This is a genomic window from Streptomyces sp. NRRL F-525, from assembly GCF_000716605.1.
In the GTDB taxonomy this organism is placed as follows: Bacteria; Actinomycetota; Actinomycetes; order Streptomycetales; family Streptomycetaceae; genus Streptomyces.
In genome coordinates this window covers 56410-113268 of the sequence record NZ_JNXE01000026.1, presented here as the reverse complement: position 1 = coordinate 113268, position 56859 = coordinate 56410, and the positions used below count along the sequence as shown (strand labels likewise).

Genomic DNA, 56859 nt, shown 5'->3' with positions numbered 1-56859 from the left:
ATCCGACCGTTGCCGCGCTTGTCGCGCCCTCGTCTGCGATGAGGCGGTAGTTGAGGTAGAAGGTCACGCCTGTGCCCAGGACGCCGAGGGCGGTCACCGCCAGGAGGGCCGTCAGGTCGGGGTGTAGCGGACCGGCGGCAGGTAGGGCGAGGGTCGTCCACGCTGTTGCCGCCATCAGTTGGGCCGCCGATGTCGCCAACGGTGCCTGGCCCGTGGTGAGTTTGCGGGCCATGTACGCGAAGGCGACGGCGTAGCTCGCGGCGGCTCCCAGGAGGGCGAGGGCGCCCCAGGTGAGGAGGCCGGAGCGGTGCCAGGGGGCGAAGATCAGGAGTGTGCCGGCGAAGCCGAGGAGGAGGCCGGTCAGGCGGGTTCGGCTCAGGCCGCGGTCGGTGCCCAGGGTGATGCCGATCAGCAGGGACCACAAGGGAGTTGTGGCGTTCAGGACGCCTGCGATGCCGGAGTCGACGGTCTGTTCGCCGACGCTGAACAACGCGAACGGGACGGCGTTGCAGAACAGGGCGGCCACCGTGAGGCGGGCCCAGGTGGCGCGGTCTCGGGGCAGGCGCTGGCCGGCCCCGCGAGCCAGGGCCAGTAGCACGAGCGTGCCCAGGGCGCAGCGGGTGATCGTGATCTGGGCGGGGGAGAGGCCGTGGTTCAGGGCGAGTTTGATCCACAGGAAGCCCGAACCCCAGAGGAGTGCGAGCACGGCCATGCGGGCTGTCGAGGCGGGCTGCATGGGTCCACGGTCGGGCAGCAGACCGTGCAGGACAAGCGAATGATTCTACAGTTACTGTTAACCTGTGCTACATGCTTGATGTGCGACGCATGCAGGTACTACGGGCTGTGGTCGGGTGCGGGTCGGTCACCGCTGCGGCGGCCCGGCTCGGGTATACGCCCTCCGCCGTCAGCCAGCAGGTCGGGGCGCTGGAGAAGGAGGCCGGGACCGCGCTGCTTGAGCGGGTCGGGCGCGGGGTGCGGCCCACGGCTGCCGGGCTGCTGCTCACGGAGTACGCGGACGCGATCGGGCGGCAGGTCGCCGAGGCGGAGACGGCGTTGGCGGATCTGGTGGCCGGGCGCACGGGACGACTCGCGGTCCGCTACTTCGCCACCGCCGGTGCCGCCCTGGTCGCCCCCGCCGTGGCCCGGCTCCGTGCCGAACACCCCGGAGTCCAGCTGGAGTTGAAGCTCACCGACCCTGACGATCCACTGCCCGAGGTGAAGGAAGGGCGGGCGGATGTCGCGCTGGTGGTCGGGGCGACCGGGGCGTCAAAGGCGCACGAGGGCGTACGACTGGTGAAGCTGCTCGACGATCCGTACCTCGCCGTACTGCCCAAGGGGCACCGGCTGGCCGCGCGGCGAAGCGTGGAGCTGAGCGAGCTGGCCGAGGAGCCGTGGGTCGGCAGCGAGTGGCCCGGGCCGTGCCTCGACGCCCAACTCGACGCATGCGAGGCGGCGGGGTTCCGGCCGCGGTTCGCGGTCCAGAGCGAGGACTACGTGACGGCTCAGGGTTTCGTCGCGGCCGGCCTCGGGGTGACCCTGATCCCCCGACTGGGGCTCGGCAGCCGCCACCCCGACGTGGTCGTACGGGTCGTAAGGGACCCGGAGCCCGTACGAACCATCCACGCAGCCATCCGGGAGACGGCACCGCCACAGCCGGCCCTACAGGCGTTCCTGCGGGCGCTCCGGGACGCGGCGACCGAGGGCTGAGCGGGGCGGCCGGAATCAACCGCAGTACGGCAGCCCCCTAAGGGGCGCGGGGAACTGCGCGACCAGCCACAACGGCGCGGCACCCGAACGACGACCCATTCCGGTCCCGCAGCGGAGCGCTCACGCCTTCGTGGGCAACCAGGCCCCGCTCGCCCCCCGCACCGCCACCGTCCTCGGCAGGGCATACGGAAACGCGCCGTACCAGACGCGGGAGACAGCGAAGCCGAAGGCGAGGCAGAGCATGCCGCCCACCGCGTCCAGCCAGAAGTGGTTGGCCGTGGAGACGATGACCATCAGGGTCAGGGCAGGGTAGAGGAGGCCCAGGATGCGGACCCAGGGGAGCTTCGCCAGGGTGAAGATCGTCAGGCCGCACCACAGGGACCAGCCGATGTGCATGGACGGCATCGCGGCGTACTGGTTCGACACGTGCTTCAGGTCGCCCGACGCCATCGAACCCCAGGTCTGGTGGACCATGACCGTGTCGACGAAGTGGCCGCCGTTCATGAGGCGCGGCGGGGCCAGCGGGAAGAAGTAGTAGCCGACCAGGGCCACGGCCGTCGTCGCGAAGAGGACGAGGCGCGTCGCCGCGTACCGGCCCGGATGGCTGCGGAACAGCCACACCAGGACACCCAGCGTCACGATGAAGTGCAGTGTGGCGTAGTAGTAGTTCATCCCGACGATCAGCCAAGTCACCGAATTCACGGCGTGGTTGACCGACTGCTCGACGGCGATGCCGAGATGGTGCTCCACACGCCAGATCCAGTCGGCGTTCCGCAGCGCCTCGCTCTTCTGCTCCGGGACCGCGTTGCGGATCTGTGAGTACGTCCAGTAACTCACCGCGATCAGCAGGATCTCGAACCACAGCCGGGGCCGGCGCGGAGTCCGCAACCGGCGCAACCGGCGCAGAAAACCCTGCCCCGCGGCGTCCGCGACGGGGCTCGGAACGGCTTCTTCACGGCCTTCCAATGTCGTCACGGTGGTCTCACCCATAGACACAAAGTCTGCCAGAAAAGGCTTCCGCGACCGATCATCCCTTGGTCGGGTCCGGCTCGCATGTTCTACGACGAGGAGAGTCCCCTGACTACAACCAGCGCACTGGATCCGGCCGCGTTTCCTCCCCCTTAGGGACGATTCCGGGAGGAGTCAGTGACGGTTTCGGTCCCCGGGCGCCGACGCCGTCGACCCGCGCACCACCAGTTCCGGCATGAACACGAACTCGCTGTGCGGGGCAGGCGTCCCGCCGATCTCCTCCAGCAGCGTCCGCACCGCCGCCTGTCCCATAGCCGGCACCGGCTTGCGGATCGTCGTCAGCGGTGGATCGGTGAACGCGATCAGGGGGGAGTCGTCGAAGCCCACCACCGACACGTCCTTGGGTACGTCGAGCCCCCGCTGCCGGGCCGCCCGGATCGCGCCGAGCGCCATCATGTCGCTCGCGCACACAATCGCCGTACAGTCGCGGTCGATCAGCGCGGCGGCCGCGGCCTGCCCGCCCTCCAGCGTGTACAGCGAGTGCTGCACGAGCCGGGTCTCCACATCCTCGGCGGTCAGGGCCAGTTGGTCCTGCATCGTGCGGACGAAGCCCTCGATCTTGCGTTGTACGGGTACGAACCGCTTGGGGCCAAGGGCCAGTCCGATGCGGGTGTGCCCGAGCGAGACGAGGTGCGTGACCGCGAGGGTCATCGCGGCGCGGTCGTCGGGGGAGATGAACGGCGCCTGCACCTTCGGCGAGAAGCCGTCCACGAGCACGAACGGCACGCCCTGCGCCCGGAGTTGCTCGTAGCGCTGCATGTCCGCGGAGGTGTCCGCGTGCAGCCCGGAGACGAAGATGATGCCCGCGACGCCCCGGTCGACGAGCATCTCCGTCAGCTCGTCCTCCGTGGAACCGCCCGGGGTCTGGGTGGCGAGCACCGGGGTGTAGCCCTGCCGGGTCAGTGCCTGGCCGATGACCTGCGCCAGGGCGGGGAATATCGGGTTCTCCAACTCCGGTGTTATCAGGCCCACCAGGCCCTCGCTGCGCTGCCGCAGCCGTACCGGACGTTCGTAGCCGAGCACGTCGAGCGCGGCGAGGACGGACTGACGGGTGGTGGCGGCGACGCCAGGCTTGCCGTTGAGGACGCGGCTGACGGTCGCTTCGCTCACCCCCGCCTGGGCGGCGATGTCGGCAAGCCGTGTGGTCACGGGAGTGGACTGTACCGGCCGTCGGCGCGCTGCGGGTTGCTGCGTCATCGCGATCCCTCGTGTTCTGGTCGGCCGATGGTCGACGTACGGCATGCGGCAAGAGCTTGCAGAGTCTTGCACAAGTGTCCCCTTACCCGCTCAGCCGCACCAGTACTGGGTTTCGCGGGGGTCGAGGAGAGGTCACGGACGGGTAACTCTCGGGCGGTCTTGCAGTTTTTTGCAGCAAGGACTTTCGCCGCGCTTGCATCGCTGTTACGTTCGGCGACGCCCGGCGGACGCAACGGCGCAGTCGGCAAGTCGACAGGGCGGCGGACGGGACCGCTGCCCTGCACCTCACGGGCTTTCACCCTCAAGGAGAACTCATGCGGCGTGGCATAGCGGCCACCGCGCTGGTGGCGTCCATCGCCCTCGCGGCGACGGCCTGCGGCGGCAGCGACAGTGGCAGCGGCAAGTCCGACGGGCCGGTCACCATCACCTGGTGGGACACCTCGAACGCCACCAATGAGGCGCCCACGTACAAGGCCCTGGTCGCCAAGTTCGAGGCGGCCAACAAGAACGTCAAGGTCAAGTACGTCAACGTGCCCTTCGACCAGGCGCAGAACAAGTTCGACACCGCCGCCGGCTCCAAGGGCGCCCCGGACGTGCTGCGTTCGGAGGTCGGCTGGACCCCCGCCTTCGCGAAGAAGGGCTACTTCCTGCCGCTGGACGGCACCGAAGCCCTCACGGACCAGGCCAAGTTCAAGTCGAACCTGATCACGCAGGCCCAGTACGACGGCAAGACGTACGGCGTGCCGCTGGTCACCGACACCCTCGCGCTCGTCTACAACAAGGCCCTCTTCAAGCAGGCCGGCATCACCCAAGCGCCCACCACCTGGGACGAGTTGAAGACCGACGCGGCGACGATCAAGGCCAAGGCCAAGGTCGACGGCTACTGGGGCTCCACCCAGGCCTACTACGCGCAGACCTTCCTCTACGGCGAGGGCACCGACACCGTCGACGCCTCCGCGAAGAAGATCACCGTCGACTCCGCCGCCGCGAAGAAGGCCTACGGCACCTGGCTGAGCCTCTTCTCCGGCACCGGCCTGCACAAGGCCGACACCACCGCGGACGCCTACGCCCACATCCAGGACGCGTTCGTCAACGGCAAGGTCGCCGCGATCATCCAGGGCCCGTGGGAGATCACGAACTTCTACAAGGGCTCGGCCTTCAAGGACAAGTCCAACCTCGGCATCGCCACGATCCCGGCCGGCTCCACCGGCAAGTCCGGTGCCCCGACCGGCGGTCACAACCTCTCGGTCTACGCCGGCTCGGACTCCGCGCACCAGAAGGCGGCCCTGAAGTTCGTCAACTTCATGACCTCCGCGGCCTCCCAGTCGACGATCGCGCTGAAGAACTCGACGCTGCCGACCCGCGACGACGCCTACACCGCCGCCGTGAAGTCCGACCCGGGCATCGCCGGCTTCCAGGGCGTCCTCGGCGCCGCCCAGCCGCGCCCGGCGCTCGCCGAATACAGCTCCCTGTGGGGCCCGTTGGACACCGAACTGCCCAAGGTCGCCGGTGGCAAGGAGTCCCTCGACAAGGGCCTCAGCAACGCCGAGCTGGCGATCGCCAAGCTGGTCCCGGACTTCAGCAAGTAGCCCCGAGTGGCCGTCGGATCCGCCAGATCAGGAACTGGGGGGACGGATCCGACGGCCATCGGCCTGAGCCGCCGTAGCCCTCGACTTGCCGTACCCGCTTGAACTTCCAGAAGGTGTCGAACGAACCATGACAGTCGCCATCGACCGCGCGACCGGCAAGCGCCACGGTGACCGCGCACCCCGGCCCGGCCCCGGCAGCCGCCTCAAGTACGCCTACCAGAAGCACTGGTACGCGTACGCGATGATCATCCCCGTGGTCGTCGTGCTCGGCGTCCTCGTGCTCTACCCCCTGGTGTACGGCCTCTACTTGACGCTCACCGACGCCGACAGCCTCAACACCGCGCGCACGATCGGCGTCAACCACATCGACGCCACCTACAAGTTCATCGGGCTCGACAACTACAAGGACATCCTGTTCGGCCCGACGTCGTACGACCGCTTCTGGTCGCACTTCATCTGGACGATCGTCTGGACCGGGCTCTGCGTCGCCCTCCACTACACGGTCGGCCTCGCGCTGGCGCTCCTGCTGAACCAGAAGCTGCGCGCCAGGACCCTCTACCGGCTGATCCTGATCCTGCCGTGGGCCGTCCCCACCTTCGTCACGGTGTTCGGCTGGCGCTTCATGCTCGCCGACGGCGGCATCATCAACTCCGCGCTGCACAGCCTGCGTCTGCCCCAACCCGACTGGCTGGAGAGCACGTTCTGGCAGCGGTTCGCCGCGATCATGGTCAACACCTGGTGCGGTGTGCCGTTCATGATGGTCTCGCTGCTCGGCGGACTGCAGTCCATCGACACCTCGCTCTACGAGGCCGCCGAGATGGACGGCGCGAGCCCCTGGCAGCGCTTCCGCTACGTCACTCTCCCGGGCCTCAGGTCGGTCAGCTCCACCGTCGTCCTTCTCGGTGTGATCTGGACCTTCAACCAATTCGCCGTGATCTTCCTGCTGTTCGGCAACACCGCACCCGACGCCCAGATCCTCGTCACCTGGTCGTACTTCCTCGGCTTCGGCCAACAGCCGCGCGAATTCGCCCAGTCGGCCGCCTACGGCATCCTGCTGCTGGCCATCCTGATCGTCTTCACCTCCTTCTACCGCCGCTGGCTGAACCGCAATGACCAACAGCTCGCGATCTGAGGCAGGAGTCCCCATGAGCACCACCACACCCGAACGGACCCGCCGCCGGGGCGAGTTGAGCCGCGCCGGCACCCTCGGTTCGCACGGCATCCTCATCGTCGCGAGCCTGATCGCGCTCTTCCCGATCGCCTGGCTGGTCTTCCTGTCGCTCGGCCCGGACTCGGACGACTATCTCCACCCGGGCGGCATCTGGAAGAAGATGACGTTCGACAACTACTCGTTCGTCCTCCAACACACCGGATTCTTCGACTGGTTGAAGAGCTCGCTGATCGTCTCGCTCGGCACCACGGTCATCGGCGTGACGATCGCGGCCAGCACCGGTTACGCCGTTTCGCGCATGCGCTTCCCCGGCTACCGGAAGTTCATGTGGGTGCTGCTGGTCACCCAGATGTTCCCGATAGCGGTACTCATCGTGCCGATGTACCAGATTCTGGCCGACCTGCAGCTCATCGACAGCTACCTTGGTCTCATCCTCGTCTACTGCTCGACCGCCGTGCCCTACTGCGCCTGGCTGCTCAAGGGCTACTTCGACACGATCCCGTTCGAGATCGACGAGGCCGGACGCGTCGACGGGCTGAACCCCTTCGGCACGTTCCTGCGACTGATCCTGCCGCTCGCCAAGCCGGGTCTGGCGGTCGCCGCGTTCTACAGCTTCCTCACGGCTTTCGGTGAGGTCGCGTTCGCCTCGACGTTCATGCTGTCCGACACGAAGTACACGTTCGCGGTCGGGTTGCAGACGTTCGTGAGTGAGCATGACGCGCAGCGGAACCTGATGGCTGCGACGGCTGTTCTGATCGCGATACCGGTTGCCGCGTTCTTCTACCTGGTGCAGAAGAACCTGGTGACCGGCCTGACAGCAGGCGGAACAAAGGGCTAGTGAAGCGCCCCGAAAGGGGCGCGGGGAACTGCGCGCCCAGCCCCCACAAAGCCGCACCCAAAACCCGAGGCGGCCGTGACGTCCATCCGACCCCGCTGACGTCACGGCCGCCTCGCCCCCCCAACTCCCCATGACCAAAACCCCGTTACGTACCAAGGACGCCATGACTCAGCAGCACTCCGTCATCGCCCCCGCACCGACCCCCGCCAAAGCCAAGCGCGGCGACTGGTGGAGAGACGCGGTGATCTACCAGGTCTATCCGCGCAGTTTCGCCGACAGCAACGGTGACGGCATGGGCGACCTGGAGGGCGTCCGCGCCCGGCTTCCGTATCTGGGGGATCTCGGGATCGACGCCGTGTGGCTCAGCCCGTTCTACGCCTCCCCGCAGGCGGACGCCGGCTACGACGTCGCCGACTACCGTGCCGTGGACCCGATGTTCGGCAACCTGCTCGACGCCGACGCGTTGATCAGGGACGCCCACGGGCTCGGCCTGCGCATCATCGTCGACCTCGTCCCGAACCACTCCTCGGACCAACACGAGTGGTTCAAGCGGGCGTTGAGGGAGGGCCCCGGCTCGCCGCTGCGGGAGCGCTACCACTTCCGCCCCGGAAAGGGCGAGCACGGCGAACTCCCGCCCAACGACTGGGAGTCCATCTTCGGCGGCCCGGCCTGGACCCGGGTCACCGAACCCGACGGCTCGGCGGGGGAGTGGTACCTGCACCTCTTCGCGCCCGAGCAGCCGGACTTCAACTGGGAACACCCCGCCGTCGGGGACGAGTTCCGCTCGATCCTCCGCTTCTGGCTGGACATCGGGGTCGACGGTTTCCGCATCGACGTGGCCCACGGCCTCGTGAAGGCGGAGGGGTTGCCCGACCTCGGCTCGCACGAGCAGCTCAAGCTCCTGGGCAACGATGTCATGCCGTTCTTCGACCAGGACGGCGTGCACGACGTGTACCGCCAGTGGCGCACGGTCCTCGACGAGTACGCGGGCGAGCGCATCTTCGTCGCCGAGGCGTGGACCCCGACCGTCGAGCGCACGGCGAACTACGTCCGCCCGGACGAACTCCACCAGGCCTTCAACTTCCAGTACCTGTCGACCGATTGGGACGCGGGCGAGTTGCGTACGGTCATCGACCGCACCCTGGAGGCGATGCGCCCGGTCGGCGCCCCCGCGACCTGGGTCCTCTCCAACCACGACGTCACCCGGCACGCCACCCGCTTCGCCAACCCGCCCGGCCTCGGCACCCAGATCCGTCTGGCGGGGGACCGGGAGCTGGGCCTGCGCCGGGCTCGCGCCGCGACGTTGCTCATGCTGGCGCTGCCCGGATCGGCGTACATCTACCAGGGCGAGGAACTCGGCCTGCCCGACGTCGTCGACCTCCCGGACGAAGTCCGCCAGGATCCCGCCTACTTCAGGGGCGCGGGCCAGGACGGCTTCCGGGACGGGTGCCGGGTGCCGATCCCGTGGACGCGTGACGGATCGTCATACGGCTTCGGCAGCGGGGGCAGTTGGCTGCCGCAGCCGGACGGCTGGGGCGAGTTGAGCATCGAGGCGCAGACCGGGACGGCCGGTTCGACGCTGGAGCTGTACCGGGCCGCGCTCGCCGCCCGTCGCACCCAGCCGGACCTCGGCGCGGGCGACTCGGTGGAGTGGCTGCGGGCGCCCGAGGGCGTACTCGCCTTCCGGCGTGGGGAGTTCGTGTGCGTGGCGAACACGAGCGGGGAGTCGGTGACGACCTCGGCGTACGGTCGTCTCCTGCTGGCGAGCGGTGAGGTGACCGAGGCGGCGGGCGAGGCGAAGCTGCCGGCCGACACGACGGCGTGGTGGACCACCACGCCGTAACTCCCCCTAACTCTCCCAACTCCGCCTCCGTCACGGGAAGTTCTTGCAGCAACTTCACACGGCCCGCTGCCCTTTTGGGCGGCGGGCCTCTAACATCTGGGCGACTGCAAGGTTTCCACGGTGTTTCAGCAAGAACTGTCAAGAACCTTCAACGGAGAAGGAACCCCACATGGCCAACAGCAGATCACTTGCAGGAGCTTGCGCCCTCGCCGCCGCGACGGCCCTCCTGGTGCCCGGCACCGCACATGCCTCCCCTCCCGGCACCAAGGACGTCACCGCCGTCCTCTTCGAGTGGAACTTCGCCTCGGTCGCCAAGGAGTGCACCAACACCCTCGGCCCGGCCGGTTACGGCTACGTCCAGGTCTCCCCGCCCGCCGAGCACATACAGGGCTCGCAGTGGTGGACGTCGTACCAGCCGGTGAGCTACAAGATCGCGGGCCGGCTCGGCGACGCGACGGCCTTCAAGAACATGATCGACACGTGTCACTCGGCGGGCGTGAAGGTCGTCGTCGACACGGTCATCAACCACATGTCGGCGGGCAGCGGCACCGGCACGGGCGGTTCGTCGTACACGAAGTACAACTACCCCGGCCTGTACTCCTCGTACGACATGGACGACTGCACGTCGCTGGTCAGCGACTACACGAACCGCGCCAACGTCCAGAACTGCGAACTCGTCGGCCTGGCCGACCTGGACACCGGCGAGGAGTACGTCCGCGCCACCATCGCCGGCTACATGAACACCCTCCTCGGCTACGGCGCCGACGGCTTCCGCATCGACGCGGCCAAGCACATCCCGGCGACCGACCTCGCGAACATCAAGTCCCGCCTGACGAACCCCTCCGCGTACTGGAAGCAGGAGGTCATCTACGGCGCCGGCGAGGCCGTCCAGCCCACCGAGTACACCGGCAACGGCGACGTCCAGGAGTTCCGCTACGCCTACGACCTCAAGCGCGTCTTCAACAACGAGAACCTCGCCTACCTGAAGAACTACGGTGAGGGCTGGGGCTACATGAGCAGCTCGGTGGCGGCGGTCTTCGTGGACAACCACGACACGGAGCGCAACGGCTCGACCTTGAACTACAAGGACGGCGCCAACTACACCCTGGCCAACGTCTTCATGCTCGCCTACCCCTACGGCGCCCCGGACATCAACTCCGGCTACGAATGGTCGGACGCGGACGCCGGACCGCCCAACAACGGCGCGGTGACGGCCTGTTGGCAGGACGGCTGGAAGTGCCAGCACGCCTGGCCGGAGATCAAGTCCATGGTCGCCTTCCGCAACGCGACCAGCGGCCAGTCCCTCACCAACTGGTGGGACGACGGCAACGACGCGATCGCCTTCGGCCGCGGCAGTAAGGGCTACGTCGCCATCAACCACGAGACGTCGTCGGTGACGCAGACGTACCAGACGTCGATGGCGGCGGGCACGTACTGCAACGTCCAGAACAACACGTCGGTGACCGTGAACTCCAGCGGGCAGTTCACGGCGACGCTGGGTTCGAACACGGCGTTGGCGATCTACGCGGGCAAGTCGAGCTGCTGATCCCGGTGTTGGACGGCGGCGGCGCGAGGGGGCACGTCGCCGCCGCCCGGACCGTGGGGGATCAGGAGTTGATGGTGATGTGCTTCGCCAGGGCCGTCACGGCGAGGTCGCCGTGGTCGACCCACTGGGGGAGGGCCAGGGTCTTGTGCTGGGTGGAGGCGGGCGGGGTGATCTCCAGGTAGGCGGCGTGGACCGCGCCCGAGGTGCCCGTGTTGGCGTGGGTCCAGGCGACGACGGCCTCGGCGCTCTCGCCGTCCTTGAGGGTGAGGGTCTTCTTGCCGGGGTTGTGCGCGTACCAGGTGTTGCCCCAGGTGGTGTGGGTCGTGAGCTTCTTGTGGGCGGAGTTCTCCAGGCCCAGGCCGGGGTAGCCGCGCAGCGCGCAGGTCTTGCCGCTGAGGTTGCGCAGCCGGATGACGACACCCTCGTGGTTCATGCCACCGGCGAGCTGCTGGCCGTAGGTCGCCTTGAGCGCGGCGGCCGAGCAGGTCGGCGTCGCCTTCGCGGTCGCCGTACCACTGGAGGTCGCGGCGTTCGCGGTCCCCGCCCAGCCCGCGAGCGCCAGGCCGACGACGGCGCCCAGGCCGATCATCGTGCGCCCGAGCTTGCGGTCGGCGCGGCGCCGGTGCTTTGCGGTGGCGGTGGCGGTCTGGTCGGTGGTGTTCAGGTGCTCGTTCACGGTCATGGTCCCCACTCCTGCTTCGCGGGCCGTGGTCTGCGGCCCGCACCGTCCTTCTGTGCCGTACACAAGGTTCGATGCGCGGTACGGCGGTTTTGTTCGCGGGAGAAGGTAAGAGAATCCACGGGCCGCCGTGGGGTGGTCCGCGTGACGTCAGCGGACGCGTGGTCGGCACCGCCGTAGCCCGGGAGCCGGCCTGCCGGTGACGAGTTCGTCCGCGACGAGTCGTCCGACCGTGGGCGCCAGGGTGACGGCGGAGTGCATGACGGCGACGTAGACGGACCGGTCGTGTGCCGCGTATCCGATCACGGGGCCGTGCGCGGGGATGGGGCGGCTGCTGGTGCGATGGCTCAGGAGACGGCATTCGTCGCTTCCCCGGAAGGCCGTCCGCAGGTGCTGGAACGCGTCTTGAGTGGCCTGCTCAGGCTTTCCCGCTGCGGCGCCAGCCTGCGGCACGACCAGCAGGAGGTGGCCGTCCCGTACCTCTCGGACCTCGAAGTCGGGGCTCGCCACGATGGTCCTGACCAGGCCCGGGGGTGCTGTGACCCGCGCGAGGGTGGCCGGGGAGGCGGCCATGGTCAGGTCGACCGGCAGGCGCTCGCACAGTTGGGGGACGGCGGTTCCGGCCGTGAGGACGACGGTGGCGGCGGGGTGGAGCCCGGCCGATGTCAGGACTCCCTCGACGTGCCCGTCGGTCACCCGCAAGGAGGTGACCGGGGTGTTGTGGAGCACGGTTGCTCCGTGGGCGGCGGCGGCTTCAACGAGTGCGCGGGACAAGGCTGTTGGGTCGACGCCCGCGTCGCTCGGGGTGTGGACGGCCTGGTCGGGCGGGTGCCGGAGGTTGGGCTCCAGGGCCGCGATCTCGCTCCGCCCGACGCGGAACCGGCCCGGCCCCAGTCGTAAGTCAGCGGCAGGCACGTCGGCCCAGGACAGTGAGCCGGTCCGTCGGACGGTGACCTGGGGCAGCTCGTTCTCGAGGCGCCGGTAGTCCGCCAGGACGTACTCCCGGAGATCCCGTGCTCCACCGGGCCAGTGCCCGCCCGAGCCACCGATCCAGGCGAAGGAGTTCCCGGTGACTCCGGTGGCCGGTACGGGGCCTTGGTCGAGCAGCGTGACCGGGACGCCTCGACGGGCCAGGTGGTAGGCCACCGAGGAGCCGATGATTCCCGCACCGACGACGACAACGGCTGACATGAGGTCCTCTCCGACAGGTCGACGACCGTTCAGGCTGCGGCCGTAGAACTACCTTCGGGCCCGGCCGGTCGCATCGGGGTGGCTGTGTCAGCTTCAGAGGGAGTCGCCCCGGACCGCTGCTTCGCGCTTGGCTCTTGCTGCCATGAGTGAGGCTCTTGACCCTCACGTGGCGTCAGGCCGCATAGTCGGTGCCGTGGAGGATCACTGGACCGTGGGACGCGTGGCCGAGCTGGCCGGCGTGAGCGTTCGCACGCTGCATCACTATGACGAGATCAGGCTCGTTCAGCCGTCGGCGCGGACCGCGGCCGGATACCGGGCTTATTCGGCGGGCGACGTGGAGCGGCTGCGGGAGGTGCTGGCCTATCGGCGGTTGGGCTTCGGGCTGCGGGAGGTCGCGGAGCTGGTCGGGGACCCGTCCACCGACGCGGTCGCGCATCTGCGCCGGCTGCGCGGCCTGCTGCTGGAGCGGCGTGATCGCGCCGACGCCATGGTGGCGGCCATCGACAGGGAACTCGAGGCACGGGCGAAGGGACAGATGGTGACGCCGGAGGAGCAGCTGGAGATGCTCGGTGCACGGCTGTACGACGCGATCGGCGGCGCTTACACCGCGACACGGCGTACCGAGCCGCGGATCGCCGCGCGGATCTGGGACGCGCTCGGGGACGCGCGGACGGTGCTGAACGTCGGGGCCGGCACCGGCTCCTACGAGCCCGCTGATCGCGACGTGACCGCGGTGGAGCCATCGGCGGTCATGCGGGGGCAGCGGCCTGCCGGCTCGGCGCCGTGCGTGGCCGCCGCCGCGGAGAGCCTGCCGTTCGAGGACCGGTCCTTCGACGTCGCGATGGCCGTCTCCACCGTTCACCACTGGGGTGACCCGATGACAGGGCTGCGCGAGATGCGGCGCGTGGCCCGCCGCGTGGTGGTGCTCACGTTCGACACCGACGAGCCCGGATGGCAGGACCGGTTCTGGCTCACCCGTGACTACCTGCCCGAGTTCGCCGCCGTCCTCGCGGGATTTCCCTCGCTTGCCGGGATGGCCGGCGCGATCGGCGCCCGCGCCGAGCCGGTGCCCATCCCGTGGGACTGCGCTGACGGCCTGTTCGAGGCGTACTGGCGCCGACCGGGGGCGTATCTGGAGGATCACGTGCGCCGTGCGATGTCGGTGTGGACGAGGGTCGGGCCAGAGGCCGAGCAGCGCGCGGTGCGAAGCCTCAGCGACGACCTCGACTCCGGCCGGTGGGCCGAGCGCAACAGCGACCTCGCCGGCCTCGACGCGGCAGATCTCGGCCTCCGCCTGCTCATAGCGTGACCCGTGTCGCAGGTTCAGCGTGACGGCGGCTCCTGATCGGCCCGCCGGTGCTCGACCCAGCGGGCCTGGCGGATCCGCTCAGTGGCTCGCGCTCCGCCGGACGCTACTCGGTGCGCAGCGCCGTGGCCGTACGGGCCTTGGCCGCCCAGCCGGCCGGAACAAGCGCGCCCAGCACCGCGATGACGACCCCGCCCATCCCCAGCAGGACCAGCTGGGCAGGGCCGTAAACACCGAGGACCGAAGACGGCATACGGGTGCCTACGGCACGCCCCATCGCCGGCATGACGACGTGGTGCAGCGCGTACCCCGCCGGTACGCCGATCAGCCCGCCGACCACGCCGATCGCGGTCACCGGGGCGAGCACCAGGCTGATGGTCTGCCGCGGCGACATGCCGATCGCCTTGCAGATGCCCAGGTCGTGGATGCGTTGCCGGGTGTCCAGGACGACGGAGTTGAGCACGCCGAGGCCCGCTACGGCGACCAGCATGAGGGTGAGCAGCACCGCCATCGCGTCCATGACGAGGATGACGCCCTTCTGCTCCGAGGGCGGGACGGTCGTGGCGTCGCCGCCCAGAGGCCGTACCACCGCCGCGAGCTTCGCCGCGAACTCGTCGGCCGAGACGCCGGACTTCACGTCGGCGAGAAAGGTACTGGGCTCGGCCGAGGGGAAGTTGGCCATGTCAGCGTGGATCTCCAGCTCATTGCCCGAGGTGTCGAAGGACTCACCGACGATCCGCAGGTCGGCGGTCTCCTTCTCGTAGGTCACCCGCACCGTGTCACCGACCTTGGTGCCGGTCCGTTCCAGGAAGCGTGAAGGCACCACGACCTGCCCCTTGCCGGTGATCCAGTGCCCGGAGAGCAGGTCGTAACCGCCGGAGCGGGAATCCCCTTCGTAGAGGTCGGCCCGGACCGAGCCGGAGACCCCGGCCACGGCGACCTCGGTCTGGAGCTTGCCGTAGTACGACTTCAGCCCCGCCTCGGACTTGAGGGCGGCCCGCACCTTCGCCGGATCGGCGACCTCGGGCCTGGACGTGCCGGCCGTGATGCCGCTGACGGGGGACGGGCTTGCCGCGTCGTCCACCGTGGGAGGCTCCGGCCGCGCGGGAGGAGCGATGTCGTCCAGCTCGACCGTCGTGACCGTGACCGCGGCACGGCTCTCGGGATCCTGCGAGGCGCCGACCGCACTCAGGGACGATGTCAGGCCCACCGCGAAGGTCGCCGCGACCGTGCCGAACGCGACCGCGAGCAGCATCGCGAGGGCACGCACCGGATGCGTGAAGGGGGTGGCGAGGCCGTAGGTCACCGGCCGAGGCAGGGGCAGCCGTCCCAGCACCCGGTGCGCCCACTGCCCGCGCCCCGTGTGCGGTGCCCGGCCGACCGCGATGGCCTCGACCGTGTGCAGGCGTCCGGCGCGCAGTGCCGGGACCAGCGCCGCGAGTCCCACGACGAGCAGTGCGGCGACCGGCACCGCGACATCCACCCACCAAGCCGCCGACAGCGAGACGGTGCCGTACATCTCCTGGGTGTCCGCCAGCAGCGGCACCGCCAGGAGGTTGCCCAGTACGACGCCCACGGCGATGCCGGCACCGGCCGGGATCAGGGCCTGGGCCACGTAGGCGCGGACGATCTCGCGCGGGGTGAAGCCGATGGCCTTGAGGATGCCGATCCTGCGCAGGCCGGTGCCGACCGCACCGCTGATCACACTGCTGACGATGATCACCGACATCACGATGCCGAGCACACCGAAAGCCGTCACGAACGGGACGGTCGCCGCCGCACCCTGATCAGCGGCGCGCTTGGTGTCCAGCCAGGACCGGGTACCCAGCAGCGCCCCGGACTTCACGGAGGCGGCGAGCTTCGCCCGGTCGGCGAGGATCTGCTCCTTCGTGCTCGCGGAGTCGAAGCGGTAGAGCATCTGACTCGTGACGGGGTGGCCCTGCGAAGCCAGCGCGTCGACCTGCGCCGAGGTCGCCCAGGCGTCGGCGGACCCGCCGGCCGACACGGCGAAGCCGACGACCGTGAGGGTCGGGGCGTCGGCGGCGTCCGAGGCCTTGAAGGTGGAGCCGATCTCGACGGAGGGGCCCTCGAACGACGTGCCGAGCACGATCTCGCCCGGCTTCCGCGCCCACCGACCGGACTTCGGTTCCACGCGGTCCACGGCACCGTCCGGACCGGACCGCCCGACCAGGGTCAGCGTCGGCATTCGGAAGCCCGACCGGTCCACCGGGCGGAACGCCGTGGACGGGTACGGCCCAGCGCTCGCCGTGACCCCGGCCAGCTTCCCGGTCTCCGCCAGCCGCGTCGCACTCGCCTTGGCCGGATCGAACTGTGCGGTGATGTGCGCGCCCCGCTGCTTGTCGAAGGCGTGGTCGAAGGGGGCGGTCGCGGCGACCATGAGCGACCCGGCAACCACGGCCGAGGCCACGGCCATCATCGCGGCCACGGCGATCACCACTGTCTGCACCCGCCGCCGGCCCACCCCGGAGCGTACGACCCGGCCCAGCGCGCCGGTACCGAACAGGTTCATCGGACGGCCCGCGCGTACGAGTCGAGGGCGACCTGACCGTCGACCAGGTGGATCGTGCGGCTCGCGCACGCCTCCGCCAGCGTCAGGTCGTGCGTCACCAGCACGATGGTCTGTCCCCCGCGGTGCAGATCCATCAGCAGATCGCGGACGTCGTGGCCCGAGGCGGTGTCGAGCGCGCCGGTGGGCTCGTCGGCGAGCAGCAGCGCGGGCCGGTTGATCAACGCCCGGGCGACCGCGACCCGTTGGCGTTCACCTCCGGACAGTCGGCCCGGGTAGGCGCGGGCATGTCTCTGGATGCCCAGCATCTCCATCAGCTCACCCGAGCGGGCCGCGGCCTTGCGCCGGCTGGTCCCGATCAATTGGGCCGGGAGCCGGATGTTGTCGGTGACAGTGAGGTCGTCGAGAAGATTGAAGAACTGGAAGACCATGCCGACGTGTTCGCGACGGAACCTGGCCAGGGCGTGCTCGCTCAACCGGTCGATCCGTCGCCCGGCCACGAACACGGCTCCATCGGTCGGCTTGTCCAGGCCGGCGACGAGGTTCAGCAGCGTGGACTTGCCGCTCCCGGAAGGGCCCGTCACGGCAAGGGCCTCACCCTCGGCGACGCTGAACGTGAGCGGTCCGAGCACCGGCGCGCCGGCGCTGTCGTAGCGCTTCACCGCACCCTCCAGCTCGATCACTTGACGCATACGAGGTGTCCGTCCTTCTCGGTCGCGAGGCACATGCCGTTGTCGGCCCCGCGAACCTAGAGGCCGCCGCGTACGGGGCGCGTCGGCCGCGGAACCGACAACAGGCCCTTCCTGCGGAGGATTCGGCCGCGGAGTCATCCCTGAGAAGTAGGCCTCTTGGGCAATGCCCTGGCCGCACAGGCGGACGCGGGCCGGGCACAGAGCGCAGCACAATGCACGGGTGGAGACGGAAGACCGGCGCAGCCGGCATCAGCGACTCGTCGACGCGCTACGTCCGGAGGCGAAGGCCGCCCCGCTGTCACGGCGAGCGGTGCGCGCCGATGTGGTGCTGGCGTTGGCGCTGACCGTCATCGCCCTGTTCGTGGCCGTGCGGTATCCCGGCGACGGGCCGGTGAACATCAACCCGCCCACGGTGGACGTCGGGACCGGGATCCCGGCCCCGCCCTCGCCGCCCGGCCCTGGTCACGTGCCCGTGAAGGAAGAACCCTCCTCCGTGCCCTGGGCCCTGGTCGTCCTGTCGACGCTGCCGCTGGCAGCCCGGCGCCGGTATCCGCTTACCTTGTTCGTGGTGGTGCTGGGCGCGGCACTGGCCATCGGCAGTTCCGCCTCCTGGATCACCGTCCTCGCCTGTGTCATCGGTGCCTACAGCGCCGTCGTACACAGCCGTTACCGGATAACGGCGATCGCCGTCCTGGTGATCGCCGCCGCGCTGTCCGCCTTCACTTTCCGCCACGCGGAACCCTTGCTCCCCGGATGGTCCAGCCCGGGATTCGTGCTCCTGGTGGCCGGGATGCTGGCCAGCCTCGTCCGCTTCCTGCACCTGCGGCTGGCCTCCAGCCGGGACCGGATGACAGAACTGCGGGCCGCTCAGGAGGAGGCCACGCGCCGCGCCGTCGAAGAGGAGCGTGCCCGCATCGCCGCCGAACTGCACGACGTCGTGACCCACAATGTGAGCGTGATGGTGATCCAGGCAGGCGCGGCCCGCAAAGTGATGGACAGGGAACCCGGGCAGTCCAAGGAGGCACTGCTGGCCGTCGAGGCGGGCGGCCGGGCCGCTATGGCCGAACTGCGCCATGTGATGGGCCTGTTGGCCGCCCCGGACCACGAGAGGCCCGACGGCCTGGAGCCCCAGCCCGGGCTCGCACAGCTCGACGCGCTCGTCGCACGCGTACGCGCCGCCGGTACGCCCGTGAGCGTCGAGGTGTCGCTGCCACCGGAGCCGCTGCCACCCGGGATGGACCTCGCGGCGTATCGCGTCGTACAGGAGGCGCTGACCAACACGATCAAACACGCGCGCGGCGCGCAGGCGTCCGTCGCCATCGGATACACCGACGACGGGCTGGAGATCGAGATCACGGACACCGGCGGCGCCGAGGAGTCCCCGCCCGCGCAGAGCAACGGCCGTGGCCACATGGGGCTGCGCGAGCGGTTGGCCGTCTATGAGGGCGAGCTGACAACCGGGCCGACAAAGGCCGGCGGATACCGGGTCACGGCCCGTATCCCGCGGAGCACCGAATGACCACGGACCAACCACCGCTGCGCGCCGTCATCGCCGACGACCAAGCCCTCGTACGCACCGGCTTCAGGATGATCCTGGCCGCAGACGGCATCGAAGTGACGGCCGAGGCCGCCGGCGGGGCCGAGGCTGTCGCAGCGGTTCGCCGTACGCGGCCCGACGTCGTCCTCATGGACATCCGGATGCCCGAGATGGACGGCATCGAGGCCACCAGGCGCATCATCGGCGACGCCGGCCCGGCCGGAACGCGGATCATCATCCTCACCACATACGACCTCGACCACTACGTCTACGCCGCCCTCACGGCCGGTGCCAGCGGTTTCCTGCTCAAGGACGTCACCCCCGAACATCTGGTCTCCGCCTTACGCCTGGTGCAGACCGGCGACGCTCTCCTCGCGCCCGCCATCACTCGTCGGCTGATCGAGCGGTTCGCCCATCACGACGAACCGCAGACCATCGCCGCACACCGCGATCTGTCCGGCCTGACCCCGCGCGAGCTCGAGGTGCTCCGCCTGCTCGCGACGGGCCTCAGCAATGCCGAACTCGCTTCCCGGCTGTTCCTCAGCCCGACCACGGTCAAGAGCCACGTCGGCCGCATCCTGTCGAAGCTGGACCTGCGCGACCGTGTCCAGGCCGTCGTCTTCGCCTACGAGACGGGTCTGATCGCCCCGGGCCGTGGCGCCTAGCTCAGGCGTATGCCCAGCGCTACCCGGGTCGCCGCCGTCAGCACGCGTCCGAGTACCTCTTTGGGGACGGGCTCCTCAGCCGTCCCGCCGTGACGACAGAAGGCGGTCGATCGCAGCCTTCTCGTAGTAGTCCGTCCCCCCGACCATGACGTGCCTGCGCGGCGCGTCCTTCCGGCTCAGCAGGGTCCGCACCCGCTCGCGTCGCTGCTCGGCCGTTCCGTCGTGGCCGGACTGTGCCAGCAGATCCGCGATGGCGTTGCGGGCGATGAGCCCGTGACGGGGCATCAACTGCCGTGCGGCTTCGGCGAGATAGGTCCGTGCCACGGTGTGGGCGACGCCCAACTCGTACGCGAGCCGCGTCGTGGTCAGGTCCTCCGGGCCGGCCAGCGCCGCCTCCAGCCGGGCGACGACTTCCGGGACACGTCCGTACGCGCGCCGCTCCGCGTACCCCGGGCGCTCGGTGTCGTACCAGAGGAACCACTCGGCTACGGCCGCCGCGTCCCGCTTGTGTCCTACGGCTCGTGGGAACGGCCTGACCGGGTGGTTCTCGTAGGACTTCGCCAGGTTGCTGACGGCGCCGGGCGTCACCCCGCGCCGCCTCGCGATGTCGGCCCATCCCCACTGCTCGCCGGGGGCATGGCTCAGGCGCCGGGGTTCCGCCGCCAGCCGCGGGCCGGTGCGCAGGACAGCCGTGCCGGGCCTGGGCTCGAAGAGGTTCCGGCGGACCAGGGTCAACGCCGCCTCGCGCTCGATGAGTTGGGCGTTGTGCGGGCCCGTGCGGACGCGGGAGGGGGCGAGGGGGTCTTCGGTCAGCCAGTTCCGGACCGTCTTCTCCGCGACCCCGGCCAGCTCCGCCACCTGCCTGCGGGTGACCCAGGGGTCGCTCAGCGCGGCGAGCCGCTGCTCGAACTGTTCTCGCGTCGTCGTCATCCCTTTCATCGTCCCGCTCCGCCTCAACGGCACCCGCACGGGGTCCCGTTGAGGCCGGGCGCGCAGAGCCCCTACTCGTCGTACGGCCGCATGACGGTGAGCATGTTGAACAGGACCGTGTGCATACGGCTCACGAGTTCGGCGGGGACCTCGGTCGTCCGGGTGTTGCTGCCGTCCCGCTCGGTGACGGTGATGAGGGCGCCGCCGGGGTTGTCCAACTCCTCCTGGTGGCGCGGCAGGTGGGCCAGCTCGCCGATCAGCCGGGACAGCGACCTCGCCGTGACCTCCCCCTCGGGTGCCGGTGCGGTCGGCCGGCGGTGGCCGTCGTGGCGCAGGCCCGCCTCCGTGACGTAGCGGGCGACGTGCTTGGCCATCAAGTGGACGTCGGGGCCGCCGGTCGGGGCGCCGGAATCGTGGTCCTGCGAAGCCGAAGCCGAAGCCGAAGCCGGAGGTGGAGCCGAGTGGTAGACGACCGTGGATCTGTCGCCGGGGCCCTTGTGCCGGACGAGCCAGCCGGTCACCTGGGACAGCTGCGGAGGGAGCGACTCGGGTGCCCCGACGATGAGTTGGGTGCCGTCGGCGAGGTAGACCCGGATCAGATGGCAGCCCCCGCCGGTCGTCACGATCGCCGCGTCGAGGCCGTTGCTCCGCAGCGCGTCCAGCACCGGTCCGTACTGCGGTCCGGTCAGGCCGGGAGCGCGCGCGTAGCCGAGGATCGCCCCAACTACCGGCTGCGGGGCGGCAGTCCACTCCAGGTACCCGCACTCGTTCGTCCGGGTCCCCAGGAACGTACGGCGCTGCCAGAACAGCCGGGGCTCGCTCCCGCCCCGGCTGGGTCCGAGGATCAACTGGTCCCTGCAACCAGGCAGGTTGACGACGATCTGGCCGTCGTCGGTCAGGGCGGCGTCCAGCGCCTCCGCTCTCAGCGCCTCCACCAGATGGGATAACTCCATCACAGGCTCCATCAAAGGCTCCATCAAGGCTTTCCTCTCGCATGCCCTTGGTTGCCTAGGTAAATCTATTGACCAAGGGTGGTGAACCGGACGGCCCGGAGCGGATCGTGTCCTACCCGGAGGCGTGTCGCGGGTGACGGCCGTGCCGAGGGGTGAGGCCCGGGCCCGTGTTCCGCGATGTGCAACAGGTACGGCCTGTAGGACGGGTTGCCGGAGTGATCGGTTCCAGACCGTTCCGGTAGGGAACCGCCGGGACCGCTGCTGAAAGTTCTTTCCATCGCTTTCACGACTCTTGCTGCAACCCTTGCGTCGGCGATACGGTCTCGCCGGGGTCGGACCCGAACTGAGCCGTAATCGCAAGGAGTTCACGCCTGTGATACCGAGATGGCCCGCGCCCGCGCCCCGCACGCGCCGCACCGAGCGACGGAGAAGGGCCACGGGCGTCATCGTCGCCGCCCTCCTCGCGGCCTTCGTCCAGCCCCTCGCCGCCCACGCGGCCGCCCCGCCCGCACCCCCGTCCGACGCCAAGCTGGCCGCGACGCCCGCCCGGCACGACGACACCCGCGAGCAGTTCTACTTCGTGATGCCGGACCGGTTCGCCAACGGAGACACCTCCAACGACCAAGGCGGGCTGACCGGTTCACGTCTCAGCACCGGCTACGACCCCACCGACAAGGGCTTCTACCAGGGCGGCGACCTCAAGGGTCTGACGAACAGGCTCGACTACATCAAGGGCCTCGGCACCACCGCCATCTGGATGGCCCCGATCTTCAAGAACCAGCCCGTGCAGGGGACCGGCGCCGACGCCTCGGCCGGCTACCACGGTTACTGGATAACGGACTTCACCCAGGTCGACCCGCACTTCGGCACCAACAAGGACCTCGCGACCCTCATCTCCAAGGCCCACGCCAAGGGCATGAAGGTCTTCTTCGACGTCATCACCAACCACACCGCCGACGTCGTCGACTACGAGGGCAAGTCCTACGACTACCTCTCCAAGGGCGCCTTCCCGTACCTGACCAAGGACGGGCAGCCCTTCGACGACGCCGACTACGCGGACGGCAAGAAGACGTTCCCCAAGGTCACCACCGCGTCCTTCCCGAAGACCCCGACCGTCCCCGCCGACAAGGCGAACGCGAAGGTCCCGGCCTGGCTCAACGACCCGACGATGTACCACAATCGGGGCGACTCGACCTACGTCGGCGAGAACGCCACCTACGGCGACTTCTCCGGCCTGGACGACCTGTGGACCGAACGTCCCGAGGTCGTCAGCGGCATGGAGAAGATCTACGAGAAGTGGGTCCGCGACTTCGACGTCGACGGCTTCCGCATCGACACCGTCAAGCACGTCGACATGGACTTCTGGACCCAGTGGGCCACCGCGCTCGACAACTACGCGGCCCAGCACGGCCGGAAGAACTTCTTCATGTTCGGCGAGGTCTACTCCGCCGACACGTCGGTCACTTCGCCGTACGTCACCCAGGGCCGCCTGGACGCCACGCTCGACTTCCCCTTCCAGGACGCGGCCCGTGCCTACGCCTCCCAGGGCGGCAGCGCGCAGAAGCTCGCGAGTGTCTTCGGCGACGACTACAAGTACACGACCGACAAGGCGAACGCGTACGAGCAGGTCACCTTCCTCGGCAACCACGACATGGGCCGCATCGGCTACTTCCTCGATCAGGACAACCCCAAGGCCACCGACGCCCAACTCCTCGCCAAGGACAAGCTCGCCAACGAGTTGATGTTCCTCAGCCGCGGCAACCCCGTCGTCTACTACGGCGACGAACAGGGCTTCACCGGCTCCGGCGGCGACAAGGACGCCCGGCAGACGATGTTCGCGTCGAAGGTCGCCGACTATCTCGACGACGACGAGATCGGCACCGACCGTACGGCCGCCAGTGACTCCTACGACTCAACTGCCCCGCTGTACAAGCAGATTGCCGCTCTCTCGAAGCTCCGCAAGGACAACCCCGCCCTCACCGACGGCGTCCAGACCGAGCGCTACGCGGCCGACGGCGCCGGTGTCTACGCCTTCACGCGGACCAGCGGCAGCGCTGAGTACGTCGTCGCCCTCAACAACGCCGACACCGCGAAGACGGTCACCTTCGCGACCGGTTCGCCGGACATGAAGTACCGCGGGATCTACGGCACTTCGGCCACCGCGACGAGCGGCGCCGACAACAAGGTCACCGTCACCGTGCCCGCCGGTACCGCGATCGTCCTCAAGGCGGCAGGCGCCCTGGCCAAGCCCGTCACCAAGCCCACGATCACCCTCAAGGCCCCGGACGCCGGAGCCGCCGGCACCGTCGAGTTGAGCGCCGACGTCACCGGCGGCCAGCTCGACCGGGTCGTCTTCGCCGCCCAGACGGGCAACGGCAAGTGGCGGACGCTCGGCTCCGCCGACCACGCCCCGTACAAGGTCACGCAGGCGATCGGGAAGGACGTACCCGCCGGAACCGCCCTGCGCTACAAGGCAGTTGTCGTCGACTCGACCGGACGTACTGCGAGCGCGACGGCCGCCTCCACCACCGGCACCCCGCCCGTCGAAGCGATCCCCACCGCCTCCTCCCGCGACTACGCGATCGTCCACTACAAGCGCACCGACGGCGACTACGCCGACTGGGGCCTCTACGCCTGGGGTGACCTCGCCGACGGCGAGGCGACGACGTGGCCCGCGAGCCATCCCTTCGTCGGCCGCGATGCCTACGGCGCCTTCGCCTACGTCAAGTTGAAGCCCGGCGCGACGAACGTCAGCTTCCTGGTGATCGACAAGGACGGCAACAAGGACGTCACCGCCGATCGTTCGATCGACGTCGCGCAGACCGGTGAGGTGTGGATCGAGCAGGGCAAGGAGGCCGTACAGACACAGCGGCCCGACTACCCGGCGCAGGACACCACCAAGGCCGTCATCCACTACCACCGCGCCGACGGTGACTACTCCGGCTGGGGGCTGCACGTCTGGACGGGTGCCGCGAGCCCCACGGACTGGTCGAGCCCGCTGCAGCCGGTGAAGACCGACGCGTATGGCGCTGTCTTCGAGGTACCGCTCACCTCCGGTGCCACCAGCCTCAGTTACATCATCCACAACGGCGACGAGAAGGACCTCTCCGCCGACCAGTCGCTGGACATCAAGACCAACGGCAACGAGGTCTGGCTCTTGAACGGCCAGGAGAAGTACCTCCTGCCACAGCCCGCCGGGAGCGCGGCCGCCCTCGACCTGACCACCTCCAAGGCGGTCTGGATCGACCGGAACACGGTCGCCTGGAACGGCTCCGACGCGGCTGCCTCCACCCAGCTCGTGTACTCCCACGACGGTTCGATCGCCGCGAAGGGCGGCGCGCTGACGAGTGACGACGAGCGGTGGCTGCGGCTGTCCAAGACCACGCTCACCGATGCTCAGAAGGCCAAGTTCCCGTATCTCAAGGACTATTCGGCCTGGTCCGTCGACGCGCGTGACCGGGGACGGGTGAAGGAGGCCCTGGACGGGCAACTCGTCGCCACCCAACGGGCCGTCAACGGGGCCGTGTTGGCCGCCACCGGCGTGCAGATCGCCGGCGTACTCGACGACCTGTACGGCTCCGCGACCAAGGCCGACCTCGGCCCCACCTTCCACAACGGCCGTCCCACGCTGGCCGTTTGGGCGCCGACCGCGCAGAGCGTGTCCCTCGATCTCGACGGGTCGCTCAAGAAGATGAGCCGGAACGCCACCACCGGCGTCTGGTCCGTCACCGGTCCGGCCTCCTGGAAGAACAAGCCGTACCGGTACGTGGTGAAGGTGTGGGCGCCGACCGTCCAGAAGGTCGTCACCAACGAGGTCACCGACCCCTACTCGGTCGCCCTCACCACCGACTCGAAGCAGAGCCTCGTCGTCGACCTCGCCGACAAGTCCCTTGCCCCGAGCGGCTGGTCGAGCCTGAAGAAGCCGAAGGCGGTGCCGCTGAAGGACGCCGAGATCCAGGAACTGCACATCCGGGACTACTCGGTTGACGACAAGACGGTGCCGGCCGCCGACCGGGGCACGTATCTCGCCTTCACGGACAAGAACAGCGACGGCTCGAAGCATCTGCGCGAACTGGCCAAGTCCGGGACGTCGTACGTGCATCTGCTGCCCGCCTTCGACATCGCCACCATCCCGGAGAAGAAGTCCGAGCAGTCCACCACCGACTGCGATCTCGCCTCCTACGCCGCAGACTCCGAGCAGCAGCAGGCGTGCGTGGCGGCCGTCGCCGCGAAGGACGCCTACAACTGGGGTTACGACCCGTACCACTTCACGGTTCCGGAGGGTTCGTACGCGACCGACCCGGACGGCACCGGTCGTACCGTCGAGTTCCGCAAGATGGTCAAGTCGCTGAACGAGGACGGCCTTCGGGTCGTCATGGACGTGGTCTACAACCACACGGCGGCCAGCGGGCAGGCGGACTACTCGGTCCTGGACAAGATCGTGCCCGGCTACTACCAGCGGCTGTTGGCCGACGGCAGCGTGGCCACCTCCACCTGCTGTGCCAACACGGCCACCGAGAACGCCATGATGGGCAAGCTCGTCGTCGACTCCGTGGTCACCTGGGCCAAGGAGTACAAGGTCGACGGCTTCCGCTTCGACCTCATGGGGCACCAGCCCAAGGCCAACATCCTTGCCGTACGCGAGGCGTTGGACGCGCTGACCCTCGCGAAGGACGGCGTCGACGGCAAGAAGATCATCATGTACGGCGAGGGCTGGAACTTCGGCGAGGTCGCCGACGACGCCCGTTTCGTGCAGGCCACGCAGAAGAACATGGCCGGCACGGGCATCGCGACCTTCTCCGACCGGGCCCGTGACGCCGTACGCGGCGGCAGCCCCTTCGACGAGGACCCGGGGGTGCAGGGCTTCGCGTCCGGGCTCTACACCGACCCCAACTCCTCCACGGCGAACGGCACTTCGGCCGAGCAGAAGGCCCGCCTCCTGCACTACCAGGACCTCATCAAGGTCGGCCTGAGCGGCAACCTCGCGAAATACCACTTCACCGACACCGACGGGAAGGACGTCACCGGCGCCGAGATCGACTACAACGGCGCTCCCGCCGGATACGCGGACGCGCCCGGCGACGCCCTCGCCTACGTCGACGCGCACGACAACGAGTCGCTGTTCGACGCGCTGACCTACAAGTTGCCCGCCACGACGAGCGCCGCCGACCGGGCCCGGATGCAGGTCCTCGCGATGGCCACCGCCACCCTCTCGCAGGGGCCGTCCCTCTCCCAGGCCGGTACCGACCTGCTGCGTTCCAAGTCACTGGACCGCAACTCGTTCGACAGCGGTGACTGGTTCAACGCGATCCACTGGAACTGCGCGGACGGCAACGGCTTCGGGCGGGGGCTGCCGATGGCGGCCGACAACGCGTCCAAGTGGCCGTACGCGAAAGGCTTGTTGACGTCCGTGAAGGTGGGCTGCGGGCAGATCGACGGGGCCTCGGCCGCGTACCAGGATCTGCTGAGGATCCGTACGACCGAGCCCGTCTTCTCGCTGGGCACGGCCGGGCAGGTGCAGTCGGAGATGTCCTTCCCGCTGTCCGGGAAGGACGAGACGCCCGGGGTGATCACCATGGAACTCGGTGATCTGGTGGTCGTGTTCAACGCGACGCCGAGCAAGCAGGAGCAGAAGGTCGGCTCCCTCGCGGGCACCGGTTACCGGCTGCACCCGGTGCAGGCGGCGGGCGCGGACGGCACCGTGAAGTCGGCCTCTTACGCGAAGGTTTCGGGCACCTTCGTCGTTCCGGGACGCACTGTGGCGGTATTCACCCGGACACCCTGAAAGCGCATTACCGTAGTGGGGCAGGCTGTGGACACCGGCCTGCCCCACCGGTGTGTCAAAGGGCCAGGTCTGAGAAATGGACGTCAACGGCAAGCTGACGCATGCGACCGTGCTGGTTGTGGACGACGAGCCCGCGAACCGGTTCGCGATCGAAAGTGTGCTGAGCCGCGCCGGGCACCGGGTCCTCGCGGTCGGCAGCGGCGCCGAGGCGCTCGACGAACTCGATGTGCGGCTGCGCAAGGGGAACCTGCCCGACGTGGCCCTGATCGACGTGCACCTGCCGGACATGAGCGGGTTCGACCTGTGCCGGCTGCTCAAGGAGCGGCCGCGCATGGCGGGCCTGCCGGTCGTGCACGTCTCGGCGCTCGCCGCGCCCCCGAGCGACCGCTGCCAGGCGCTCGACGCGGGCGACGAGGCCTTCCTGACGGTGCCCGCCGAGCCCGAGGAGATCGAGGCGGCGGTCCGGTCCGCCGTCCGGGCCGCCCGGCTGCGCGCCGACGACCAGGCGCTCGTACGGCGGCTGACGCTGCTGTCGGAGATGATCGTCACCATTCAGGCGGCGCGCTCCCTCCAGGAACTCGTCGACGTCGCCGCCGACGGCACCGCACGGCTCACGGGCACCCCGGCCGCCGTGTTCGTCCTCGACCGGGACGACCAGCTGTACCGCGGCCTGCCCCGGGACCGCACGGCGGTGGCGCTGCCGGGCGAGGACGCCGACCGGACCGTGGCCCGGCTGCTGCGGCGGCTCTCGCAGGGGCAGTCCGGGGTGCAGATCACCACCGTGCCCGCGCCGCTGTGGCCCACCGGGTTCTTCCGGCCCGGGGTGGAGCACGACGCCCGGCTCGCGCTGGTCCTCACCCACGAGGGCCGGGCCCCGGTCTGCCTCGCCGCCCCCACCCGCGGGCTGCGCCGGGTGGGCCCCGAGGCCGGCGCGCTGCTGGCCCAACTCGCCCAGGCCACCGCGCTCGCCGCCGAACCGCTCCTCATGTACCAGGTTGAGCGGCATGTCGCCCTCACCCTCCAGCGCAGCTTCCTGCCCACGCCGGACCGACTGCCCGAACTTCCGGGCGTGGACACGGTCGTACGGTATGTGCCCGCGTCCCAGGACACCGAGATCGGCGGCGACTTCTACGCTGTCCTCAAGGTCACCGGGGGAGTGCTGTTCGCCGTCGGCGACGTCGTCGGGCACTCGCTGGAGGCGGCCACCGTCATGGTGGAGATACGGCACGCCCTGCGCGCCTACTGCGTCGACGAGAGCGACCCCAGCGTCCTCGCCGAGCGGCTGGACCGGATGCTCCAGCACTACCACCCGGAGACCACGGTCACCGTCTGCCTGGCCCTCGTCGACCCTGACACCGGGCGCACCCGCATCGCCAACGCGGGCCACATCCCGCCGCTGATCATCCGGGACAACGGCAGCGCGGACTACGCCAAGGCGGCCGGCCCGCTGCTCGGCGTGGGCCTGCCCCATCCGCCGCCCACGGAGATGTTCCTCGAACCCACCGACCGGCTCCTCATGATCACCGACGGCCTCATCGAGACCCGGGGCACGGACATCTCCGTGTCGATGGAACACCTCCGCGCGGCCGCCTCCGGCGCGCTGCCGGGTCTGGACGCCCTGTGCGACACGCTGCTCGACTGCTTCGGCGTGGACCGGGACGACGACATCGCGATGCTGGCGCTACGGCTGGGGTGAGCCCGGGGGGAGCTAGGGTGAGCCCGTTGTTGGCTGAGAAACAGGAGCGCCTGATGCCGCAGATCACCGTCGACCACTCCCACACGATCTCCTTCGACCAGGACGGTTTCGCCCGTGCGCTGCACGAGGCGGTGGTCGAGATCGCCGCGGCCAAGCCGGAGGCGTGCAAGACGCAGTTCCGCCCGAGCGAGTACACGGCCTTCGGGTACGAGGGTCTCGACGAGCTGGGTCACACCGTCGTCCACGTCACCCTCGGCCTGCTCGCCGGGCGCAGCGAGGAGACCAAGGCCAAGCTGACCGAGAAGGTCCTGGACCTCCTCCGCGAGTACATCGACGAGGACGGCTCGGTGCTGCACGCCTCCGCCGAGGTGCGCGAACTGGACGCGTCCTACCGGAAGTTCGAGCGCTAGAGCCTTCTGCTACGGCTGCTAGGACGCCAGCGCGACCAGCCGGACGACGAGGTCGGTGAACGGCCCGTCGCCCGGCTCGTTCCGGAGCGACTCCCGCAGCAGCGCGGCCAGTTCGTCGTCGTACGCAGCGCTCACCGCGGCCAACGCCCCGAAGTCGTGCACGAGTTGGCGTTCCAGATCGGCGCGCGGGATGCGCCGGCCGTCCAACCAGATCAGGGCTGTCGACTCGACCAGCGATATCCAGGAGCGGACCATCAACTCCAGCCGGGCGGGCGGCTGTTCGACCTTCATGTGGGACAGGATCTGGAGATACGCGGCCTGCCGCACCCCGTCCACGAGCGCGTTGGTGGTGGACGAGCCGACTGCCGGACCACCGCGCATCAGCGCCGCGAAACCCGGCCCGTGGTCGTCCACGAAGTCGAAGAACCGGCCCATCACCCGCAGCAGCCGTCCCCCGAGCGAGCCCTCCTCGGCGACCACGAACCGTCCGGCCAGATCGTCCGAGGCGCGCTGCAACGCGGCCTCGTACAGGCTGAGTTTGCCGGGAAAGTAGTGGTAGACCAGCGGCCGGGAAATGCCCGCGGCCGCGGCTATCTCGTCGATGGAGACCTCGTCGGGCGAGCGATGGCTGAACAGATCGAGAGCGACGCCGATCAACTGCTGTCGCCGTTCCTCGACTCCCATCCTGCGGCGAACCCCGGTACTCATGCGAACACCTTACCGATCGGAACCGGCCCTCAACGGCCCGGTCCACCCAAGGTCGTTCACATGTCCAACACGATTCGCTCACCACGGGCCCGCGATACACAGATCAGCATCGAGTCATCACGCTCCGCGTCCGTGAGCAGCTCGTCCTGGTGCTCCACCTCCCCTTCCAGGACCCGCTGTTGGCAGGTTCCGCAGAACCCCTGTTCGCAGGAGTAGAGCGTGTCGGGCAGCTCCGCCCGTACGGCGGCCAGCAGTGTGGAGTCGGCGGGTACGGTCAACGTCCGTCCGCTGCGCCGGAGTTCGACCTCGAAGGGGGCGTTCCCGCCCAACGGGGCCCGGGGCGCGAACCGTTCGAGGCGTACGTCCGGGAACCGCTCCTCCACGGCCGCCATCAGCCCTTCGGGTCCGCAGCAGTAGACGGCGGCACCCTCGGGCAACTCCGCGAGCAGCGTGCCGAGTTCGGGCCGCCGCCCGCTCACCACGGTGACCCGGTCCGCGCCGAACTCCGCCAACTCCCCGAGAAACGGCATGGAGTTCGGGGTGCGGCCCACGTACAGCAGCCGCCAGTCGGCGCCCTCCGGCAGTGCCCGCAGCATCGGCAGCACCGGGGTGATCCCGATCCCGCCGACGACAAAGAGGTACGCGGGCGCCTCGACGAGCGGGAAGCGATTGCGCGGCCCCCGCACCTCCAACTCCGTGCCCACGCCCACCTGTTCGTGCACCTCGCGCGACCCGCCCCGCCCGTCCTCGACCAGCCGCGTGGCGACCGTGTACGACGAGGTGTCCGCCGGGTCCCCGCACAGCGAGTACTGCCGCACCAGCCCGGACGGCAGCACCAGATCGATGTGCGCCCCGGGCTCCCACCGCGGCAAGTCCCGTCCTTCCATGCGCAGTTGTACGACGCCCTCCGCGACCGTCTCCCGCGCGGCGACCGTCAGCCTCAGTGCCCGTGAGCGCGGCCGGCCGGAGATCGGCGGGTCGAGCGCGGGCAGCGGCCATAGGGGCGAGGCCCGCACCCGGCGCCGTAGCGCGCGGCGGGTCAGGAGCGCGGCGCCGGCCAGGACGGCGACGGTGAGGGGCTTCGGCACTACTCCGCCCTCTTCTCGGCGGCCACCGCGGCGGGGGAGGACGCGAGGTAGGCGACGGCCTGCTCTGTGCTGCCCTCCTGGGAGGGGTGGTAGGTGCGGCTCAGGTAGCGGGGTATGGACCTGAGCATGTCCCCGGTGGCGGGCAGGGTGCCGCGCTTTCCGGCGACGTAGAAGTCCTTGAAGCTCGCGTGGGCGTCGACGAGGGTCGGGTCGTTCGCCATGAAGAAGCGGGAGCCGCGCTGCCACAGGAACATCAGGGCGGCGAACGCGGTCGCCCAGGTGCGGGCGCGGCGGCGGTAGCTGCCGTCGACGTGCGTGAAGAGGTCGAAGGCGACGGAGCGGTGCTCGACCTCCTCGGCGCCGTGCCAGCGCAGCAGGTCCAGCATGGTCGGATCGGCGCCGCGGCGGTCCAACTCCTCGGCGTTCAGGACCCAGTTGCCGAGGAACGCGGTGTAGTGCTCGATCGCCGCGATGATCGCGACCCGCTCCAGCAGCCACCACGTCCTGGCCTTGCCCGGGGGTAGCGTGCGGTCGCCGAGCAGCTTCTCGAAGAACCAGTCGACCTGCGCGGTGTACGGGGTCGGGTCGAGCCCCAACTCCTTGAGGTGCGGGAGGACTTCGTCGTGCGCCTGGGAGTGCATCGCCTCCTGGCCGATGAAGCCGATGACGTCCGCGCGCAGTCGCTCGTCCCGGATGAGGGGCAGTACCTGCTTGTAGACGTGCACGAACCACCGCTCGCCGGCGGGCAGCAGTAGGTGCAGCACGTTGATCGTGTGGGTGGTGAAGGGGTCGCCGGGCACCCAGTGCAGTGGGGTGCCCTCCCAGGAGAAGGACACCTTTCGGGCCTTGAGCGGCGTGTTAGACATGGCGTCAATGTACTGACGGGTAAGTCTCTGGGGAAGCCTTGTGCGGGGACTTGTTGACGCGAATGTCAGCGAGCGGGCGATCGAGTGCCGGCTGAGGTCAGCACCCTAGGGGCGCGGGGAACTGCGCGCCCAGCCACAACGGACCCGCACCCGACGACGCACCCGCTAACGCAGGCCCGAGATCGTAGTGCCGTCGCCCAGAGTCCCCTTCAGCTCGGCCTGAACCCCCTGCTTGGTCTTCACGGCGAGGAGTGCACCCCGGGCCGAGCCGTTGACCCCACCCGTCGCGCTGATCGCCTCCGTGCCCTTGCTGCCCGCGGCCAGGAGGTACCAGTGGCCCGCCGCCGACTTCCACAGGACTCCGGCCAGGACGTGCGGGTCGCGCGCCCCGCACGCCGGGACGCCCTCGGCCTTCGCGGCGACCGCGCCGTAGATCCCGCCCGGTGTGCGGAACTGGGCCAGTACCCGCTCGCCGCCGCCCTGCCAGGTCTCGGCCCGGGTGCACACCCAGTCCGCCGCGCCGCTCGCGTCGGGCAGCGGCTGCTGGGCGAACTGCCAGGCGTTCACGGTCCGTACGCCGAGCGAGCGCATCGCGCCGAGGGAGCAGGCGAAGGGCGCCCAGGCGTGCTGCGCCGCCGCGCCGGAGACCTCGTGGACCGAGCCGGGGCGGCCGGCGGTGAGGTGCGCCGGGACCAGTTCGCCGAGGTCGCTCATCAGGCGGGTGGTGCCGGTGTCGTCGGTCAGCTGGAGCACGTTCCACGACGTGCACGCGCCCGTCGCCTGCGCGGGGCTGGCCAGCGGCGAGGTGATCCCGTCGGTGATGGTCATGGGGAGGGCACCGGCGTTGGGCTTCTGGAGGTCGCGCTCGGCCGCCTTCTTCACCCAAGGGGCCGTCAGATAGCGGACGTTGCCGTCGGCGCGGTCCAGGACCACGGCGTTCGCCTCGGACCCGGTCGCGCCGTCGACGCGCGCGAAGTCCAGCGCCGCTCCCTTGGTGCCGTCCTTCGGTTCGGCGTAACGGGCGATGCGCAGACCGTCGTAGAGGATCACCACGCGCGCGTTGTCGACCGTGCCGGCGTAGAGGAGCTGGGGCGGTCCGGCGGGGCCGCCGGAGGGGGTGCCGGGGGTGGCCGAGACCTGGACGGACTCGCCGGGGCGGGCCCAGACGGCGAGGGCGCGGCGCAGCAGGTCGGTGTTCTCGGTGAGGTCGCCGCGGGCGGGCCAGACGGAGAAGTCCTCGCGGGCGGAGGACTGCCACGCGGTGGGCGCGATCCTGATCAACTTGCCCGGGTTCAGGGCGGCTTGGGACGCCGGGTTCTGCGCGTAGGCGGGTGCGGCGGCGCCGTCCGGGCCCCAGCCGCCGCCGGGCATCGCGAGCAGCGCGCCGCACACGGCGACGGCCGCGGCGGCGGCGAGCGCGGCCTTGCCGTGCTGACGGCGGCGCATCAGGTCGGTGGGCCGCGCGTGCAGCGAACAGGGGTCGAACTCGGGGGAGTTGAGAAGTTCGTACTGCGCGGGCGTCTCGTCCGCCTCGCGCAGCGCCTCGTCCACCTCTTCCCCTTCTACGCCGGCTGTCGCGAGCACTCTGCGGACGTCGCCGTCGGGCAGTTTCTCCAGGCCGCGCAGCACGTACACCGCGCGGGCCGGTCCGGACAGGGCCGACAGCCGCTGGTCCAGGGCGAGTTCGTCGGCGCCGCCCGAGCGCGGGAAGAGCCGCAGCCCCCGCACCTGGGGGAGCAGCGGCGGGAGTTGGGACCGTTTGGGCCAGGCGCGGAACGACAGCGGGAGGCCCGCCTCCAGTGCCGTACGGACGACGTTGAGGCGGACGAAGGCGTAGCCGGGGTCGACGTCGCGGCCGGTGGACTGGGCCGGGATCACCGACGCGGACGCGCGGCCCCGGGGGAGGGCGCGCTGAGTGAGGGCGTGGGCGGTCAGGACGCGCCGGTTGCGGCCGAGGCTCGGGGGGAGCACCAGATAGGCGAGCCGGACGAGCCGTGGATAGTGCTCGACGAGCGCGGCCTCGGCCTGTTCGACATCGACGACCGGGTCGGTGGGTGAAGCTGCGGGGCGCTTGGCGACATCCTGTGACTGCACGTTCAGCAAAACGAGCGAATGGTGAGTTGGTCACCGCCGCCCGGGCGACTCAGGCTTCCGGCTCGACCAGGGCGCGCGCGTAGTTCGCCATCGACCGCTGGTAGCGCGGCAGATGGGGCGCGAGGGCGCCCAGCACGAGGGACAGGCCCTCGCGGTCGCGGCCCAGGCTGGACAGACACAGTGCGAGGCACGCGCGGACCGCGTCGTCCAACTCGTCCGAGGGAGCGTCGAGTTCGGGGGTGAGCAGCTTGACGCCCTCCTCCGCCTGCCCGATGTTCCGCAGGGAGCTGGAGAGTTGGATCTTCGCCCGGCGCCCCTTGTAGCCGCTGTGCTCGCTCAGCCCGCGCGCGAGCGCCTCCCGGTACAGCGGGGCGGCCTGGTCGGAGTGCCCGGTGGAGTCCCAGGCGCAGGCCCGCTCGAACGGCCGTAGCGGACTGCCGTCCGGCAGCTCGGCGACGAGCGCGTCGATCAGGGCACGGAACTCGGCCGCCCGCTCCTCCGGATAGTCGTCGAAGGTCGCCCAGGCGGCGGTCACCCGGTCTTCCCAGCCCTGATCCACGTCTTGATCCATGGGCGTCACCCTCGCACACGCGTCCGGCCGATGACCATGGATTTGAGCGCTGGGCGCTTCGGGGCCGTATCGGATGAGACGGCCCCTCGCCGGGGCGCGTCGCGGCATGCTTTTGTTGACCGGACGACCGGAGGAACGACAGATGAGGTTGACCCGACCGATGCTCGCGATGGCCGGCGCCGCGGCGGCGCTGGCGCTGGTGGGGTGCGGTGCCGACACCAAGGCCGCGACCGTGCCGACGGAGGCCACCGGCAGCCTGGAGAGCCTGGCCGCCAAGGTGAAGTGCACGCCCGACATCCAGACCGACGCCGACGAACTCCGCCAGGCCATCTGCAAGATGAGCTACGGCAAGTTCGTCCTCGCGACCTTCGCCACCGACCGCGGCCAGCGCGAGTGGATCAACGACGCGAAGGACTACGGCGGTTTCTACCTCGTCGGCCGCAAGTGGGTCGCCGTGGGCACGGACGCGATCGTCAAGAAGCTGCAGACCACGCTCGGCGGCAACGAGGAGATCGGCGTCGACCACTCGAAGCACACCAGCTGAAAAGGCTGTACCGGGTTCACACCCCTCACAGGGCCGACACCGGTTAGGCCAGGACACACACGAAAGCGGGCGGTGGGAGAATCCCACCGCCCGCTTCGTACTACCGGGTCCTACTGGGTCTTACTGGCAGTTCTTGCCGGCGTTGATGCAGTTGGCGATCTTCGCCGCCAGGTTGTTCTTGGTGACGCTGATGAAGTCGTCGTGGTCGGTCGACGGCTTGTGCAGCTGCTCCGGGAATCCGTCCACCGCGTAGGCGTTCTTCACGGTGCCGTCCGCCTGGATGGTGGGGGGCGTGATCTTGTAGACCAGGCGCATCGTCAGCTGCGGGATGGCCTTGAAGCCGTTCCCGCACACACCGCTCGCCGGGTCCGCGAAGGCCACGTGCGTACGGTGGTTGGCGCTGTCGATGTTCACGCCGTCCCAGCAGCTCTGGAACGCGAAGGTGCGGACCACGTTGCTGCCCTGGGGGCAGATCGGGTACTGCTCCGTCAGCTGGACCTTGTTCTCGAAGCCGGTGCAGCTCCAGTGCGCGTTGGCGTTGGCCAGACCGTTGGTGAGGGTCTTGGCGTCACCGGTGATGATGCGCAGGAACTGCGGCATCGCGACGACCTTGCTGGCCGGCGAACCGACGTACTTGATCTGCGCCGACTGCGCGGTCAGGATCTTGCCGACGTTGCCTTCCTTGCCACCGCCGTCCGCGTTGGCGTCGAACTCCTGCGAGCCGTCCTGCACACGCACGACCGGCCAGTAGTACGACGAGAGGTCACTCTGGTTCTGGCAGCTGGAGGGGGCGGCCAGCAGCGAGTCGTTCGTGGAGAACGCGTTGACCTTCTGGTTGCCGACGTAGTCGTGCTCGTGGTGCGCGCCGTTGGTCACGCCGGGCGCCACGATGACGTTGTCGGTGTTGTGGTTCTTGTTCGCGTTGACACCGCACTTGGTGGTGAACGAGCCGGTCGAAGCCTGGCCGCTGTTCTGCGGCTTCGCCTGCACGTTGTTCGCCACCTTCGTGATGTCCACGAAGTCGGCCGCCACCGGGCCGTTGCCGGCCTGGCCGCCGTTGTTGGCGGGGGGCGCCGCGGAGGCACTTGCGCTCGCGCTCGGCGCCGCGGTGTTCTGACCGCCGCCGTTGTTCTGCCCGCCGCCCTTGCCGCCGTTGCCCTTGCCGCCGCCGCGACCCGCCGTGGTGGTGTTCGTGGCGTTCTGCGTGGTGCAGGCGGCGAGCTGCTTCAGCGCGGTCGCGTTGACGGTGCCGCCGACCCGCTGGATGTCGATGCGAATGCGGTCGATCGTCGCGGCCCGCTTCTCCTTGAGGGGGCCGACGATCGCGTTCTGCACGAAGCTCGCGTCGTTCGCCTGGGCCTGACGCGTCGACGCGAGCCGGGCGTAGGCCTCGGTGATCTGCTTGTCGAGGTTCGCCAGTTCGACGGCGACACCCTGACGGGCCTTCTGCGGCACGTTCGTCAACTGCTGGCCGACGTCCGGGCAGGCGATCGTGGCGACCTGCGCCGAGGCGGCCGCGGCCTTGGTCTCGTTCTGGCCCGAGTTGGACTCGTGCGCCGAAGCGTTCATCTGTGCCCAGAGCAGCCCGCCCCCACCGAGCGCTAGGGCAGCCGATGCGGCAATGGCCTTGGTGGCCAGCGGCGTACGGCGTTTACGATCATTGCGTCCCATGGAACTCCTCTGACTTCCTTGCGGGGCAGCGAGGCGCCCGACAGGAGTGAAGCGGCGCCCTTTGATACGCAGGGGGTCCCAGGAGTGTTCAGCCGTCTCAGAAACTGATGAGAGATTCTTGGGTAAGTCCCCTCCCAACTGCCCTTTAAACACCGGCAGTTGTGATCGACTCACAGGTAGTGCTCAGCGTCCCTGGTCCAAATAGGCCAATACCGCCAGCACGCGGCGATTGTCATCGTCCGAGACTTCCAGCCCCAGTTTGGCGAAAATATTGGACGTGTGCTTCCCGATCGCCCGTTCCGTGACGACGAGTTGCCCCGCGATCGCCGCGTTCGACCGCCCCTGCGCCATCAGTTCCAGCACCTCGACCTCCCGTGGCGTCAACCGCCCCAGCGGCCGGTCGTCGGCGGCCCGCCGCGCCAGCAACTGCTGGATGACCTGCGGATCCATCACCGTCCCACCCCCCGCCACCCTCCGCACGGCATCCACGAACTGCTCCGCGTCGAACACCCGGTCCTTCAGCAGATACCCCACCCCGCCGGTCCCGTCGGCGAGCAACTCCCGCGCGTACAACTGCTCCACGTGCTGCGACAGCACGAGCACCGGCAGCCCCGGCCGCTCCCGCCGCGCCCGCAGCGCGCACTGCAGCCCCTCGTCGGTGTGCGTGGGTGGCAGCCGTACGTCGACCACGGCGACGTCGGGCGCCAACTCGGCCAGCGCCCTGGTCAGTTCGGGCCCGCTCTCCACCGCCGCGACGATCTCGAAGTCGTAGGCCTCCAACAACCTGACCAGCCCGTCCCGCAGCAGGAACAGGTCTTCGGCTAGGACAACACGCACGGAATCTCCATGGTCACCATGGTGGGACCGCCCGCGGGACTGCTGACGGCCAGGACGCCGTCGAATGTACCCAGCCGCCGCCCGACCCCGGAGAGCCCCGACCCGCCCCCGACCACGGCACCACCCCGCCCGTTGTCGGTGACGGAGATCCTCAACGCCCCTTCCCCGTAACGCATATCGACCCAGATCCGATCGGCCCCGGAGTGCTTCACGGCATTGGTGAGCACCTCACTCACGGCGAAGTACGCGGCCGACTCGACCGGCGCGTCGGCCCGCCCACCCCCGAGCTCCGCACTCACCTCGGTCGCCACCGGCATCCGCAGCGCCAACGCCCGCACGGCATCTGCCAGTCCACGCTCCGCCAGCACCGGCGGATGAATCCCCCGAACGAGATCCCGCAACTCGTCGAGAGCCTCGACGGAGGACTGCCGAGCCCGGGCGAGCAACTCCCGGGCCTTGGCAGGGTTCTTCTCCAACAGCGCCTCGATGGTCCCGAGATCCATCCCCATGGCCACCAGCCGGGCCTGCGCCCCGTCATGCAGATCGCGCTCGATCCGCCGTAGCTCAGCGGCGGAACCATCCACTGCATCCCGCCGCGTCTCGGTCAACACCCGTACGCGCTCGGCGAGTTGACCCTGCCCCGGAGCGAGCAGAGCCCGGGTCAGCAGAAAGTGCACGCGGAGGAGGGGAGGGGTGAGGAAGAAGGCGGCGATGAGAATCCCAACACCCAGCAACCCCGCGAGCAGCGCACTACCTTGCCCACTCACCGGCACGAACCCGTACCACCACCCCACATACGTCCCGTCCGTGAACACCCGCCACAGCCCGAACGCCAACGCGAAGCCCTCCAGCGGATAGAAGACCAGCACGGCGGGCAGCAAGGCGGTCACGAACCCGGCGACCATGTCGACGGGCAGCCACAGGAGATCCCGCCAGGTGGCAGGGTCACCGAGCAGGCGAAAGGTCCGGGTCCAGGGCCGCGCACCCGGCGGCACCGCCCGATAGGCGGGCGGAATCCGCACCCCGCACCACTCCGCGGCAAGCCGCCGCCGCCGATCCGCCTGCGCCCGCACCCCGGCCAGCACCCAGGGCGTGGTGATCAGCCCGACCCCGAACGGCACCAGCACAAGGGACACGACGGTCAGGACGAACAGGGTGAGCGAACCCCCGAGCGAGACGATCGCGAGCCCAAGCCCACGCACCCCGGCCACCAGGACAACACGGGCCCGCTCACGCTTCATTTCCATAAGCCCAGTCTTACGGAGGACCAAGCCCGGGTCACACCGCTCAGGCCCCCACGAAAGGGGTGGTGCTATCCCCACCCGCCTTTAGGGGCGCGGGGAACTGCGCGCCCAGCCCCAACGCGCCCGCAGACAACGACTCACCCCTCCACCGGCACCCCAAGCACCTTCGCCTCCACAACAGGGTCAAGCCCCACCACCGGCCGATCAGGTCGCTGAGGCGCAGCCCCACCAACACTCTGCAACCAACCCCACGTATCGCCCACCGTCTCCTCAACGGACCGACACGTCAGCCCAGTAGCGACCGCCCGAGACACATCCGCACTGTGCAACGCGTCGTACCCCTCACTCCCCGCCGGCACCCACACCGGCAACTGAGTCCACGGCTCGATCCCCGCCCCGAGCACGACTTCCGCCGAAGTCCACCGCAGCTCAGCCACCCCACCCGTAACCCGCACACACGCGTCCAGCAAAGCCCCCATCGTCGCGTGCCCTTGAGGAGAGATGAGGTTGTACGCCCCGCTCAACTCCCGCTCCACCGCCCCCAACAACCACTCCGCAAGATCCCGCACATCGACGTACTGAAGCGCCAACTCCCGAGGCCCGGGCGCCAACACAGGCCCACCCCGAGCAACCCGCCCCAACCACCACGGCAACCGCCCGATGTTCTCGTACGGCCCGAGAATGAGCCCGGCCCGAGCGAACACCGACCGCTCCGCCCCGAACGCCCCGAGCGCGGCCAACTCCCCGCCCCGCTTGTCCCGCGCGTAGTCGGTCTTGTCGGCGGCGGCCAAGGCCCCTTCGACAAGCGGCGCATCCTCCCCGTACCCGCCCGGCGGAGCCCACGCGTACACAGAGCAGCTCGACACATACACATACCGCCCCACCCGATCGGCAAGCAGCCGCGCCGCGTCGTCGACAGCCCGCGGCGCCGCCGACCAGGTGTCGACCACGGCATCCCACTCGCCGGAGGCCAACGCGGCGAGCCCACCGGGCGCGGTGCGGTCACCCCGCAACGCCCGTACCCCGGCCGGGGGTTCGTGCCGCCCCCGGTTGAGAACGGTCACCTCCCAGCCCCGGCCGAGGGCAGCCTCCACGACGGCCCGCCCCGCGAACTCCGTACCGCCCAGCACCAGAAGTCTCATACCGGTGACTCTGCCCGCGAGGCGCACGGAACGGAACGTAGATCTGCCGTCAGCAGACGACCGGACCGCAGATGATCAACGAGCCGTCGGCGGCGTGTACTTGTACCCCACCCGCCGCACCGTCTGGATCGCCTTCCGGTGCTCGACCCCCAGCTTGCGGCGCAGCCGCGCGATGTGGACGTCGACGGTACGGCCGTCGCCCACATGCCCGTAGCCCCACACCGTGGTGACCAGCTGGTCGCGCGTGTGCACCCGGTTGGGATGCGCCACCAAATGCGCGAGGAGCTCGAACTCCAGGTACGTCAGGTCGAGTTCCGCGCCGTTCAGCTGGGCGGTGCGCTGCACGGTGTCGATGCGGACGAGCGGTTCGGCCTCGGCGGGGAGGGACGGCGGGACCGGGTCGGCGGTCCGGGCGAGGTGCGGGCTGTCGGCCGGGATGAGGACGAGGTACCCGACCATCGGCGGCTGCCCCGGCAGCGTGGGCAGCGTGTGCGGCGGCGCGGGCAGCCAGGTGGCACCCGGCGGCAGGAACTCCGCCACGTCGATCACCTCGTCCCGGTCCACGGCGCGCAGATGGTGCCGTGGGGCGTTCGGGGCGGGGGTGTCGAGCGGGGCGGAGGGAAGAGCGGGAAGGGAACGGATGATCGCCATGAGAGGTCAGCTCTTTCGCGCGAGAGGTTCGTCGAGGGGACGTACGTCGAGTCGCGCAGGCCGGAGGCCGAGGGTGGTTCGGCTTTAGAGGGCCGGCGCGTTCATCGCGCGACAACACACCCGGTCGAAGTCATGGTGCTGACGGGAAGGCCAGAAGGGCTCGAGGTCATGGCGACCCGTCGCTCCGCACTTCTGGTAGTTGCCCATGCGCCCATTGAAGCAGACACACGCCCGCAACAGGACCCTCCTCTCACAGCTTGGACGCTTCCTTGACCGGAAAACGCGGCGGGGACGACAACGCGAAGAGGCGCCCACCACGATGGTGGACGCCTCTTCGCGGAAGCGGGGCGGGATCAGACCTGGCCGGCCTTCTCCAGGGCCGCGCAGCAGGTGTCGACGATCAGCCGGGTCACCAGGTACGGGTCGACGTTCGCGTTCGGACGGCGGTCCTCGATGTAGCCCTTGCCGTCCTTCTCGACCTGCCACGGGATACGGACCGAGGCGCCGCGGTTGGAGACGCCGTAGGAGTACTCGTTCCACGGGGCGGTCTCGTGCAGGCCCGTCAGGCGGTCGTCGATGCCGGCGCCGTAGTGCTTGACGTGGTCGAGGGGCTTGGAGCCCTCGCCGAGGGACTCGCACGCGGTGATGATCGCGTCGTAGCCCTCGCGCATCGCCTTCGTGGAGAAGTTGGTGTGCGCGCCCGCGCCGTTCCAGTCGCCCTTGACCGGCTTGGGGTCGAGGGTCGCGGAGATGCCGAAGTCCTCGGCGGTGCGGTAGAGCAGCCAGCGGGCGATCCACAGGTGGTCGGAGACCTCCAGCGGGGAGACCGGGCCGACCTGGAACTCCCACTGGCCGGGCATGACCTCGGCGTTGATGCCGGAGATCGCGAGACCGGCCTTGAGGCAGTTCTCCAGGTGGGCCTCGACGATCTCGCGGCCGAAGATCTCGTCGGCGCCGACACCGCAGTAGTAGCCGCCCTGGGGGGCCGGGAAGCCGCCCTCGGGGAAGCCCAGCGGGCGGGCGCCGTCGAAGAAGGTGTACTCCTGCTCGATGCCGAAGATGGGCTCCTGCGCGGCGTACTTCTCGGAGACCTCGACGAGCGCGGCACGCGTGTTGGACTCGTGCGGCGTCATGTCGATCTCGAGGACCTCGCACATGACGAGGATGTCGTCGCCGCCGCGGATCGGGTCCGGGAAGCTGGCGACCGGCTTGAGCACGCGGTCCGAGGAGTGCCCCTCGGCCTGGTTCGTGGACGACCCGTCGAAGCCCCAGATCGGCAGCTCGGCACCCTTGGCGTCGTCCGCCAGGATCTTCGTCTTGGAACGGAGCTTGGCCGTCGGCTGGGTGCCGTCGATCCAGATGTACTCAGCCTTGAAGGTCACGGGCCACATCCTTCGGGGTGGGTCATTCGTCGCACTCGCGGGTGCTGCGGCGCAGCGGCACTGGAGCGCCGCGATTCATTGCCGGGCAGCCTGTCAACATGCGATTTCCCGATCATTGCTCAAGTGTGAACCCCGTGTTACCTGGTGGCGCTGTGTCCCGATTCACGTGCACCGCGCACGGCGCACCCGGGGACCGCTGTGAACCCGCTGTTCGCACTCGCGGACGGGTGTCGCCGTATGGCTCGTATGCGATGGGGTTAGCCCTCGGCGGCGGCCTCGCGGACCCCGTCCAGGAAGCCCCGGACCGCCGCCAACTCCCGGTCGTCGTACCCCTGGAGCAGCTCTACGGCCCTCCCGATGAGCGGACCGAAGAAGTCCTGCCCGAGTGCGACCGCCCGCTGGTCCACCTCGACCACGACCCTGCGCCGGTCCCCCTCGCTCCGCACCCGCCGCACATGCCCGGCCCGTTCCAGCCGGTCGACCAGGGCGGTGGTCCCCGCCGAGTTGAGCCCGAGCGCGCCGCCGAGCCGCCCGGTCGTCATCTCCTCGCCGGCCCGGTCGGCGTCCATGAGGGCGATCAGGGCGCGGACGTCCGTGGGGTGCATACCGTTCTGGTTCGCGAATCGGGCGCTGTGCAGGCCGAGTTCGACCGCGACGGCCCGGGGACAATGAAGGGGAAGGAGAGGTGAGCGGTATGGGAATCCGCAGCCCGTACGACAGGGACCGCTTCGAGTCCGCGTACGACAAGGTCATGGCGAAGTGGCCGGCCGAGCGGGAGGCGGTCGTCGTCCCGACCCCGTTCGGGGAGACGTACGTGAACGTGTGCGGGCCCGCCGGCGGCCGCCCGCTCGTCCTGCTGCCGGGCGGCGGGGGAGCGACCTCGGCGTCCTGGTACGCCCAGGCAGCTCAACTCGCCCGCACCCACCGCCTCTACGCCGTCGACCTGATCGGCGCCCCGGGCCGCAGCGTTCCGGTGGTCGGCCGGAGGCCGCGCACGGTGGCCGATCTGACGGTCTGGCTGGACGCGGTGCTCGACGGGCTGGGGGCGCCGGTCGTGGACCTCGGCGGGCATTCGTACGGTGGCTGGATCGCGCTGCACTACGCACTGCGCGCGCCCGCCCGGGTACGCCGTCTGTTCCTCCTCGACCCGACCCAGTGCTTCGCCGGGTACGAGACGGCGTACCTGCTGCACGCGCTGCCGATGCTGCTGCGGCCCACCCCGCGCCGCGTCCGCGCGTTCCTGGAGTGGGAGACCGGGGGAGTGCCGCTGGACCCCGACTGGCTGCGCCTCCAGGAGGCGGGCGCGGGGTTCCCGTCCGCGAAACCGGTGACCGGTCCCCGCCCGGCGCCCGAGGCGCTGCGCGGGCTGAACGCGTCGGTCCTGCTGCTTCTGGCCGGAAGCAGCAGGACCCTCCCCCAGTCTCGGCTTCGCTCGACCGGGGGGACCCCCATCACGCACCTGGTGGCGGCCCGGGCGGGCGGTCTGCTGCCGCGCGTCGAGACGGACATCCTCCCGGACGTCTCGCATCACGCGCTGCCGCATGCCGCGCCGGAGCGACTGGGCCGTCACCTCACCGGTTTTCTCGGATCGTGAGCGTCACCCCACCTTCTGGATCAGAGCGCGGCGGATGAGGAACTTGCCGGGCTCACGGACCTGTTCGAAGGCCGCGTTGTTCAGCAGGACACAGCTGCCGGAGACCGAAGTCACCTTCACCGTCGTGGACTTGTTGTTGTCCAGGTTGGTGACCTTCAGCGTCGTACCCGCCGGGAACTGGTTGCTGGACGCGGCCGGCGCACCGGCCTCGCCGGAGAGCGTGACGGTCGAGCCGTTGCAGACCTGGCTGCCGGCGGCAGCGGCACCGCCACCGGTGTTGCCCGCCGGGGGAGTCGCCGCCTTGGTCGGGGTGGAAGCCGCGGGCGCCGACTGCGCCGGCTGCGTGGCCTGGGAGTCCTGAGCCGACTCCCCAACCGCACAACCGGACGCCTTCTGCTGCACCTTGATCTGCGCGATGACCGCTTCGCGGTTGGCGATCCGCGCGCTCGACTGGGCGTCGGGCGCGGCGCGTTGACCGTCGATGAACTTCTGGTTGTTGCCGAGCGCGGTGGCGAGCCCCTGGCAGACCGTCGAGTTCGCGGCCGACAGCGTCTTGGCGTTCTGCGCGGTCGACTGCGACGCGTTCGACGTGGTGGCCAGAGCGAAGGCCCCGCCGCCCGCGACCGCCGCGGCGGTGACCAGCAGCGCCAGCTTCTTCTTCGTACTGGCAGTTCTCCTGCGCGACATGCGCGTCTCCTGTGGGGTAGGGGAGCGTACGTCGCTATGTACGGCGGGCCGAACGATGTAACTCAGCGGACACAGGAGTCACATAAGTGACGTGCGTCACAAGGGGGTTGGGGGCCGGCCGGGTCGATGCGGGTCAGCGGGACAGCGCGTCCCGTACGGCCTCGTCGCTGCGGGCGACCACCGCCGTGCCGTCCTCCGCGGTGATGATCGGCCGCTGGATCAGCTTCGGATGCGCGGCGAGCGCCGCCACCCACCGCTTCCGCGAACTCGCGTCGCGCGCCCACGACTTGAGCCCCAGCTCCTTCGCCGCGGCCTCCTGTGTCCGCGTGATGTCCCACGGTTCGAGCCCGAGCCGTTCCAGTACGTCCCTGATCTCACCCTCGCTCGGCACGTCCTCCAGATAGCGGCGGACGGTGTACTCCGCACCCTCGGCGTCGAGCAGACTCACGGCGCTACGGCACTTGGAACAGGCCGGGTTGATCCAGATCTCCATGGCGTTCACGTTATGCGAGAGGTGCCCGGTCCGGCCCGGTCAGCGGCTTGGTGGCGCGGACGAGGGCGGAGTGCATGCCGTCGGCGACGGGGTGGGTGGGCGTGATCGAGACGTCCGTGAAGCCGGCCGCTTCGAGTCCGTCCCGGTACTCGGTGAAGGACAGGGCCCCGGCGACGCAGCCGACGTAGTCACCGCGTTCGGCGCGCTGCCCGGCGGTGAGGCTGTCGTCGGCGACGACGTCCGAGACGCCCAGGCGGCCGCCGGGCCGCAGGACGCGGAAGGTCTCGGCGAAGACGGCCGGCTTGTCGACGGACAGGTTGATCACGCAGTTGGAGATCACGACGTCGACGGTGTGCGCGGGGAGGGGGATCGCCTCGATGGTGCCCTTGAGGAACTCGACGTTGCCCGCACCCGCCTTCTCGGCGTTGGCCAGGGCGAGTTGGAGCATCTCGTCGGTCATGTCGAGCCCGTACGCCCGGCCGGTGGGGCCGACGCGGCGGGCGGAGAGCAGGACGTCGATGCCGCCGCCGGAGCCGAGGTCGAGGACGCGGTCGCCCTCCCGGAGTTCGGCGACGGCGGTGGGGTTGCCGCAGCCGAGGGAGGCGGCCACGGCCTCGGCGGGCAGGGTGCCGCGTTCGTCGGGGGAGTAGAGGGCGGAACCGAAGATGTCGTCGTCGAGGGCGTCGTCGGTCCCGATCGACTGCGGCCCGCAACAGCGGACGGCTTCGCGCAGGTCGGTGGAGTGCTCGCTCATGTCTGCCTCCTGTATTGATGTTCTTCGATGCAGCATTGCGCCCTGAATCGAAGAATGTCAACATAGAAGAATGTCGAAACAAGAGCTTGAGGTGATCGGTCGGAGCGGGGACCCGGCTGACCCGGCCGGTTCCTGCTGCGGCGGACTGGCGTCCGCACCGCTGGCTGATGAGCGCGCGACGGAACTGGCCAAGGTTTTCAAGGCACTTGGGGATCCGGTCCGCCTCCGCCTGATGTCGATGATCGCCGCACGCGGCCAGGGCGGTGAGGTGTGCGTGTGCGAGCTGACACCCGCCTTCGACCTGTCCCAGCCGACGATCTCCCACCACCTCAAGCTGCTCCGCCAGGCAGGCCTGATCGACTGCGAGCGCCGCGGCACGTGGGTGTACTACTGGGCGCTGCCCGACACCCTGGACCGCCTCGCCGCCTTCCTGACCGTCCCGCGGACCGTCGCGGCGCCCGCGTGAGCGTCCCCCTCGGCCGCCGCGCCGCCGCCGAGGCGCTCGGGACCGGTCTGCTGGTCGCCGTCGTGGTCGGCTCCGGGATCCAGGCCACCGAGCTGACGCACGACATCGGCCTACGGCTGCTGGCCAACTGCCTCGCCACCGTCCTCGGCCTGGGCGCGCTGATCACCCTGCTCGGGCCGGTCTCCGGCGCGCACCTCAACCCGGCCGTCACCCTGGCGGCCTGGTGCGCGGGCCGCCGTACGGGCACCGGACCGTCGCTGCGGGACGTCGCCGTGTACGTGCCCGCGCAGGTGGCCGGGGCGGTCGGGGGCGCGGTCGTGGCCGACGCGATGTTCGCGGAGCCGTTGCTGAGGTTCTCGACCCACGACCGTTTCGCCGGACATCTGTGGCTGGGCGAGGTCGTCGCCACGGCCGGGCTGATCCTCCTGGTCATCGGACTGGAACGCACCGGCCGCACCCGTCTCGCCCCGGCGGCCGTCGCGTCCTACATCGGCGCGGCCTACTGGTTCACGTCCTCCACCTCGTTCGCGAACCCCGCGGTGACGGTGGGCCGCGCCTTCTCCGACACCTTCGCCGGGATCGCCCCCGCCTCCGTCCTCCCGTTCATCGCGGCCCAACTGGCGGGTGCGGCTGTCGGGTTGACCATCGCGACGATGCTCTACGGCCGGCCCGCACCGGTCGGTGACACGGCCGCGGTTCCGCAACTCGCCTCTTCCTGAACGCCCTTCGCCGACAAGGACTCCCTCCGTGTCATCTGCCGCCCCGCGCCCGTCCGTTCTGTTCGTCTGCGTCCACAACGCCGGCCGTTCCCAGATGGCCGCCGCCTTCCTCACGCACCTCGCGGGCAGCCGCGTCGAGGTCCGTTCCGCCGGATCGGCCCCCGCCGACCAGGTGAACCCTGCGGTCGTCCAGGCGATGGCCGAGGTGGGAATCGACATCACGGCCGAGACCCCGAAGATCCTCACCACCGAGGCCGTCCAGGCATCCGACGTGGTGATCACCATGGGATGCGGTGACACCTGCCCGGTCTTCCCCGGCAGGACCTATCTCGACTGGCGGCTCGACGACCCCGCGGGACAGGGCGTCGAGGCGGTCCGGCCGATCCGGGACGCGATCGAGGGGTACGTACGGGGGCTGATCGCGGACGTGCTGCCGGCTTGAGGGCTGGATCGCGGTATCGGGCGGCACCCGCTCTGTTCGAATTCGATACCGCCTCACGCACACCTCCCGGAGCTTGCGTGACGCCGTGCCAATATCCGTGCTCACCAGGGGATTTGGTGGACCTTGCGGACTCGCCGGTTGTCAGTGGCGGGCAGTAAACTGGGGGCAGTGTTCGAGGGTGTCGCCGGGCGGTCCGGACGGCGCCCTGACCGCGACAGGAGGATGTCCGTGCCCGCTGCCGCACTGAAGCCGAAGCCGTTGCCGACCCAGTCCACCGCGAAGCGTTCCGTCCAGCTCGACCTGCCGTACGTGCCCGTGGAGAAGCGCCCGCTGCCGCCCGGACGCCCGCGGGACTGGTACGTCACGCACAACCGCCGCCTCAAGGCGATGCGGCTGGCCATCGCCCTGCTCGACTCGGGCGTGTACGTCCCGAACCAGGCCCGCAACGAGACGATCCGCAGCACCGCCGAGCTGATCGGCGTCCATGCCCCGTCCGACACGACGTGTCACATGGTGCGGGCGCTGATGCGGTACTCGCGCTGAGGGGTGGCGCCGGGTGCCCTGTGTTTCGGGGTGCCCGGCGTTTCTGCCCGCGCCTCCAGGGGCTCCGCCCACGGACCCCCGTTCGGCCCTGAAGGGGCCTCGTCCTCAAACGCCGGACGGGCTGGGTTGTGCCGGCCTGAACTGAGAAGGTGCCGCTTCCCGCCAGAGCCACCCCGGGGACGGGACACCCCCTACGCCGACAACTCCCGCTCCACCGGCGTCCGAAACCTCGGCGTCAGCCGAGTCGTCCCCACCCACCCCCGCAACCGCTCCGCCGCCGCCCCGATCGCGGCCTCCCCCTCCCGGCCGACGCCCGCCCCGTCGAGGATCCGCCAGGCGATCTCCCCGTCCGGCCGCTGGGCCCAACCCCCCACCACCCGCCCGTCCCACCACACCGTCGGCCCCACGTTGCCGCTGCCGTCGAACAACGCGGGGCGCAGCTCCGGGGCCAGGTACCAGTCCCGCTGCTGCCACCCCATCGCCGTCGGATCGAGCCCGGGGAGCAGGGCAGCCCACGGCTCCGCGGGGCCGGCCAGCGGGGCCAGGTCGCCCGCGGCGACGTAGCCCGTCCCCTCGTCCAGGGTCACCGCCTCCGCGCCGATCGCAGCGAGCGCCCGGCGGACGTCCGTCACCCGCCACCCCGTCCACCACTTCAGGTCGGCCTCGGTGGCGGGGCCGCATGCCGTGAGCCAGCGGGCGAGGAGTTCGGCCTGGGCTTCCGCGATGTCCAGCTCCGGGTGTTCCGGCGCCACCGCCCAGCGGAACTGGCTCGACGTCCAACCGCCCAGTGGCCGCCCCCGAACCACCTTGCCCTCCACGCCCAGCACCCTCAGCAGCCGCGTCGAGACGGTGTGCACGCCCTCGTAGTTCTTCCCGGCCGCGTACACGAACTGTTCCCTCAACCTCGGTTCGTCCACGGCGAGTTCGGCCGCCGTCGCCTGCCCGCGGAGCGTCAGCGCGGACAGCAGTGAGCCCTCGACCTCCTTCAGCCAGGCCGCGTCCGGCGCCCCCGCCTTCGCCATGTCCTTGACCAGGGAGGCCCGTTCGCGGGCGGCGACGGCAAGTCCCGTCGAGGCGTGCACGATCGCGGTCAGGCCGGCGGGGAACACGAACACCGTGTGCCGCATGCCGTGCATACGGAGCAGGGTGCGGTCCTCGTACAGCGCGCGGGTGGTCTCCGGGACGGTGGCGGAGGGGTCGGCCAGGCGGGCGCCCACCGCCAGGTACACCGTCGCGGGGTCCGTGCCGTGCAGGGCGACGAGGGAGTCGGCGACGGCCTCGGGGGCGGTGGCGTGGGTGCCGGGGGCGAGGCGGTGGCGGAGGGCCAGGCGGGCCCGGCGTTCGGTGGTGGTGATGTGACGGGGGGTGCGACTCATCTCGACCTCGCCTCGAAGACGTCCACTTCCCGACCGACAGTAAACGTTCACCCGATCGACGTCCCCGAAATGCACCCCCACCCCGGCCCGGTTTCACTGCGTAGCAACAGGCGGTGCCCTCCCAGAAGGCGGCGGCATGCAAAGACACGGCACATGACCACCCCGGCCGACCGAGCGGACCGGGGCCGCGCCGCGCGCAAACGCGTTGCCCGCTCCGCCCACGCCGGCTGGATCCCCGCCGTGGACCGCCCGGACCCCGTCGCCGTACTCGAACGGCAGGGCAGGGACAGACTCCCGGAACTCCTCCCGATCCGGTACGGCCGCATGGCCGCCTCCCCGTTCGCGTTCCTGCGCGGCTCGGCCGCCGTGATGGCGACGGACCTGGCGTCCCAGCCGCACACCGGCCTCACCGTCCAGCTCTGCGGCGACGCGCACCTCCTCAACTTCGGCCTGTACGCCTCCCCGGAACGCACCCTGCTCTTCGACCTCAACGACTTCGACGAGACGTTCCCGGGCCCCTTCGAGTGGGACGTCAAGCGCCTCGCCGCGAGCGTGGCCGTCGCCGCCCGCGAGAACGGCCACAGCGACACGAAGGCCCACCGCGCCGCGCTGGAGGCGACAGCCGCGTACCGTACGGCTCTTCGCGGTCTGGCCCGCAAGGGCGAACTCGCCGTCTGGTACGAGCGGATCGACGCCGACAGCCTGCTGCCGCTGGTGCGTTCGGCCCGCCACCGGCGCCGGGTGGAGTCCAGCCTCACCCGGGCCCGCCGCCGCACCAGCCTGCACGCGGTGGGCAAGCTGACCGAGATTGTCGACGGCCGCCGCCGTATCGTCCACGACCCGCCCCTCCTCGAACCGGCCGGCGCCGCCGACACGGCCTCCCTGCGCAAGATCTTCAGCGACTACCGCTCCACGCTCTCCGAGGAACGCCGCCTCCTCCTCGACCGCTACCGCTTCGTCGACGCCGCCCGCAAGGTCGTCGGCGTCGGCAGCGTGGGCACCCGCTGCTTCATCGTGCTGCTCGCCGGCCGCGACCAGGACGACCCGCTGTTCCTCCAGATCAAGGAGGCGCGGAAGTCCGTACTGGAGGAGCACCTGCCGAGCGGCCCCTACGTCCATCCCGGCCACCGGGTCGTGGCGGGCCAGCGCCTCCTCCAGGCGGCGAGCGACATCTTCCTCGGCTGGATGACGGGCCCGCAGGGCCGCGCCTTCTACTGGCGCCAGCTCCGCGACATGAAGGGCTCCGCGGACGTCGTCGGCATGGGCCCGGCGGCCCTCACGGCGTACGCCCGCCTCTGCGGCAACGCCCTCGCCCGGGCCCACGCCCGCTCCGGCGACCGCGTCGCGATCGCCGCCTACCTGGGCGGCACGGACACCTTCGAACGCGCCGTGGCGGACTTCGCCCTCTCCTACGCAGCCCAGACGACCGCCGACCACGCGGCCCTCGGCGCGGCCGTAGCGGCAGGCGTGGTCACGGCGTCGCCGGGCATCTGACGGTCCCCGCACGAAAAAGAAGATGCACACCGAGTGACCGACTCCCTACGCTGGAGACGCATTGCGGAGCAGGTCACCACTGCTTCACGCAGGACCGGCGTCACCCTGCGGAGTCGGCGCTAGTCTCGTTCGCACCCAACCCACCGACGGTCGGCCGCCCACCCCAGCGCCCTGTCGGGACAGATTCCATACCGCTCGGACATCACACCCACGCCCACGGAGGCCCGTCATGGGCACCATCATCCTTTCCGGGACCGTCGTCCTGGTCGTCCTGGGATTCGGAAACCACGTCTGGTGGCTCGCCGCCGTCGCCGTGCTCTTCCTCTACGTCCGGTACGGCAGGGACTCGACGTCGTCCACCTCGTCGTCCTCGTCCACGTCGTCCTCGTCGGGCGGCGGTTCCTCCTCGGGAAGCACCCCGTCGAGCTACCGCGCGTACCGCGACCGCCGTGACAAGCAGGCCAAGTGGGAGCGCCGTTACCAGCGCGAGCGCCCCCTGGAGTCGCGCCGTCAGGCGCGGGAGAAGAGCAAGTAGGAGAGGAAGCGCAGGTAAGGGACCGGGGCGCCCGTCACAGCCCGGGGGCGCCCCACACCGGGAACCACCGGCTCAGGTCCTGCTCGATCCGCAGGTCGTTGCCGAGCATCGACTTGACCTGGAGTTCCAGCGCGCTGTCGCGCCGCTGACCGTCACCGGCCAGCGGCGCGAACGGGAAGAAGGTCCCGCGCTTGTACAGATAGACGAGCGCGAGCCGCCGGCCCCCATCATCCTCGAACCCGGCCAGCGAGCACAGGAGTTGGGGCCCGAAGCCGTTGACCTCCATCGCGCTGTTGACCGCGTGCAGATCGTTGACGAGCGCCGACAGCTGATCCGGCGAGCGCCGCGACACCAGCCACGAGTAGCCGTAGGCATCCTGGGTCAACTCCACCGGCGGCCCGGTGCGTTCGGCGTCCGCGTCCAGCAGCGCCTGGACCTCCCGGTGCGTCTGCTCGAACGCCCCGCCCTCCACCGTCGCGAAGCACACCGCACCCCGCCCGGTCGCCCGGAACCCGGCCGCCGCCTCCAGCGTCACCGCCGCCGAGGGCAGCGCGAACAGCTGGTCGAGATCGGGAGCGACCGGTTTCGTACGGCCGAGCAGGATGTCCAGCAACCCCATACTCAGTCCGCCTTCCCGATACCGGGCACCGCCGCCTCACCCAACTCGGCGGAGATCCGCCCCAGTTGGTCGAGCCGCTGCTCCAGGCTCGGGTGGGTCGAGAAGTACTTGGAGATACCGGGCTCGGTACCCGTCGCCGGGCTGAAGTAGAAGGCGTTGAAGGCCTGCGCGGTCCGCAGGTCCTTGGTCGGGATGCGGGCGATGTCCCCGTCGACCTTGGTGAGCGCGGACGCGAGCGCCGAGGGCTTGCCGGTGAGCAGGGCCGCCGCCCGGTCCGCCGCCAGCTCCCGGTACCGGGACAGCGCCCTGATCAGCAGGAAGCTGATCGCGTACACGGCCGCCGAGATCCCCATGATCCCCGCGAAGACGGCCAGCGTGTTCTGGTCCTTCCGCCCCCGGAAGATCTGCGAGTAGAAGGCGAACCGCACCATGAGCCCGGCGAGCACCCCGAGGAACGACGCCACCGTGATCACGGCCACGTCCTTGTGCGCGACGTGCGACAACTCGTGCGCGAGCACACCCTCCAGCTCGGCCGGCTCCAGCCGCCGTAGCAGACCGGTGGTCACGCAGACGACGGCGTGGTCGGCGTTCCGCCCGGTGGCGAAGGCGTTCGGCATGTCGATGTCGGAGACGGCGACCACGGGCTTGGGCATGTCAGCGACGGCACACAGCCTGTCGATCACACCGTGCAGCTCGGGATACTCCTCCCGCTCCACGATCCGCCCGTGCATCGCGTACAGCGCGATCCGGTCGGAGAACCAGTACTGCGCGACGAGCAGCCCGCCCGCCAGCACCACGACCAGCACCCAGGACTTCAGCAACACGATCAGCGCGGCCACGAACGCCACGTACAACAGCCCGAGCAGGAACAGCGTCAGACCCATACGTATGGTCAACCGCCGGTCGCTCCGGAAGCGGCTCTGCATCTGCCATCACCCCGCAGTCAGGCACTCGTCCCACCGCCCAGTGTGCACCCGGCCCTTCCCATGAAGTGGTCCCGATCGGCCCTAGGCGGAGCAAAAGGTCCCTGAGAATCCGATGAGCGAGCGAGGGCGCAGGTCAGCCGCTGAGCCCCGCCTCCCACAGCCGCCGCGTCAGCACGTACTCACTGAACAGATGCCGAGCCCGCCCGAGCAGCTCACCGACCTCGGCATCCCCCGGCGTCATCCCCGCCTCCGGATGCCACCGCTGTACCACCTGCGCACCCCAGGCCCGCAACCGCTCATCGGGATCGTCGAGCACGGTCACGGCGGCCCGCAGCCGCACGATCCCGCCCCGCGCGTCGAGCAGCCGGAACGCGCCGACGCGCATCGCCCGGGGCCCGTCCGCGAGCCGTTCCGTCAGCCACTCGTCCGGCACCAGCCCGGCCGACGGCAACAACGCGAGCGTCGCCTCCCGCACGACCCCGGGCGCCGGATCATCGAGCAACGGCAGCATCCGCGGTACGTCCACGACGTCCAGGGTCCGCAACCCACCCAGGGCCCGCGCCCGCACGGCGGCGGCCGGATGCGAGACGAGCGGCCACAACAGAGCGGCATCCCCTCGCTCCCCACACTCGGCAAGCCCGATCACCGCCCCGGGCACAGGCTCCGCCTCCCGACACCAAGCCCGGTACAACGCCAGCGGATCACCCCCACCCTGCCGCACGACATACCGGGCACAGGCCCGCACGACCCCCGACCGATCCGCGAGAAACCCCTCCGCCCGCTCCGGCAGCCCCGCCGCCCGCAGCGCGGTGACCCCGGTCGCCCGGGCGCGCGGATTCCGCGCCCCGAGCAGGGGTGCGAGCACACCGTCGTAGTCCCCCGTCTTCACTACGGCGGCCAGCGCGGCGTCCGCGCACAGGATCTGTACGACGGTGTCGGGGTCCCGGGCGGCGGCGCGGGCGAGTTCGGCGGGGGAGAGGAGCCCCTCCTCGACGGCGAGCCGATGGGCATGACGACGCACGGCACGGTCGGCGCAGGTGAGGAGCGGAGCGAACTGTTCGCGGGACGCTCGGCGCAGTACCTCGTCGAGCAGGTCGATGGCGAACGCACCCCGGCCCCGCCGCCCGAAGAGGAGGATGAGCGGCGCGAGCGCGACGGCGGTGTCCAGGTCGAGGGCCTCGGCCAGCAACTCCCGCGCCCGCTCCCGCACTTGCCCGACCCAGTCGCCGCACCGGACGACGAGCAACGGCAGCAGGCCCGGGTCCCCGGCGACCTGATCCAGCGCCGCCTCCCGAATCCTGCCGTCACGATGGCACAGCTCGATCGCGAGCCGAGACGCGACGAGGCCGGAGGGCGCATACGACTCACGACGCAGCGCCTCGTCCAGCCGGAGCCACGCGAGGGGCTCTCCGACGTCGATCTTCTCGTCCCTCTCCATTACGGCGCCCGGAAGTCGGCGTACCCCAGCAACACGATGACCGCGGCGACACTTCCCAGCACGATCACCGTAGATATCCAGGACGACCGCCGAGGCCCCACCCCCTCGGGCTCACCCCGGAACGGCGTCGGCTCCGGCGGATTCTCCCTCCACCGCGCGGCCAGCATCCGAGCCCGAGCGGACGGCTCCTTGTGCTCGGCCCCGTCGGCCCACTTGAGGTCGAACTCGCGGTCCTCGTCGTCGTGTTGCGCCATCCCCGTTACCCCTCCCACAAAACGCAGCCCGTGTACGACGGTGCCCCCGCCTCTCCGAAGAGAGACGGGGGCACCCGACGATCGGTTCGATCGGTTGGATCACACGTCGAAGTACAGCTCGAACTCGTGCGGGTGCGGACGCAGCTGCAGCGGGGCGATCTCGTTCGTGCGCTTGAAGTCGATCCACGTCTCGATCAGGTCGGACGTGAAGACGTCGCCCGCGAGGAGGAACTCGTGGTCGGCCTCGAGGCGGTCGAGGACGGCCGGGAGGGAGGTCGGGACCTGGGCGACGCCCGCGTGCTCCTCGGGGGCCAGCTCGTAGAGGTCCTTGTCGATCGGCTCGGCCGGCTCGATCTTGTTCTTGATGCCGTCCAGGCCCGCGAGGAGCAGGGCGGAGAAGGCGAGGTACGGGTTGCCGGAGGAGTCGGGCGCGCGGAACTCGACGCGCTTGGCCTTCGGGTTGGAGCCCGTGATCGGGATACGCATCGCGGCGGAGCGGTTGCGCTGCGAGTACACCAGGTTGACCGGCGCCTCGAAGCCCGGCACCAGGCGGTGGTACGAGTTCACCGTCGGGTTGGTGAACGCGAGCAGCGACGGGGCGTGCTTGAGGATGCCGCCGATGTAGTAGCGGGCCAGGTCCGACAGACCCGCGTAGCCGGCCTCGTCGTAGAAGAGCGGGGAGCCGCCCGCCCACAGCGAGGAGTGGACGTGCATGCCCGAGCCGTTGTCGCCGAAGATCGGCTTCGGCATGAAGGTCGCGGTCTTGCCGTTGCGCCAGGCCACGTTCTTCACGATGTACTTGAAGAGCTGGAGGTCGTCGGCCGCGGCGAGCAGCGTGTTGAACTTGTAGTTGATCTCGGCCTGGCCGGCGGTGCCCACCTCGTGGTGCTGGCGCTCGACCTGGAGGCCGGACGCGGCCAGCTCCAGGGAGATCTCCGCACGCAGGTCGGCGAAGTGGTCGACCGGCGGGGTCGGGAAGTAGCCGCCCTTGTAGCGGACCTTGTAACCGCGGTTGTCCTCGACCGCACCGGTGTTCCAGGCGCCGGCCTCGGAGTCGATGTGGTAGAAGCTCTCGTTCGCCTTGGTCTCGAAGCGCACGCTGTCGAAGACGTAGAACTCGGCCTCGGGACCGAAGTACGCGGTGTCGGCGATACCGGTGGAGGCGAGGTACGCCTCGGCCTTCTTCGCCACGTTGCGCGGGTCACGGGAGTACTGCTCGCCCGTGATCGGGTCGTGGATGAAGAAGTTGATGTTGACCGTCTTGTCGCGGCGGAAGGGGTCCACGCGCGCGGTCGACAGGTCGGCGCGGAGCGCCATGTCGGACTCGTGGATGGCCTGGAAGCCGCGGATCGAGGAGCCGTCGAAGGCGAGTTCCTCGTCCGGGTCGAAGGCCGTCGCCGGCAGCGTGAAGTGCTGCATCACACCCGGCAGATCGCAGAATCGGACGTCGACGAACTTGACGTCCTCGTCCGCGATGAACTTCTTGGCCTCGTCGGCGTTCTGGAACATCCAGCTCCTCCTACTCCCGACCGTCCGTGCCGGGGTGGTAGTTCGTTCGTGCGGCCAGTGCGGTGGCACACGCTGGACCCGACCTTAGGGACGGGGGATTTCTCCAGCGTGACCCATTTGTTTCGCCCAAGTTAACCGGTCTTGGGCCCGCCGGCCCCTCCTGTCCGCATGGCAGAACGCGGGCAGTACCGTGGACGGGTGGACAACAGGGATGCAATCGGCTCATGGCTCTCCGGGCCCCGCGAGGCCGCGGAGCGAGCAGGTGTCGACTTCGGCTACCGCGGTGAGCAGCTCGGCCTGCCCGAGGACGGCCCCGGCTCGATCGCCCGCCCGGGCCGCCGACTCGGCGCCCTCGCCGTCGACTGGGCCCTGTGCCTGTTGATCGCATACGGCCTGCTCACCCACGGCTACAAGCCGGGCGCGACCGGCAACTGGGCCCTCCTCGTCTTCTTCGTCCTCAGCGCCCTCACCGTCGGCACGATCGGCTTCACGCCGGGCAAGCGCCTCTTCGGTCTCCGCGTGTACGCCCTCGACACCGGCCGCCCCAACCCCCTCCGCACCCTGCTCCGCACGGCCCTCCTGTGCATCGCGATCCCGGCCCTGATCTGGGACCGGGACGGGCGGGGGCTGCATGACCGGTTCGCGCGCACGGTGGAGGTGCGGATCTAGCGGCAGTCGTACGACGAAGGGGGTGCCCGGGATGATCTCCGGCCGCCCCCTTCGTCGTGCCCGGTGCCTCTTTTCCGTGCCGGTCGGGTGGTCTCGGGCCGGGGTGCGGTCGAGGGCGGGTCCGGGCGGGGACACTCCCTGTTCCCGACGGAGGTGGTGGCCAGGATGCCGCAAGGCGACAAGTCGACGATCGTGACCCGGGCGCCGATGCTCGCCGAGGTCGCGGCGCGGTACGCGGAGGACGCGGAGACC

Annotated in this window: 51 protein-coding genes and 1 pseudogene (2 of these 52 cut by a window edge); 22 read left to right on the top strand and 30 right to left on the bottom strand. The window is 70.0% G+C overall.

All coding sequences use genetic code 11. From position 1 onward, the window contains the following. Positions 1 to 736, bottom strand: partial view of a DMT family transporter gene (locus tag OO69_RS31435; protein WP_033284235.1) — the 5' portion only. 212 nt of this gene lie to the left of the window's left edge; only the first 736 of its 948 coding nucleotides appear in the window; its start codon is at positions 734 to 736; the stop codon falls past the left edge of the window. A gap of 71 nt (positions 737 to 807) precedes the next feature. Here OO69_RS31435 and OO69_RS31430 point away from each other — a divergent pair, with 71 nt between their 5' ends. After that, positions 808 to 1707 (top strand): LysR family transcriptional regulator, encoded by a 900-nt coding sequence (locus OO69_RS31430; protein ID WP_033284234.1) that lies wholly within the window; start codon positions 808 to 810, stop codon positions 1705 to 1707. A gap of 120 nt (positions 1708 to 1827) precedes the next feature. Here OO69_RS31430 and OO69_RS31425 read toward each other — a convergent pair whose 3' ends face one another. Beyond that, positions 1828 to 2697, bottom strand: coding sequence for a phosphatase PAP2 family protein (locus OO69_RS31425; RefSeq protein ID WP_033284233.1), 870 nt, complete (start codon positions 2695 to 2697; stop codon positions 1828 to 1830). A gap of 153 nt (positions 2698 to 2850) precedes the next feature. After that, positions 2851 to 3885: a LacI family DNA-binding transcriptional regulator gene (locus tag OO69_RS31420; RefSeq protein ID WP_033284232.1), complete on the bottom strand. Its 1035-nt coding sequence runs from the start codon at positions 3883 to 3885 to the stop codon at positions 2851 to 2853. A 362-nt stretch (positions 3886 to 4247) separates the two neighbouring features. On the opposite strand from OO69_RS31420, the gene OO69_RS31415 reads away from it, so the two are divergent. From OO69_RS31415 to OO69_RS31395, 5 genes are all read left to right on the top strand, one after another. Continuing rightward, positions 4248 to 5522, top strand: coding sequence for an extracellular solute-binding protein (locus OO69_RS31415; protein WP_033284231.1), 1275 nt, complete (start codon positions 4248 to 4250; stop codon positions 5520 to 5522). Positions 5523 to 5649: 127 nt separating this feature from the next. Further along, a complete protein-coding gene (locus OO69_RS31410; RefSeq protein WP_033284230.1) occupies positions 5650 to 6654 on the top strand; it encodes a carbohydrate ABC transporter permease in 1005 nt (334 codons plus the stop codon). Between the two features lie 13 nt (positions 6655 to 6667). After that, positions 6668 to 7531 (top strand): sugar ABC transporter permease, encoded by an 864-nt coding sequence (locus tag OO69_RS31405; protein ID WP_033284229.1) that lies wholly within the window; start codon positions 6668 to 6670, stop codon positions 7529 to 7531. Positions 7532 to 7694: 163 nt separating this feature from the next. Next, positions 7695 to 9374 (top strand): glycoside hydrolase family 13 protein, encoded by a 1680-nt coding sequence (locus OO69_RS31400; RefSeq protein WP_033284228.1) that lies wholly within the window; start codon positions 7695 to 7697, stop codon positions 9372 to 9374. A 169-nt stretch (positions 9375 to 9543) separates the two neighbouring features. After that, entirely contained in the window at positions 9544 to 10920 is a 1377-nt protein-coding gene (locus tag OO69_RS31395; RefSeq protein ID WP_078652641.1) for an alpha-amylase, read from the top strand. A gap of 61 nt (positions 10921 to 10981) precedes the next feature. Here the strand turns inward: OO69_RS31395 and OO69_RS31390 are convergent, their stop codons facing one another. Both OO69_RS31390 and OO69_RS31385 read right to left on the bottom strand, forming a co-directional pair. After that, entirely contained in the window at positions 10982 to 11602 is a 621-nt protein-coding gene (locus OO69_RS31390) for a DUF4232 domain-containing protein (RefSeq protein ID WP_033284227.1), read from the bottom strand. Between the two features lie 147 nt (positions 11603 to 11749). After that, complete coding sequence (locus OO69_RS31385) at positions 11750 to 12790, bottom strand: NAD(P)/FAD-dependent oxidoreductase (RefSeq protein WP_033284226.1); 1041 nt, start codon at positions 12788 to 12790, stop codon at positions 11750 to 11752. Positions 12791 to 13001: 211 nt separating this feature from the next. Between OO69_RS31385 and OO69_RS31380 the strand changes: the two genes are divergently transcribed. Continuing rightward, positions 13002 to 14099, top strand: coding sequence for a MerR family transcriptional regulator (locus tag OO69_RS31380; protein WP_033284225.1), 1098 nt, complete (start codon positions 13002 to 13004; stop codon positions 14097 to 14099). 103 nt (positions 14100 to 14202) lie between these two features. Here OO69_RS31380 and OO69_RS31375 read toward each other — a convergent pair whose 3' ends face one another. Together OO69_RS31375 and OO69_RS31370 are read right to left on the bottom strand one after the other, a co-directional pair. Beyond that, positions 14203 to 16626 carry an ABC transporter permease gene (locus tag OO69_RS31375; protein ID WP_033284224.1) on the bottom strand — a complete coding sequence of 808 codons (2424 nt, stop codon included), beginning with the start codon at positions 16624 to 16626 and terminating at the stop codon, positions 14203 to 14205. Further along, positions 16623 to 17315, bottom strand: a complete 693-nt coding sequence (locus tag OO69_RS31370) for an ABC transporter ATP-binding protein (protein WP_051801305.1) — start codon at positions 17313 to 17315, stop codon at positions 16623 to 16625. Before OO69_RS31370 ends, OO69_RS31375 begins: the two co-directional genes overlap by 4 nt. A gap of 220 nt (positions 17316 to 17535) precedes the next feature. Between OO69_RS31370 and OO69_RS31365 the strand changes: the two genes are divergently transcribed. Together OO69_RS31365 and OO69_RS31360 are read left to right on the top strand one after the other, a co-directional pair. After that, positions 17536 to 18834: a sensor histidine kinase gene (locus tag OO69_RS31365; RefSeq protein WP_033284223.1), complete on the top strand. Its 1299-nt coding sequence runs from the start codon at positions 17536 to 17538 to the stop codon at positions 18832 to 18834. Continuing rightward, on the top strand, positions 18831 to 19517 hold the full coding sequence (locus OO69_RS31360; protein WP_033284222.1) for a response regulator: 687 nt from the start codon (positions 18831 to 18833) through the stop codon (positions 19515 to 19517). Before OO69_RS31365 ends, OO69_RS31360 begins: the two co-directional genes overlap by 4 nt. A 75-nt stretch (positions 19518 to 19592) precedes the next feature. Here OO69_RS31360 and OO69_RS31355 read toward each other — a convergent pair whose 3' ends face one another. Further along, positions 19593 to 20447 (bottom strand): hypothetical protein, encoded by an 855-nt coding sequence (locus OO69_RS31355; RefSeq protein WP_033284221.1) that lies wholly within the window; start codon positions 20445 to 20447, stop codon positions 19593 to 19595. Between the two features lie 71 nt (positions 20448 to 20518). Continuing rightward, entirely contained in the window at positions 20519 to 21400 is an 882-nt protein-coding gene (locus tag OO69_RS31350) for a hypothetical protein (RefSeq protein WP_158713443.1), read from the bottom strand. Between the two features lie 373 nt (positions 21401 to 21773). Between OO69_RS31350 and pulA the strand changes: the two genes are divergently transcribed. The 3 genes from pulA (at position 21774) to OO69_RS31335 (ending at position 29291) form a co-directional block, all read left to right on the top strand. After that, the gene (pulA, locus tag OO69_RS31345; protein WP_033284219.1) at positions 21774 to 27185 is read left to right on the top strand and encodes a pullulanase-type alpha-1,6-glucosidase; all 5412 of its coding nucleotides are present in this window, start codon (positions 21774 to 21776) and stop codon (positions 27183 to 27185) included. Between the two features lie 76 nt (positions 27186 to 27261). After that, on the top strand, positions 27262 to 28881 hold the full coding sequence (locus OO69_RS31340) for a fused response regulator/phosphatase (protein WP_033284218.1): 1620 nt from the start codon (positions 27262 to 27264) through the stop codon (positions 28879 to 28881). Positions 28882 to 28934: 53 nt separating this feature from the next. Beyond that, positions 28935 to 29291, top strand: coding sequence for a 5-carboxymethyl-2-hydroxymuconate Delta-isomerase (locus OO69_RS31335; RefSeq protein ID WP_033284217.1), 357 nt, complete (start codon positions 28935 to 28937; stop codon positions 29289 to 29291). A gap of 18 nt (positions 29292 to 29309) precedes the next feature. Here the strand turns inward: OO69_RS31335 and OO69_RS31330 are convergent, their stop codons facing one another. The 5 genes from OO69_RS31330 to OO69_RS31310 form a co-directional block, all read right to left on the bottom strand. Continuing rightward, entirely contained in the window at positions 29310 to 29999 is a 690-nt protein-coding gene (locus tag OO69_RS31330; protein WP_106971134.1) for a TetR/AcrR family transcriptional regulator, read from the bottom strand. A gap of 56 nt (positions 30000 to 30055) precedes the next feature. Then, positions 30056 to 31087, bottom strand: coding sequence for a PDR/VanB family oxidoreductase (locus tag OO69_RS31325; protein WP_033284215.1), 1032 nt, complete (start codon positions 31085 to 31087; stop codon positions 30056 to 30058). Then, positions 31087 to 31953, bottom strand: coding sequence for a metal-dependent hydrolase (locus OO69_RS31320; protein WP_033284214.1), 867 nt, complete (start codon positions 31951 to 31953; stop codon positions 31087 to 31089). Before OO69_RS31320 ends, OO69_RS31325 begins: the two co-directional genes overlap by 1 nt. 165 nt (positions 31954 to 32118) lie before the next feature. Next, positions 32119 to 34047: a hypothetical protein gene (locus tag OO69_RS31315; protein WP_033284273.1), complete on the bottom strand. Its 1929-nt coding sequence runs from the start codon at positions 34045 to 34047 to the stop codon at positions 32119 to 32121. Positions 34048 to 34096: 49 nt separating this feature from the next. Beyond that, positions 34097 to 34618 carry a tetratricopeptide repeat protein gene (locus OO69_RS31310; protein WP_199811069.1) on the bottom strand — a complete coding sequence of 174 codons (522 nt, stop codon included), beginning with the start codon at positions 34616 to 34618 and terminating at the stop codon, positions 34097 to 34099. Between the two features lie 142 nt (positions 34619 to 34760). On the opposite strand from OO69_RS31310, the gene OO69_RS31305 reads away from it, so the two are divergent. Beyond that, complete coding sequence (locus OO69_RS31305) at positions 34761 to 35162, top strand: hypothetical protein (RefSeq protein ID WP_199811068.1); 402 nt, start codon at positions 34761 to 34763, stop codon at positions 35160 to 35162. 120 nt (positions 35163 to 35282) lie between these two features. On the opposite strand, the gene OO69_RS31300 is transcribed toward OO69_RS31305, so the two are convergent. The 7 genes and pseudogenes from OO69_RS31300 to OO69_RS31270 form a co-directional block, all read right to left on the bottom strand. Next, complete coding sequence (locus OO69_RS31300; protein WP_033284212.1) at positions 35283 to 36833, bottom strand: DUF1996 domain-containing protein; 1551 nt, start codon at positions 36831 to 36833, stop codon at positions 35283 to 35285. Between the two features lie 183 nt (positions 36834 to 37016). Continuing rightward, positions 37017 to 37670, bottom strand: coding sequence for a response regulator transcription factor (locus OO69_RS31295; protein WP_033284211.1), 654 nt, complete (start codon positions 37668 to 37670; stop codon positions 37017 to 37019). After that, entirely contained in the window at positions 37655 to 38911 is a 1257-nt protein-coding gene (locus OO69_RS31290) for a sensor histidine kinase (RefSeq protein WP_033284210.1), read from the bottom strand. Before OO69_RS31290 ends, OO69_RS31295 begins: the two co-directional genes overlap by 16 nt. A 140-nt stretch (positions 38912 to 39051) precedes the next feature. Next, complete coding sequence (locus OO69_RS31285) at positions 39052 to 40056, bottom strand: NAD-dependent epimerase/dehydratase family protein (RefSeq protein WP_078652640.1); 1005 nt, start codon at positions 40054 to 40056, stop codon at positions 39052 to 39054. Between the two features lie 75 nt (positions 40057 to 40131). After that, the gene (locus OO69_RS31280; protein ID WP_033284208.1) at positions 40132 to 40707 is read right to left on the bottom strand and encodes a winged helix-turn-helix domain-containing protein; all 576 of its coding nucleotides are present in this window, start codon (positions 40705 to 40707) and stop codon (positions 40132 to 40134) included. Between the two features lie 353 nt (positions 40708 to 41060). After that, positions 41061 to 42089, bottom strand: coding sequence for a glutamine synthetase (glnII, locus tag OO69_RS31275; protein WP_033284207.1), 1029 nt, complete (start codon positions 42087 to 42089; stop codon positions 41061 to 41063). Between the two features lie 257 nt (positions 42090 to 42346). Next, positions 42347 to 42763 (bottom strand): annotated as a pseudogene (locus OO69_RS31270) (MarR family winged helix-turn-helix transcriptional regulator); the annotation flags it as partial. 20 nt (positions 42764 to 42783) lie between these two features. Here OO69_RS31270 and OO69_RS31265 point away from each other — a divergent pair. After that, on the top strand, positions 42784 to 43683 hold the full coding sequence (locus OO69_RS31265) for an alpha/beta fold hydrolase (RefSeq protein WP_033284206.1): 900 nt from the start codon (positions 42784 to 42786) through the stop codon (positions 43681 to 43683). Positions 43684 to 43686: 3 nt separating this feature from the next. Here OO69_RS31265 and OO69_RS31260 read toward each other — a convergent pair whose 3' ends face one another. From OO69_RS31260 to arsM, 3 genes are all read right to left on the bottom strand, one after another. Next, positions 43687 to 44370, bottom strand: a complete 684-nt coding sequence (locus OO69_RS31260; RefSeq protein WP_033284205.1) for a hypothetical protein — start codon at positions 44368 to 44370, stop codon at positions 43687 to 43689. A 133-nt stretch (positions 44371 to 44503) separates the two neighbouring features. Next, positions 44504 to 44863, bottom strand: coding sequence for an arsenate reductase family protein (locus OO69_RS31255; RefSeq protein ID WP_033284204.1), 360 nt, complete (start codon positions 44861 to 44863; stop codon positions 44504 to 44506). Positions 44864 to 44873: 10 nt separating this feature from the next. Further along, positions 44874 to 45617: an arsenite methyltransferase gene (gene arsM / locus OO69_RS31250; protein WP_051801303.1), complete on the bottom strand. Its 744-nt coding sequence runs from the start codon at positions 45615 to 45617 to the stop codon at positions 44874 to 44876. A 70-nt stretch (positions 45618 to 45687) separates the two neighbouring features. Between arsM and OO69_RS31245 the strand changes: the two genes are divergently transcribed. The 4 genes from OO69_RS31245 (at position 45688) to OO69_RS31230 (ending at position 47787) form a co-directional block, all read left to right on the top strand. Continuing rightward, positions 45688 to 46083: an ArsR/SmtB family transcription factor gene (locus tag OO69_RS31245; RefSeq protein ID WP_033284203.1), complete on the top strand. Its 396-nt coding sequence runs from the start codon at positions 45688 to 45690 to the stop codon at positions 46081 to 46083. Beyond that, entirely contained in the window at positions 46080 to 46802 is a 723-nt protein-coding gene (locus OO69_RS31240; RefSeq protein WP_033284202.1) for an aquaporin, read from the top strand. Before OO69_RS31245 ends, OO69_RS31240 begins: the two co-directional genes overlap by 4 nt. 28 nt (positions 46803 to 46830) lie before the next feature. Beyond that, positions 46831 to 47244: an arsenate reductase ArsC gene (locus OO69_RS31235; RefSeq protein WP_033284201.1), complete on the top strand. Its 414-nt coding sequence runs from the start codon at positions 46831 to 46833 to the stop codon at positions 47242 to 47244. 228 nt (positions 47245 to 47472) lie between these two features. Further along, a complete protein-coding gene (locus OO69_RS31230; protein ID WP_033284269.1) occupies positions 47473 to 47787 on the top strand; it encodes a hypothetical protein in 315 nt (104 codons plus the stop codon). A gap of 191 nt (positions 47788 to 47978) precedes the next feature. Here the strand turns inward: OO69_RS31230 and OO69_RS31225 are convergent, their stop codons facing one another. Continuing rightward, positions 47979 to 49163 (bottom strand): winged helix DNA-binding domain-containing protein, encoded by a 1185-nt coding sequence (locus tag OO69_RS31225; RefSeq protein ID WP_033284200.1) that lies wholly within the window; start codon positions 49161 to 49163, stop codon positions 47979 to 47981. A gap of 153 nt (positions 49164 to 49316) precedes the next feature. Here OO69_RS31225 and OO69_RS31220 point away from each other — a divergent pair, with 153 nt between their 5' ends. Together OO69_RS31220 and OO69_RS31215 are read left to right on the top strand one after the other, a co-directional pair. Beyond that, entirely contained in the window at positions 49317 to 50657 is a 1341-nt protein-coding gene (locus OO69_RS31220) for a DUF2252 domain-containing protein (RefSeq protein WP_033284199.1), read from the top strand. Between the two features lie 229 nt (positions 50658 to 50886). Continuing rightward, positions 50887 to 51192 carry a hypothetical protein gene (locus OO69_RS31215; RefSeq protein ID WP_033284198.1) on the top strand — a complete coding sequence of 102 codons (306 nt, stop codon included), beginning with the start codon at positions 50887 to 50889 and terminating at the stop codon, positions 51190 to 51192. Positions 51193 to 51226: 34 nt separating this feature from the next. Here OO69_RS31215 and pspAB read toward each other — a convergent pair whose 3' ends face one another. From pspAB to glnA, 5 genes are all read right to left on the bottom strand, one after another. Beyond that, positions 51227 to 51811: a PspA-associated protein PspAB gene (gene pspAB, locus OO69_RS31210; RefSeq protein ID WP_033284197.1), complete on the bottom strand. Its 585-nt coding sequence runs from the start codon at positions 51809 to 51811 to the stop codon at positions 51227 to 51229. A 2-nt stretch (positions 51812 to 51813) separates the two neighbouring features. Further along, the gene (gene htpX / locus OO69_RS31205) at positions 51814 to 52737 is read right to left on the bottom strand and encodes a zinc metalloprotease HtpX (RefSeq protein ID WP_033284196.1); all 924 of its coding nucleotides are present in this window, start codon (positions 52735 to 52737) and stop codon (positions 51814 to 51816) included. 133 nt (positions 52738 to 52870) lie between these two features. After that, positions 52871 to 54175, bottom strand: coding sequence for a hypothetical protein (locus OO69_RS31200; protein ID WP_033284195.1), 1305 nt, complete (start codon positions 54173 to 54175; stop codon positions 52871 to 52873). Next, a complete protein-coding gene (locus OO69_RS31195) occupies positions 54175 to 54429 on the bottom strand; it encodes a membrane protein (RefSeq protein ID WP_033284194.1) in 255 nt (84 codons plus the stop codon). The genes OO69_RS31200 and OO69_RS31195 overlap by 1 nt, the downstream gene beginning before the upstream one ends. A 99-nt stretch (positions 54430 to 54528) precedes the next feature. Beyond that, the gene (gene glnA, locus OO69_RS31190) at positions 54529 to 55938 is read right to left on the bottom strand and encodes a type I glutamate--ammonia ligase (protein WP_033284193.1); all 1410 of its coding nucleotides are present in this window, start codon (positions 55936 to 55938) and stop codon (positions 54529 to 54531) included. A gap of 198 nt (positions 55939 to 56136) precedes the next feature. Here glnA and OO69_RS31185 point away from each other — a divergent pair, with 198 nt between their 5' ends. Further along, on the top strand, positions 56137 to 56607 hold the full coding sequence (locus OO69_RS31185; protein WP_019064483.1) for an RDD family protein: 471 nt from the start codon (positions 56137 to 56139) through the stop codon (positions 56605 to 56607). A 165-nt stretch (positions 56608 to 56772) separates the two neighbouring features. Then, positions 56773 to 56859, top strand: partial view of an acyl-CoA dehydrogenase family protein gene (locus tag OO69_RS31180; protein WP_033284192.1) — the start only. 1089 nt of this gene lie beyond the right edge of the window; only the first 87 of its 1176 coding nucleotides appear in the window; it begins with the start codon at positions 56773 to 56775; its stop codon lies beyond the right edge, outside the window.

What these genes read in the sequence shown, in the direction of transcription:
- OO69_RS31425 (WP_033284233.1), bottom strand. Translation starts at nt 2,697, where the DNA reads ATGGGTGAGACCACCGTGACGACATTGGAAGGCCGTGAAGAAGCCGTT.
- OO69_RS31330 (WP_106971134.1), bottom strand. Translation starts at nt 29,999, where the DNA reads ATGAGTACCGGGGTTCGCCGCAGGATGGGAGTCGAGGAACGGCGACAG.
- OO69_RS31400 (WP_033284228.1), top strand. Translation starts at nt 7,695, where the DNA reads ATGACTCAGCAGCACTCCGTCATCGCCCCCGCACCGACCCCCGCCAAA.
- OO69_RS31280 (WP_033284208.1), bottom strand. Translation starts at nt 40,707, where the DNA reads ATGGCGATCATCCGTTCCCTTCCCGCTCTTCCCTCCGCCCCGCTCGAC.
- OO69_RS31360 (WP_033284222.1), top strand. Translation starts at nt 18,831, where the DNA reads ATGACCACGGACCAACCACCGCTGCGCGCCGTCATCGCCGACGACCAA.
- OO69_RS31375 (WP_033284224.1), bottom strand. Translation starts at nt 16,626, where the DNA reads ATGAACCTGTTCGGTACCGGCGCGCTGGGCCGGGTCGTACGCTCCGGG.
- OO69_RS31335 (WP_033284217.1), top strand. Translation starts at nt 28,935, where the DNA reads ATGCCGCAGATCACCGTCGACCACTCCCACACGATCTCCTTCGACCAG.
- OO69_RS31370 (WP_051801305.1), bottom strand. Translation starts at nt 17,315, where the DNA reads ATGCGTCAAGTGATCGAGCTGGAGGGTGCGGTGAAGCGCTACGACAGC.
- OO69_RS31410 (WP_033284230.1), top strand. Translation starts at nt 5,650, where the DNA reads ATGACAGTCGCCATCGACCGCGCGACCGGCAAGCGCCACGGTGACCGC.
- htpX (WP_033284196.1), bottom strand. Translation starts at nt 52,737, where the DNA reads ATGCAGAGCCGCTTCCGGAGCGACCGGCGGTTGACCATACGTATGGGT.
- glnA (WP_033284193.1), bottom strand. Translation starts at nt 55,938, where the DNA reads ATGTTCCAGAACGCCGACGAGGCCAAGAAGTTCATCGCGGACGAGGAC.
- OO69_RS31395 (WP_078652641.1), top strand. Translation starts at nt 9,544, where the DNA reads ATGGCCAACAGCAGATCACTTGCAGGAGCTTGCGCCCTCGCCGCCGCG.
- OO69_RS31260 (WP_033284205.1), bottom strand. Translation starts at nt 44,370, where the DNA reads ATGTCGCGCAGGAGAACTGCCAGTACGAAGAAGAAGCTGGCGCTGCTG.
- OO69_RS31355 (WP_033284221.1), bottom strand. Translation starts at nt 20,447, where the DNA reads ATGACGACGACGCGAGAACAGTTCGAGCAGCGGCTCGCCGCGCTGAGC.
- OO69_RS31245 (WP_033284203.1), top strand. Translation starts at nt 45,688, where the DNA reads ATGTCGAAACAAGAGCTTGAGGTGATCGGTCGGAGCGGGGACCCGGCT.
- OO69_RS31405 (WP_033284229.1), top strand. Translation starts at nt 6,668, where the DNA reads ATGAGCACCACCACACCCGAACGGACCCGCCGCCGGGGCGAGTTGAGC.
- OO69_RS31390 (WP_033284227.1), bottom strand. Translation starts at nt 11,602, where the DNA reads ATGACCGTGAACGAGCACCTGAACACCACCGACCAGACCGCCACCGCC.
- OO69_RS31430 (WP_033284234.1), top strand. Translation starts at nt 808, where the DNA reads ATGCTTGATGTGCGACGCATGCAGGTACTACGGGCTGTGGTCGGGTGC.
- OO69_RS31415 (WP_033284231.1), top strand. Translation starts at nt 4,248, where the DNA reads ATGCGGCGTGGCATAGCGGCCACCGCGCTGGTGGCGTCCATCGCCCTC.
- OO69_RS31285 (WP_078652640.1), bottom strand. Translation starts at nt 40,056, where the DNA reads ATGAGACTTCTGGTGCTGGGCGGTACGGAGTTCGCGGGGCGGGCCGTC.
- arsM (WP_051801303.1), bottom strand. Translation starts at nt 45,617, where the DNA reads ATGAGCGAGCACTCCACCGACCTGCGCGAAGCCGTCCGCTGTTGCGGG.
- OO69_RS31320 (WP_033284214.1), bottom strand. Translation starts at nt 31,953, where the DNA reads ATGTCTAACACGCCGCTCAAGGCCCGAAAGGTGTCCTTCTCCTGGGAG.
- OO69_RS31350 (WP_158713443.1), bottom strand. Translation starts at nt 21,400, where the DNA reads ATGGAGTTATCCCATCTGGTGGAGGCGCTGAGAGCGGAGGCGCTGGAC.
- OO69_RS31305 (WP_199811068.1), top strand. Translation starts at nt 34,761, where the DNA reads ATGAGGTTGACCCGACCGATGCTCGCGATGGCCGGCGCCGCGGCGGCG.
- OO69_RS31290 (WP_033284210.1), bottom strand. Translation starts at nt 38,911, where the DNA reads ATGAAGCGTGAGCGGGCCCGTGTTGTCCTGGTGGCCGGGGTGCGTGGG.
- OO69_RS31195 (WP_033284194.1), bottom strand. Translation starts at nt 54,429, where the DNA reads ATGGCGCAACACGACGACGAGGACCGCGAGTTCGACCTCAAGTGGGCC.
- OO69_RS31215 (WP_033284198.1), top strand. Translation starts at nt 50,887, where the DNA reads ATGGGCACCATCATCCTTTCCGGGACCGTCGTCCTGGTCGTCCTGGGA.
- OO69_RS31200 (WP_033284195.1), bottom strand. Translation starts at nt 54,175, where the DNA reads ATGGAGAGGGACGAGAAGATCGACGTCGGAGAGCCCCTCGCGTGGCTC.
- OO69_RS31300 (WP_033284212.1), bottom strand. Translation starts at nt 36,833, where the DNA reads ATGGGACGCAATGATCGTAAACGCCGTACGCCGCTGGCCACCAAGGCC.
- OO69_RS31225 (WP_033284200.1), bottom strand. Translation starts at nt 49,163, where the DNA reads ATGAGTCGCACCCCCCGTCACATCACCACCACCGAACGCCGGGCCCGC.
- pspAB (WP_033284197.1), bottom strand. Translation starts at nt 51,811, where the DNA reads ATGGGGTTGCTGGACATCCTGCTCGGCCGTACGAAACCGGTCGCTCCC.
- OO69_RS31265 (WP_033284206.1), top strand. Translation starts at nt 42,784, where the DNA reads ATGGGAATCCGCAGCCCGTACGACAGGGACCGCTTCGAGTCCGCGTAC.
- OO69_RS31255 (WP_033284204.1), bottom strand. Translation starts at nt 44,863, where the DNA reads ATGGAGATCTGGATCAACCCGGCCTGTTCCAAGTGCCGTAGCGCCGTG.
- OO69_RS31385 (WP_033284226.1), bottom strand. Translation starts at nt 12,790, where the DNA reads ATGTCAGCCGTTGTCGTCGTCGGTGCGGGAATCATCGGCTCCTCGGTG.
- OO69_RS31340 (WP_033284218.1), top strand. Translation starts at nt 27,262, where the DNA reads ATGGACGTCAACGGCAAGCTGACGCATGCGACCGTGCTGGTTGTGGAC.
- OO69_RS31310 (WP_199811069.1), bottom strand. Translation starts at nt 34,618, where the DNA reads ATGGATCAAGACGTGGATCAGGGCTGGGAAGACCGGGTGACCGCCGCC.
- OO69_RS31220 (WP_033284199.1), top strand. Translation starts at nt 49,317, where the DNA reads ATGACCACCCCGGCCGACCGAGCGGACCGGGGCCGCGCCGCGCGCAAA.